34 protein-coding genes, 2 pseudogenes and 1 riboswitch are annotated in these 43,253 nt (G+C 38.4%); of the genes and pseudogenes, 28 read left to right on the forward strand and 8 right to left on the reverse strand.

Features of this window, described 5'->3' with window-relative positions; genetic code table 11:
• Positions 1-473 precede the first annotated feature (473 nt).
• Positions 474-1,540: pseudogene (locus BDR01S_RS18155) on the forward strand (NADH:flavin oxidoreductase).
• A gap of 216 nt (positions 1,541-1,756) precedes the next feature.
• Here BDR01S_RS18155 and BDR01S_RS25000 read toward each other — a convergent pair.
• Positions 1,757-2,011: pseudogene (locus BDR01S_RS25000) on the reverse strand (helix-turn-helix transcriptional regulator); the annotation flags it as partial.
• On the opposite strand from BDR01S_RS25000, the gene BDR01S_RS25860 reads away from it, so the two are divergent.
• The 9 genes from BDR01S_RS25860 to BDR01S_RS18195 all read left to right on the forward strand — a co-directional run bounded on the left by BDR01S_RS25860 (position 1,941) and on the right by BDR01S_RS18195 (position 11,045).
• On the forward strand, positions 1,941-2,087 hold the full coding sequence (locus BDR01S_RS25860) for a hypothetical protein (protein WP_157413000.1): 147 nt from the start codon (positions 1,941-1,943) through the stop codon (positions 2,085-2,087). The pseudogene BDR01S_RS25000 and the gene BDR01S_RS25860 sit on opposite strands and share 71 nt — an antisense overlap.
• A gap of 181 nt (positions 2,088-2,268) precedes the next feature.
• Entirely contained in the window at positions 2,269-2,709 is a 441-nt protein-coding gene (locus BDR01S_RS18160; RefSeq protein WP_066255591.1) for a hypothetical protein, read from the forward strand.
• Between the two features lie 348 nt (positions 2,710-3,057).
• Positions 3,058-5,697: an AAA family ATPase gene (locus tag BDR01S_RS18165; protein WP_066255589.1), complete on the forward strand. Its 2,640-nt coding sequence runs from the start codon at positions 3,058-3,060 to the stop codon at positions 5,695-5,697.
• 383 nt (positions 5,698-6,080) lie between these two features.
• Entirely contained in the window at positions 6,081-7,061 is a 981-nt protein-coding gene (locus tag BDR01S_RS18170) for a tyrosine-type recombinase/integrase (protein WP_066255586.1), read from the forward strand.
• 280 nt (positions 7,062-7,341) lie between these two features.
• Positions 7,342-7,779, forward strand: coding sequence for a hypothetical protein (locus tag BDR01S_RS18175; RefSeq protein WP_066255583.1), 438 nt, complete (start codon positions 7,342-7,344; stop codon positions 7,777-7,779).
• Positions 7,780-7,986: 207 nt separating this feature from the next.
• Positions 7,987-8,211 carry an SHOCT domain-containing protein gene (locus BDR01S_RS18180; RefSeq protein ID WP_066255580.1) on the forward strand — a complete coding sequence of 75 codons (225 nt, stop codon included), beginning with the start codon at positions 7,987-7,989 and terminating at the stop codon, positions 8,209-8,211.
• 320 nt (positions 8,212-8,531) lie between these two features.
• Positions 8,532-9,317 carry a hypothetical protein gene (locus BDR01S_RS18185; protein ID WP_066255577.1) on the forward strand — a complete coding sequence of 262 codons (786 nt, stop codon included), beginning with the start codon at positions 8,532-8,534 and terminating at the stop codon, positions 9,315-9,317.
• A 626-nt stretch (positions 9,318-9,943) separates the two neighbouring features.
• Complete coding sequence (locus BDR01S_RS18190) at positions 9,944-10,375, forward strand: VOC family protein (protein WP_066260088.1); 432 nt, start codon at positions 9,944-9,946, stop codon at positions 10,373-10,375.
• 295 nt (positions 10,376-10,670) lie between these two features.
• Positions 10,671-11,045 carry a DUF2726 domain-containing protein gene (locus BDR01S_RS18195; protein WP_235846607.1) on the forward strand — a complete coding sequence of 125 codons (375 nt, stop codon included), beginning with the start codon at positions 10,671-10,673 and terminating at the stop codon, positions 11,043-11,045.
• 131 nt (positions 11,046-11,176) lie between these two features.
• Here BDR01S_RS18195 and BDR01S_RS18200 read toward each other — a convergent pair whose 3' ends face one another.
• Positions 11,177-11,887, reverse strand: coding sequence for an SGNH/GDSL hydrolase family protein (locus BDR01S_RS18200; protein ID WP_066255571.1), 711 nt, complete (start codon positions 11,885-11,887; stop codon positions 11,177-11,179).
• A 790-nt stretch (positions 11,888-12,677) separates the two neighbouring features.
• Between BDR01S_RS18200 and BDR01S_RS18205 the strand changes: the two genes are divergently transcribed.
• The 7 genes from BDR01S_RS18205 to BDR01S_RS18235 all read left to right on the forward strand — a co-directional run bounded on the left by BDR01S_RS18205 (position 12,678) and on the right by BDR01S_RS18235 (position 23,650).
• A complete protein-coding gene (locus BDR01S_RS18205) occupies positions 12,678-14,384 on the forward strand; it encodes a sigma-54 interaction domain-containing protein (protein ID WP_066363290.1) in 1,707 nt (568 codons plus the stop codon).
• A gap of 308 nt (positions 14,385-14,692) precedes the next feature.
• On the forward strand, positions 14,693-16,774 hold the full coding sequence (locus BDR01S_RS18210; RefSeq protein WP_066255570.1) for a hydantoinase/oxoprolinase family protein: 2,082 nt from the start codon (positions 14,693-14,695) through the stop codon (positions 16,772-16,774).
• 2 nt (positions 16,775-16,776) lie between these two features.
• Positions 16,777-18,519: a hydantoinase B/oxoprolinase family protein gene (locus tag BDR01S_RS18215; protein WP_066363291.1), complete on the forward strand. Its 1,743-nt coding sequence runs from the start codon at positions 16,777-16,779 to the stop codon at positions 18,517-18,519.
• A 73-nt stretch (positions 18,520-18,592) separates the two neighbouring features.
• Positions 18,593-19,987, forward strand: a complete 1,395-nt coding sequence (locus BDR01S_RS18220) for an APC family permease (protein ID WP_066255567.1) — start codon at positions 18,593-18,595, stop codon at positions 19,985-19,987.
• Positions 19,988-20,036: 49 nt separating this feature from the next.
• The gene (locus BDR01S_RS18225; RefSeq protein WP_066255565.1) at positions 20,037-21,239 is read left to right on the forward strand and encodes a saccharopine dehydrogenase family protein; all 1,203 of its coding nucleotides are present in this window, start codon (positions 20,037-20,039) and stop codon (positions 21,237-21,239) included.
• A gap of 523 nt (positions 21,240-21,762) precedes the next feature.
• Positions 21,763-23,262, forward strand: coding sequence for an FTR1 family iron permease (locus BDR01S_RS18230; protein ID WP_066255563.1), 1,500 nt, complete (start codon positions 21,763-21,765; stop codon positions 23,260-23,262).
• On the forward strand, positions 23,249-23,650 hold the full coding sequence (locus BDR01S_RS18235; protein ID WP_066255560.1) for a hypothetical protein: 402 nt from the start codon (positions 23,249-23,251) through the stop codon (positions 23,648-23,650). The genes BDR01S_RS18230 and BDR01S_RS18235 overlap by 14 nt, the downstream gene beginning before the upstream one ends.
• Before the next feature lie 127 nt (positions 23,651-23,777).
• Here BDR01S_RS18235 and BDR01S_RS18240 read toward each other — a convergent pair whose 3' ends face one another.
• The 3 genes from BDR01S_RS18240 to bacA all read right to left on the reverse strand — a co-directional run bounded on the left by BDR01S_RS18240 (position 23,778) and on the right by bacA (position 26,469).
• A complete protein-coding gene (locus BDR01S_RS18240) occupies positions 23,778-24,203 on the reverse strand; it encodes an EamA family transporter (protein ID WP_418303043.1) in 426 nt (141 codons plus the stop codon).
• Between the two features lie 222 nt (positions 24,204-24,425).
• Entirely contained in the window at positions 24,426-25,544 is a 1,119-nt protein-coding gene (locus tag BDR01S_RS18245) for an AbrB family transcriptional regulator (protein WP_066255555.1), read from the reverse strand.
• Between the two features lie 127 nt (positions 25,545-25,671).
• Positions 25,672-26,469, reverse strand: coding sequence for an undecaprenyl-diphosphate phosphatase (bacA, locus tag BDR01S_RS18250; protein WP_066255552.1), 798 nt, complete (start codon positions 26,467-26,469; stop codon positions 25,672-25,674).
• A 436-nt stretch (positions 26,470-26,905) separates the two neighbouring features.
• On the opposite strand from bacA, the gene BDR01S_RS18255 reads away from it, so the two are divergent.
• A complete protein-coding gene (locus BDR01S_RS18255) occupies positions 26,906-28,090 on the forward strand; it encodes a COG4705 family protein (protein WP_235846608.1) in 1,185 nt (394 codons plus the stop codon).
• Here the strand turns inward: BDR01S_RS18255 and BDR01S_RS25865 are convergent.
• Positions 28,062-28,232, reverse strand: a complete 171-nt coding sequence (locus tag BDR01S_RS25865; RefSeq protein WP_169801459.1) for a hypothetical protein — start codon at positions 28,230-28,232, stop codon at positions 28,062-28,064. The genes BDR01S_RS18255 and BDR01S_RS25865 overlap by 29 nt on opposite strands.
• 116 nt (positions 28,233-28,348) lie before the next feature.
• Positions 28,349-30,565 carry a catalase/peroxidase HPI gene (katG, locus tag BDR01S_RS18260; RefSeq protein WP_066255545.1) on the reverse strand — a complete coding sequence of 739 codons (2,217 nt, stop codon included), beginning with the start codon at positions 30,563-30,565 and terminating at the stop codon, positions 28,349-28,351.
• Between the two features lie 430 nt (positions 30,566-30,995).
• Here katG and BDR01S_RS25870 point away from each other — a divergent pair, with 430 nt between their 5' ends.
• Together BDR01S_RS25870 and BDR01S_RS18265 are read left to right on the forward strand one after the other, a co-directional pair.
• Positions 30,996-31,211, forward strand: a complete 216-nt coding sequence (locus tag BDR01S_RS25870; protein WP_157412998.1) for a hypothetical protein — start codon at positions 30,996-30,998, stop codon at positions 31,209-31,211.
• 140 nt (positions 31,212-31,351) lie between these two features.
• Entirely contained in the window at positions 31,352-33,001 is a 1,650-nt protein-coding gene (locus tag BDR01S_RS18265; protein WP_066255542.1) for a catalase, read from the forward strand.
• Positions 33,002-33,265: 264 nt separating this feature from the next.
• On the opposite strand, the gene BDR01S_RS18270 is transcribed toward BDR01S_RS18265, so the two are convergent.
• The gene (locus tag BDR01S_RS18270) at positions 33,266-34,228 is read right to left on the reverse strand and encodes a helix-turn-helix transcriptional regulator (protein WP_066255539.1); all 963 of its coding nucleotides are present in this window, start codon (positions 34,226-34,228) and stop codon (positions 33,266-33,268) included.
• Positions 34,229-34,340: 112 nt separating this feature from the next.
• Here BDR01S_RS18270 and BDR01S_RS18275 point away from each other — a divergent pair, with 112 nt between their 5' ends.
• From BDR01S_RS18275 to BDR01S_RS18310, 8 genes are all read left to right on the forward strand, one after another.
• Positions 34,341-34,820 carry a GyrI-like domain-containing protein gene (locus BDR01S_RS18275; RefSeq protein WP_066255535.1) on the forward strand — a complete coding sequence of 160 codons (480 nt, stop codon included), beginning with the start codon at positions 34,341-34,343 and terminating at the stop codon, positions 34,818-34,820.
• Positions 34,821-35,076: 256 nt separating this feature from the next.
• Complete coding sequence (locus BDR01S_RS18280) at positions 35,077-36,540, forward strand: SSO2105 N-terminal domain-containing protein (RefSeq protein WP_066255532.1); 1,464 nt, start codon at positions 35,077-35,079, stop codon at positions 36,538-36,540.
• A 233-nt stretch (positions 36,541-36,773) separates the two neighbouring features.
• A complete protein-coding gene (locus BDR01S_RS18285; RefSeq protein WP_235846609.1) occupies positions 36,774-37,208 on the forward strand; it encodes a DUF8821 family protein in 435 nt (144 codons plus the stop codon).
• A gap of 213 nt (positions 37,209-37,421) precedes the next feature.
• On the forward strand, positions 37,422-38,138 hold the full coding sequence (locus BDR01S_RS18290; protein ID WP_066255529.1) for a (Fe-S)-binding protein: 717 nt from the start codon (positions 37,422-37,424) through the stop codon (positions 38,136-38,138).
• Between the two features lie 14 nt (positions 38,139-38,152).
• Positions 38,153-39,580: a LutB/LldF family L-lactate oxidation iron-sulfur protein gene (locus BDR01S_RS18295; protein ID WP_066255527.1), complete on the forward strand. Its 1,428-nt coding sequence runs from the start codon at positions 38,153-38,155 to the stop codon at positions 39,578-39,580.
• Positions 39,580-40,290, forward strand: a complete 711-nt coding sequence (locus tag BDR01S_RS18300) for a LutC/YkgG family protein (protein ID WP_066255524.1) — start codon at positions 39,580-39,582, stop codon at positions 40,288-40,290. Before BDR01S_RS18295 ends, BDR01S_RS18300 begins: the two co-directional genes overlap by 1 nt.
• A gap of 551 nt (positions 40,291-40,841) precedes the next feature.
• Positions 40,842-41,543, forward strand: a complete 702-nt coding sequence (locus BDR01S_RS18305; protein ID WP_066255521.1) for a lysophospholipid acyltransferase family protein — start codon at positions 40,842-40,844, stop codon at positions 41,541-41,543.
• Between the two features lie 173 nt (positions 41,544-41,716).
• Positions 41,717-41,818, forward strand: a riboswitch (SAM riboswitch).
• A 106-nt stretch (positions 41,819-41,924) separates the two neighbouring features.
• Positions 41,925-43,028 carry a 5-methyltetrahydropteroyltriglutamate--homocysteine S-methyltransferase gene (locus BDR01S_RS18310; protein ID WP_066255519.1) on the forward strand — a complete coding sequence of 368 codons (1,104 nt, stop codon included), beginning with the start codon at positions 41,925-41,927 and terminating at the stop codon, positions 43,026-43,028.
• Positions 43,029-43,253 lie beyond the last annotated feature (225 nt).

The following is a 43,253-nucleotide window of genomic DNA, read 5'->3' on the forward strand; positions in this document are numbered from 1 at the left end:
GATAACTGTAAAATATTTGAATAAATTCAATTTAGTTACTTTCATACAAGGCTAGTGGGTCAGTCCCCCGGTGCGGTAAAGCTTTACATCACCGGGGGACCTATCCTTTTTCCTGCCGTTCTCATCACCCGTATTGGATTTGGTCTTTTGCATATACCAGTAGTAATTCCTATGATAATAAGCTATTGGTTTTTGACGGATGTATATTTTAACAATTTCTTCGAGCTACATCTAAAACGGAATAATAGAAAGACGAAAACCGCGACAAATTGACTGCCGTTTTACAAGTAACCTGTTAAATCGCCTCTGTATTTAATATTAGTATAAACATAGGGCGTATCAGTTTATATTTGTAAAGTGGAATTATAGAATAAAGGGAGCAGGATAAAACGAATAAATAAAAGGAAGTGCTCGCCTTGGATCAAAAGTTCGTAGGTTATACTTTGTTACAATCTGTACCATTTGGAAATGAAATGTTAGCTAGCCGGTTAGTGATGGCCCCAATGACAAGAATGTTTTCGCCAGAAGGTATCCCAGGAGATAATGTTGCACAATATTACCGAAAGCGTGCAGAGAATGGGATTGGGCTCATCATAACTGAAGGGACAGCGATCAATCACCCAGCGCAGCAATGAGCCCCGATATTCCCCGTTTTTATGGTGAGGAAGCATTAAATGGCTGGGCAAATGTAGTGGATGAAGTCCATCAAGCAGGCGGCAAAATCATTCCACAATTATGGCATGTAGGTGCTGCCCGAAAAGCAGGCAGTGAACCGAATATTGACGCACCTCCTGTCAGTCCGTCCGGATTTTCTTTAAGAGGCCAGAGAAATGAGAAAATAAAGACTTTAACGAAAGAAGAAGTTTCTGAAATGATTGATGCATACGCCGAAGCGGCAGCAAATGCGAAGCGCATCGGCTTTGACGGAATTGAGTTGCATGGTGCACACGGATACTTAATTGATCAATTTTTTTGGGAACTAACGAACAAACGTACAGATGAGTTTGGCGGAGAATTAGGAGAGCGAACAAAATTCGCAACAGATATTGTTCGTGCTTGTCGGAAAGAAGTCGGGCCTGATTTTCCAATTGTCTTTCGTTATTCACAATGGAAAGGAACCGATTATCAAGCTAAATTAGCTAAGAACTCTAATGAGCTTGAACAATTGATTACCCCATTGGTTGAAGCTGGTGTAGATATTTTCCACTGCTCTACAAGACGAATATGGGAACCTGAATTTAAAGATGAAGATCCATCATTAACCTTAGCAGGCTGGACTAAACGAATTACCAATAAACCAACGATTTCGGTCGGTTCTGTCGGAATTAATCGCGCCTATCTGAGCAATCAGGATAATGATCATGTAACAATAGAAGACAATCTCAAAATTGTAGATGAAAAAATCAAAACAGGCGAATTTGACTATGTAGCCGTTGGCCGTGCCATACTAGCTGATCCAGAATGGGCAGTAAAACTCAAAAATGGTCATCTTAATCAAGTCGTGCATTATACAAAGGACTCCGAGAAATACCTGATTTAATTACATGTAGCTTTGATATATTAGTGTCACTCCTCGAATAGGGAAGAATGTTTAAAGGTCCTGTTCCGATCATTTGCGTGAGGAAATATTATTCTAATGAAAACAGCACCATCCACACTAAATGGAATGGTGCTGTTTCTATTTAAAGAGATAACCTCACTTGATTTTGGCACTGTTCACCGTAACGTACCTATATGTGGTTCTAACTAGCGCTAATTATGGGGAATATAGGAATAATCTCTCTTTTATACCGTCCAAGACCTCATCTGGCATTTCTCTAACCTTGATATCCCCACCTAGGAAAAGCAGCCAATTGGATATTTCGGCCATTTCTTCTGCGTTATTTACATTGATAAAAGTCTTTAGAACGGCTGTGGTTTGGTATGGATTCGTATAGGAAATGGAAAGTTTTAAAGGATGGTATCTTTTGAACTGGGCAATCGCCTTTGGACCCAGTTCAAGGACAAGATCGAATTCTGGCTATGGTGCCTGTCACCGCCCATGGCAGCTAGTTAGTGAAATATGCAGGGAAGATATAGAGGATTAACCTTACTATCTTTTTTTACCTAAGTGTGCCTATGTTTAAGAATAATAAATAAAAATACCAAGTCATTTGCTGCACAGTACAACCATACTTATATTGTAGAAAATGGTATTGATAGGAGGATTTGAATAGAATTTAGAGAATTAATAAATAGGATTAAATATAAAAGTTGGAGGAAGAAGCTGTGGATAAGCTTATTGATAAAAGAGATTTTAATGATTTAGCTGATGAAGTCCTTGAAGGAGAAATAATTAATCCTGAGATAAAGAAAAACATAATAGAACAAAGTTATTCCGCATATAAAGAGTCTATTAAATCAATGGACTTTGATAACAAAGATATTACAGACTTGACTCGAGAGCTTCTTCAAGCATATAAGGAAAAGCTATCTGACAAAAACTTGAATTGGGACCAGCAATCAGAAATTATGGACAGAATGGAGAAAGTATTAGAGCAAAAAGTTAAAGATGCTAAAGACATTAGAACAAAACACTTTATGTTTTTAGCATTAGGCCTATCTGTTGCAGCAGGTGCAGTTGGAGCTACCGGGGTAACACTTGCAAAGCATGGACCTGAAGTATTAGGTAGAATATTTGATAAAACAAGAAGTTTGGTAAATAAATAATTTACACTTTTTTATATGTATCCTTTGAGATGTTTTTATAAAGTATCTTTTATTAATCGCTATAACTTGCTTCGCAGTACAAATAATACTGGTAATAGATTAGACTTCGTAGAGACGATTACTTTTATGGGTGGTCGTCTTTCTTATTTGACACATACTGTTTAGCAAAGATTTTCATTTTTAGTATACTTTGTGAAGCGATGAACATAAACTAATAAACTGTTGGGGAAGAATTTTCGCTAATTCGCGTAGATAAAATGAAATATTTGGATATTTGTGTTAAAATTTGTAGAAAAGGAAACTTACACACAGTTCATAAAATTTTTAAGGCTTAGGAGGAAATTTCTATTGTCTAAGGCATTTCAAGAATACATAACTTTTTTGCGGCAAAACGAGGAGAAGTTTGAGGATATTGAAAAAAAATTAGCAAATATCACTTTACAGAACTTTGTAACAATTGAAGAAACTAGTAACACTTCAGGTAGACGTGGAAAATTAATTGCAAGTTTGATAGAAGAGATTGGCGATTCAGTTGAATCTACTCTTTCATTAGCTGAAGATCATAAAGTAGTAAGCGAAAATAATATAAAGTTTTTATCTGAGTTATCAGTAAAAAACTTCAGAGGGTTCTCCGATGAAATTAAGTTTGAATTTAATAAGCCCTATATTTTTGTTTATGGTCCAAATGGAACCGGTAAATCCAGCCTCTGTGAAGCTTTAGAATATTCACTTCTAGGTACAATTCATGAGGCTGATGCAAAACGAATTAATCTTGATACCTATGTTAAAAATGCCTATACAGGAAATGCGGATAAGCCTGTTTTAAAAGGTGTTAACTCTGATGGGGTTCCATTTCAAATACAGCCAATGCCACAAGTAAATGAATTTTGCTTTATTGAAAGAAATCGTATTGAAGGTTTCGCACGTGTTTCTGCTAATACGCCACAAGCACAACAACAACGTCTTGCTTCGCTATTCGGACTTGATGATTTCAACAGATTTGTTAATAATTTTAATGAACGAATTGATAATTATCTTGAATGTAATGGAAAACTTTCAGAAGAACTTTCTGAAAAAGAAAAACAAATTGAAATTCATAAAAATAACTTAGAAATGCTTCCTCACCATAGAGAGGAGGTACTTAAACAGACAGAACAACTGCTAAACCAATATACAGATGTCGATAGCTTAGATGAGTTAAAAATAAAATTAAATGGAACAGATGAAAAACAAGGACTTATACAAATCAATAATGCTCGTATTGCGCAATTAGAAAATTTAAAACAAAAAACTGATCCTGGGGTAGATGAAGTAATAGATAGTATAAAGCAATTAGGCTTGTTGACTCAGGAACGTAATGAAGCTACAAACTTAGTAAAAGATTATAAAAATGAAATTTCTTTAAAGGATCTATATATAGCAATCTTATCAAATGAAGAAAAATTCCAAGATGTTTGCCCGGCATGTGAATCACAGTTATATGTAAACGGCGATTTAGTAGTTCCTTTAAATCCATATTCAAATGCCACTAAAAAAGTCGAAGAATTTGATAAAGCTATTAAATTAGAAAATAGATTAGATGAATTAAATGACAATATTCCCAACAGGTTACAATTTATAGAAAATAAATTTATTCAAATGGTAGCAATTTCTGAAACAATTGAATTCCCAGAAGCAGAAACTATTGAAGCCTTATATAAACTATTCCAGGATAAGGAAGAGGAGCGTATACAAAATGATATTATTGCTACTCTTTTGCACCAAATAGATACTTTAACTGCCTTTAAAGATCACCTTGCTGAAAATAACCAAAAAATCTCTGGAAACCAAGTAGAAATTGAGAATTTAAAACGAGAAAACCAACAATTAGATTATAAACTAGAAGAAATCTCAACTTTGAATGTACAGATTAGAGCATTAAACAAAACTGAAAGCGATGCAAATATTGCAATAGAACAATTTAGTAATGAAAACGAAGAATTAATTGAAAAGGTAGGTAAAGAAAAAGAAATTGTTGCCCTCAATTGTCAATATAGAGATGCATATGTTTCTTTAAGAAATCGTCTAGTAGAATATAACCGTCATTTACCAGCTTTATTTGCTGCTAATTTAAATACTAAAACGTTAGAGTTCTATAACTCAATTAACAAGTACGACCATCCATCCGATTTAATCGAAGAAATTTCGCTTCCTGATAGTTCAGGTAAAAAGATAGAAATTCGTTTTAAAGATGGCGAAAAACTAGATGCTTTACATGTTTTAAGTGAAGGTCATATCAGATGTTTAGGTTTAGCAATCTTATTAGCTAAAAATACACAGGATGAACTTCCGTTGGTTATTTTTGATGATGTGGTTAATGCTATTGATGATGAGCATAGACGTGGCATTATTGAAACTATTTTGAGTAGTGAGTTCAATAATGGAAAACAGTTAATTATCACTACTCATGGTGAAGAATTCTTAAAGCAATTGGAAAATAACATTGTAAAAAAAGAATATCCAAAACTGGTAACAAGAATTGATTTTCTGAAAACAGAGGAGTCCAAAAAAATTAATGTGAGATTAAATGTTTCTAGAAATTATTTAGTCCTAGCAGAACAAAGGTATCAAGAAGGTCAGATTCGTGAAAGTCTTGCCGTTGGAAGAAGAGCATTTGAACACTTGGTTCGTACAATTTGGAAAAGGTTATCTAACAAGTACAACTTTCGAATTAATGTATCGATGAGTGGCCCAGATAGACCTCCTGAATTAATGGCAACAACACTTGGTCTAGTCAACTTTATTAAGAAGAACAAAATAGAAAATCATGAAGAGTTAGCTTCATTATTAGAATCATTGTTGGAAAAGGAGAAAATACACCCTGTAATTTGGAGATACCTTAATAAAGGTACACATGAAGAGGAAAGAGAAGAAGAGTTTGAAAGGAGCGTAGTGAAAGATGTACTCGAATTATTAGAACAAATTGATGAAGTTGTCATGAATAAATAAAATCGGTTATCGAGATTTGTAATAGTAGTATTTTTCAATTGTAAAAGCGCTCTTTGACTGAGCGCTCTTTTTTGTTATTTTTGTTATTTTGTTCCCCATCGATTTTTTAAATAAAAAAGATGCCTACTTTTGATATGAATAGCTCTTTATCTTCTACACAATAAATTCCTGACACGTTTTTCTTACACTTTCTAATTCAATTTGAGTTACTTAACTGTCAGGTTCGGTGTAGTTAGCCCACTTTTCCTTTGCCCATAAGGTTAATCTTGAAACTGTACTTGGAATAGGATTCTCCTCTACCTCAAACGATTCTAGCTCTTCTTAACTTCGTCAAATAGGGAGGAAAGTATAAATCTGACCCGGGGCTAAGGAGAGTTGATTTTGTGAATTTAGGAGAGCAAATATTATCAGATTTACTGGCAGCTTTAATAGAGTTATATCCTAACATTGAAGTGGAAAATACAAAAAGTAAATTGTCTACTGTACTAACAGAGTATTATATTCAAAAAGTTGAGTTAGGCGAGGTACATCCAGATCTTGAGGATAAAATACAACTGTTTATATCAGCAAAACGACTTGAAGGATTGAGTTCTATTACTCTAGACAACTATTTCTTAGAATTAAGTATGTTTGACGATATCGTAAAAAAGAAGGCTGGGGATATTGCAACTGCAGATGTTCGAATGTATCTAAGTCAAGATGGGACCTTAAAAATAAGTACAATCAAAATGAAACTATCTATTTTAAAGAGTTTCTTTAGTTGGTTAGCTTCAGAAGAATATATAAAACGTGATTCAACCACTAAATTAAAAGCTCCAAAAGATGAATACCGATTTCCTAAAGCCCTATCAATAGAAGAGTTGGAAATGCTAAGAGAAGTATGTGAAACGGTTAGACAACGTGTTTTTCTTGAAGTATTGTATACAACTGGCTGTCGTTTATCCGAAGTTCAAGGATTAAATAAAGCTGATATCAATCAACACAATATGAGTACATTAGTTATAGGTAAAGGCAATAAACAAAGGGAAGTCTATTTCTCAATAAGAGCTATGTATCATTTAAATAAATACTTAAAACAACGAGAAGATGACTGTGAAGCCTTAATGATTACAGAGAGAAAACCTTATAGAAGATTATCTAAACGAGGAATTCAAAGGAAAATAGGAGTAATAGCTCAAAAAGCAGGTTTACAAGATAAAGTTAGTCCTCATGTTTTAAGACATACGTTTACAATATTAACATTAAATAATGGAGCTGAAATAATAGCTATTCAAGAGTTGTTAGGTCACAGTTCACCAGACACTACACTGAGGTATGCCAAAATACTCATGAACGAAAGCGTGAGCAGCATAAAAAATACTTAATTCAATAAGATTTGTTTGTTATTAGACACATACTGTTTAATAAGATTCTTTACTTTTGAATGATTTTGAGAAGGAATGTACATAAGTTAACCGTAGAAAAATTTAATGAAAACGCTGGATTTTAATGGTAAAATATAATAAACAGTAGAGAAAAAAGTGAGTATTTGAAGATAATTAGTTGATTAAGAAATGTGGTTTAAATAATTTGAAATGCTAAGGAAAACTTCACTATAGGTAATATTTTATTGAATGAGAAAAAAGTGGTAGGGAGGAAAACATTGTGAGTCAAAAAGTTGATTCCAAGGATTTTAAACTAGTTAAGAGTAATCCAAATCCAAGTAAGAATAACAATAATGGATCATCTGGAATAGAACTAGTAACTAAGATAGCACAGCAAGTACCAGTAGAAGTTTGGATAGCAGGAGTATCCGCTTTATTAGATCAGTTTAAGAAACACTCAGATAATGAGCGAGAAGGAAAAAAGAAAATTAGAGAAACTAGAATTGATTTACTGTATTTGGAAATCAAAAATTTAATTGAAAATATTCATAAAGACGAGGCTAAAGAAGACTTCAATCAAGAAAGAATTAATAAGTGGTATGACCGTCTTGATAAGAAAGAGTTAGAGCTGAAAGAAATGCAGGATGATGCAGATGGTTTTGCAAAAGGATTGTTAAAACTTACAAACCAATTTGTTGCAATGAGATTTAGAAGGTAAGACATATTTAAAAAGAATGCTTATTATGATTTATTACGTCATCTTTTGGAACAAAAATTGCTCATAATAAAGTTCAAAAAGCAGTTGCTGTAGTACAAAAATACTGGCAGACACAACCATTAAGTGACGATTATTTTTAGCCTAACTGTTGGAATATTATCAAAAATATAATCTAAACAATATATTCCAGATTGGAGAATTTGTATTATGAGCGAATGGGATTTCCTATGGGATTTAAGTGGGAAAGATCTTGAAGATGCAATGACATCTGGTGGCACAGCTAATGATTGGGCTTATGTTGAAAAACAAGAGAGAAAAAAGCCAAAGGTAGAGTGGGAAAAACTTAAGTCCTTGAGAGATGGTGGACTAATTTCGAAAGAAGAGTTTAAAAAAAGAAAAACGGCTTTATTTTCAAATGATATTAATGTTTAAATGTGATATTACTTGAATTGGCTTTTTGATGAGCGATAAAGCAATATTTGTTGCTTAGAATTCTTAGAATTGGATGGTGTTCTTCGGTTATTTAATTGGTTAAGTGAAGCGTCTAGTTGATGTGTTTCCTCGATCCCATTTGACTGTAAACAATCATAAATCTATTCATAAGTTGACCAAGGAGTTGTCGAATGTGGCAACTTCTATTTTGATACATCACAGATACTATAACAAGATGGAAGAGAATCAACTAATACCACAAAATTATTTGCTGCACAGTACAATGATGCTGGCTATTTATTTGTTAAAGGGGAATGTAAATGATACCAAATGATCATGCAGTGATACTCTTTAAATTTGGAGCTCTAAAATGGATGGATAAAATCAGGCAGGGAAGTATTAGCTTTTCTTGCCCTGGTAAATACATTCAGATAGCTAAAAAAACAGGTAATGATGAGCAAGGAGATGTAAATGAAGGGGTTTTTGCTAGGTTAAGGAAAGGTGACAAGAAAATAAAAGAAATGCAGGCAAAATTAAAAGATGACTTAGAGATAATAGATGATGGGGAATATGTAATGTTAAGAAGGTGGTCCTCTTATTACATCCCAACATTTTGTTTTTATTCTTTTCGGATAGTCGATATGTTGGATAATGATATTACTGAAACCGGTTTTCAAACCATACATCATTATTTTGACGATAGGATGTATAGCGGATTTGGAACCAGAAGTGTTAGGAATGTTTTAAGTAAAGATAACGTACCTGCCTATTTAATTTTACAAGTCAAGCCATTTATAGAAAATCTCATGAAGAATCTAGCTTTAAGTGTGATCGGTGCTGAAATCAGACACATTAACTATACTGAATATCAAAAGGAAGAATTTTTTATATATCCAACTGAACGGAGAGATGAGTTGTTTTACAAGTTCCCAAAATATGCATATCAAAAAGAAGCAAGAGTCTGCCTTGTAAGAAAACCTTTAAATAACATTCAAGAAAGATTAAATATTTATATTGATCCTATGGATGAAAAAGATGCCTTCATTACAAAAGATGAGTTTCATTTTGGAGTAACAGCAGATTTTTATGAGAAAAAAGAAGAATAAATTGATTTCGTTTTTGGTGAAGAAAGATAAATTCTCTACTAATATCTTCAATGAAACATAAAATATCAATTGTATCGATTAAATTGATGAATGCACTAAATAAAAGTATATCAAGGCCTTGCCTTTGGATGAATGAACCGAAATATAAAATATGGATAATTAGTAGAAATACTTTGGGGGAGATTAATAGAGTATTTATTAGTGCTTCAAAATAACAAATTATAAGAGGTTTTCTTAAAATCAAGATATACAAATAAGGGCGCTAATGTGGTTAAGCAAGACGAAAAAAACTACAGAATTAATTGCTGCGCAGTACAAGGAGAAGGATTGATAAGAATAAACAATAAATAGACACAAGTTGGCAAGAGTTCAAGAGAGCTATGCTGAGCATGCTCTCTTTTATTTATTGGCTCTATTATAGTTTATTGTTGTTTTACGATATTGTTCAATTAGTAGAAGTACCTGTCACCGCCCGAGTTTAGTAGATTTTTGTCGAAATAAAAAAGGCAGTCACCATTCTGGAAGTTACCTAGCGCTTTTGTGTTGGTTAGTCCAGTTTACGCAGCCTCAATACTAATGTATCATGAATGATGATGTCCAAATTATTCCAAAGGAGTTGTTGAATGATGTCAATTAGTTTGAATCCGTATTTGTATTTTGACGGTAACACGAGAGAAGCGGTCCATTTTTACGAGAAAGCGCTTGGCGGGAAAGTGATGGGTATCATGACGTACGGAGATATGCCGGATGACCCGAATCATCCGTTGACGGATAACATGAAGGATCGCATTATGCATGCACACTTGAAAGTCGGCGATGCGGATCTCATGTTCTCCGATACGTTTGCAGGCATGCCTTATCAGCCAGGCAATACGATTCAGATTGCCATCCATCCCAAAGAAGAGGCAAGAGCGAGAGAAATCTTCGCTGCTTTGGAAGACGGCGGACAAGTCGTTATACCCCTTCATAAGACGGATTGGAGCCCCTTGTACGGGATGGTAAAGGACAAGTTCGGGGTTAATTTCAATGTGAATGTCCAAGGTGAGCAGCCGCAGTAATAACAAACAGACTTCCGCTTCACCAACAAACAAAGCCTCCTGTTCGCGAATGGACAGGAGGCTTTGTTTGTTGCAAATACATTGGTTGTGTGTCGGCGTATTATCGATAGTTCTGTACTACAACGATAACGACCCACCACATTTCCATGTTGTTGGGGAGTACTAGACTAGAATAGAGATTGAGAATGGGGCGTACCTAAAAGGGGACAACTCGTTACCAAGAAGTATAGAAAAGGATGTTCTTGAGTGGCTTGGGATGTGGCGAAGTGATTTTATGAATGGGTGGAACGATGTGTTGAGATTACCAGAATTCCAAAGTCTTGACTGGATACTGCATCAGCCATTACGGATGCTAATAAAAGACCCGGTTAAGCTGACGGAAAACGAACGCCGATACGCAATGAATATACTAACGCACACTGATTTTGTTATTTTTAATAAACTGGACAAAATGCCTGTCATGGTTGTCGAGGTTGATGGACATGCCTACCATGCCGACAATCCTGTCCAGTTAAAGCGTGACAAAATGAAGGATGAAATTTTGCGGAAATATGGGATTCCTATCATCAGAATGAAAACTACTGACAGTAGGGAAGAGGAACGGTTAAAGGAAATGTTGAATGATATATTTAGGAAAAAATCAGATTTTGCAGAACCAATAGGTTCATAGAAAAAAGGGGGCAGGTACCACAATTAGACATTTTTCTGAAAAGGTACCTGATACCCCGGATACTCTATTAATTACACATTTACTTATCTAGGTGTCTGCCTTTGGATTAATGAATTTACGTTTTAACTACCCTATCTATTTGACGTCAGAATCTGATCATCCGACCACTTAATTAAATAATTAAAGACTGCCATACTAAAAGCATTATAGCCTTCTGCAGTTAAATGGATGCCGTCCTCGCTGATTAAATTAATTGAGTCACCGGCTTTTTTTATTGCCGTTCTAACATCAATTTTAGGTACCTTTAACTCATCTGCCAATTTATTCAGATGGTGGTTATACATTCCATGCCAGTGTTGAATGCCCCCCAATTTACCAATCCAGTTCCCAATTGAAGGGCTATATTGGGTGGAAATGGTCTGATAATATCTAACTGGGTCTAATGGTGGTAGGGTAGCTATGATTGGTATAATACCACTATCTCGCATTTTTTTAACAATTTCACTGATATTCGCTAAATACCGTTGGAGAGAAACGATTGCTTGATGTTCCTCCTTGGGCTTTTCGATAATTTCATTCCAGTTAAAATTGCAGTCGTTTCCGCCAACTTCAATAATCGTAAAATCGGGATGTTCATTTAGTACATCCTTTTCAAGTCTTGACAACATTAAATCAGAGTTATCATTAAAAACTCCTTTGTTAATAACGGTAACATCATTTACTTCCTGCTGATTAAATAACTCTTGCAAGAAAGCAGGATAATTTTCCTTCAGGATTCGCAATCTCCCTTTTACTACGGAGACCCCACGTGTTAAACTATCGCCAAAACAAATAATTTTCATTTATATCACCATTCTTAGGCGGATTTTCTTTTAATATAACATCTTCATAAAATGAATAATAATTACATTCGTCATCTTTTTGATAATAATTAAATAGTGGACAGATTTTTTGTCACATTTATGAGGTTAGCTAACTTCAACAATAACGCCATTGTTGATACCTGTTATTTGTAAAAGTTATAAGAAAGAAGTGTAAAACACTAACATTAGATAAAAATATCAGTCTTCCGTTATCGGGCCAAATTAGTTGGTATAAGTTTTGAATTACCATACTAGTTTTCAAGTGAAGGAATTGTTGAAGAATGAGATGGTTAAGGAGAAAGTTATCAATTAAATATTAGAATAATTAAGGAGTGCTAGGTAAAACCAAAGGGAAATTTTAAAAGCCAATCAATTATTGGAGATGGGCGAAGAAATATTGGAAGAAGCAAAGCAGATTTTTAGAGGTGTGGATTGCCAGTATACACATGCAAATGTGTTTGCTGGCAATTTTTTTTTATCATCTTGCCAATAATATCGCCTCTTTTACAATAACGGGTTTGAAGGTTTTAATCATCACTCAAACGTCCCGATGAATCTTCTTTTTATGACACCTCGCTCCATTGAGGGCTCCTCTAGATATTGGTCAACATTCCTAGCAAATTAAGGACACGGCAGACCATCAACTTTAAATATTTTTAGGGCTTTTGGGACTTATTTTGCATTTGACCGAGATAGGGACAAGTTTCGACAGCAGGGCTGTCTTATAATGTATATACGCATTGCCTACAAATGTAATTGGGGGGAGAAGATGAAGGTTGAAAATTATTTTATTAGAGAGGCTTTGTCTGTTCGATGGCCTGCCTCGATGGAAGAGATATTGTTCAGTGCATTGGAGTCAACTTATCCATTTTTCTTATTAATCGACGGGGAGAAAATAGTAGGGTGTATTAAGCGTGAGACGTTATATACCAAGATAAAAGAAGTGGGGCTAAATAAGATTCGCTTCATACCTATGGAAAGTATATCGACAAATGTTTCTGTAGTTACTAAAGAACAGATAACTGAAAAGCTGGATGATACCAACAAAATCATTGTTGTTAAAGAGGAAACGGGGAAAATCAAAGGGGTATTTGACTTACGGATCCATACCAAAATACAGGAAAAAGTCGGTGAAGATAAGTGGTTGTTTAAGGAAATGCAGGCTTTTTTTGATGAGTTCTTTCTTAGTGTTTTTGTGACTGACGAAAAAGGAAAGGTTATCAGTGTCACTTCTCAGGACGATCAGCAGCATTTAGGTAAAAATGTGTTTGATCTCGAACAAGAAAGAGTTTTTTACCCTTCCATCACTGCCAAAGTTCTGAAATCAGGCAAGCGGGAAACAGGCATCCAATATACTAAAAAGGGTGAAATTTTTCAAATTGAATCGATTCCTGTAAAAAATGAAGCAGGAGAAGTTGTGCGTGTCTTATCGATTACAAAGGATGCCCCGGAATTGACACAGTTGAAAAGAAACCTGGAAGAAACAAAGGCACTGCTTGACAGTTACCAAAGAGAGATCGCTAGTTTCAGACAAGATAAATACGAAGATAAAGCTCTAATATTCAAAGACAAAAAGATGGAAGAGGTTTTTGAACTCATCCGTTCGGTTGCTTCTGTAGATACTACCATTCTTATTCTGGGTGAAACCGGTGTTGGAAAGCAAATGGTGGCAAACCAAATCCATTCCATGTCTCATCGGAGAGACAAACCATTTATCACCATTAATTGCGGAGCGATACCGGAAAATTTATTGGAAACTGAGCTATTTGGTTATGAGGAAGGTGCATTTTCCGGAACACGGAAAGGTGGGAAACTGGGACTCCTTCAAATTGCAGATAAAGGGACCATTTTTTTGGATGAGATTGGCGAACTGACTCCTACATTACAAGTTAAACTGCTGCGAGTTTTACAGGAAAAAGTCATTATGAAGGTTGGCGGCACAAAAGAGCAGAAAATTGATGTAAGAATTATTACTGCTACGAATAAGGACCTGAAGAAAATGATTCTAACCGGCACTTTTCGGGAGGATCTGTACTACCGAATCAATGTAGTTCCCATCCAAATTCCCCCCTTACGCGAAAGGAAGGAGGATATCCACGCCTTATCTTATTATTTTCTAAAAAGATTCAACAAAAATTATCAAAAGTACATCCAACTACTCCCAAACCAGCTGGAACAATTGCTGGGCTATTCATGGCCGGGTAACGTTAGGGAGCTGGAAAATGTCATCGAAAGAATCGTCGTCCTTGAAAAACCAATTTTCTTTGAAAAAAAAGAGCCGGTAGAGTCCTATTTTCATGAACAGAGCATTTCCAAAGACCAAATAACTAATCTTACCGAAACCATGGAAAAAATAGAAAAAGATATTCTTTTAAAAACAATGGAGCACTGCTCCACAACCAGAGAAATGGCCAAACGACTCGGAGTCAACCAATCAACGATTGTTAGGAAACTGCAGAAATTCGGAATTCGCTAATCTGGCTGCAATCCGTTATATAGGAAAAAAGGGATATCCCCTTGGTAATATGATGCATGCCTGCATCAAAATCGATGCATGATGCCATCATACCGCTATCACTTTACTGAAAATTCAATCTACTATAGAGTGCTAACCAGTATTTCAATGTTGGCATGATTCTTGCTTTTAAGATTAATAGAGAGTCAACTAACTAGTCAGGTGCATCAAAACCTTATGCACAGTAAAAATAAAATATTTAAGCGCTTACAAACAGTGGATTTTAAAAAATGAAAGAATGTAAAACACATAATGAGGTGTATGTTGTGATGAATCTAACTAAAAGAGATCTAAAAACAGAGGTCCGCGTGGGGATTGATACAGGGGGAACTTTTACGGATTGTGTTTTATGGCGGACTGGCGAAGAGCCGATTGTGGTCAAAGTGCCTTCCACTCCGTCCAACCCAGCAGAAGCAATTATCAATGGCCTCGAACGCCTCTGTCTTCAAGCTGGAATCCCATTAGCAGATGTTCATTTTCTTGTCCACGGAACAACGGTAGCCACAAATGCGATGCTGCAAGAGCAATGGGGAAAGGTAGGGCTGATAACGACCAAAGGGTTTCGTGATACATTAGAAATCGGAACCCAGATGCGCCCGGAATTATATCAGCTCCACCAAAGAAAGCTTCCACCCATTGTCCCTCGAAACTTAAGGATGGAGGTAACAGAGCGAATTGATCCCCAAGGACAGATTGTGCAGGAGCTTAACCGGGAAGAAGTATTCCAGGTTATAAACGAGATGATTTCCAATGATATTGAAAGTCTGGCGGTTTCTTTCCTATTTTCCTACGCAAATCCAGAACATGAAAGAATGGTTCGTGAAACTGCCGCGATGATAAATCCGGACCTTTATGTCTGTATTTCGTCAGAAGTGAGCCCAGAATTTCGAGAATATCCTCGGACACAAACCACCGTGATTAACGGCGCACTGGCTCCTGTTGTCCGCCGCTACATTCAATATTTGCGGAAAGAACTGACTGCTAAAGGAATTGGCGATAAAAGACTGAATATTATGCAGTCCAATGGCGGAATTGTATCAGGGAAAGAAGCAGAGGTTTCTTCCCACCATTTACTGCTAAGCGGACCGGCAGGAGGGATTGTTGCCGCATCTGAAATTGCTAACCAGGCTGGGTTTCCGAATGCCCTGACTTTTGATATGGGTGGGACTAGTTCCGATATCGGCCTGATTGTGGAGGGCAAACCGCATATTATTCAGGGAACAACGATTAATAATGCCTATCCGATTCAAGTTCCGACGATGGACATCCATACGATAGGAGCTGGTGGAGGGAGCATCGCTTGGAAGGATCAAGGCGGAGTGATGAAGGTGGGGCCTAAAAGTGCTGGGGCTATTCCTGGTCCAGCTTGTTATGGTAAGGGAGGAATGGAACCGACAGTAACTGATGCTAACCTTTTCCTGGGCAGGCTGGATCCCGATCATTATCTTGACGGTGATTTTAACATCTATCCTGGAAGTTCATACCAGGCATTAGAAAAATTAGCAAAAGAACTTGATTTAGATGTGGAGCGGGTTGCTTCCGGAATCTTGGAAGTTACCAATGCCAATATGGCCGGGGCACTTCGCGTCGTTTCCAGCAGGCGAGGTCACGATCCCCGCGACTTTGTGCTTATCGCTTTTGGTGGAGCGGGTCCGCTTCATGCTACCGCTCTTGCACGGGAATTAGGTATTAAGAAGGTGGTTATTCCTGCCTTACCGGGTGTTCTTTGTGCACAAGGATTACTGCAAAGTGATATCCGGCATGATTTCACTCACACCGAAGTGGCTGCACTTGAGATTGCTGATTCCTCTCGTATTGAAAGTAATTTTATAGAATTAGAGACTCGTGGAACTCATCTTCTTTATGATGAAGGAATTTCACCAGATCGAATGGAAATGCAAAGGTCAATTGATCTCCGCTATAAAGGGCAAGAGTATTACTTGAATGTTCCTATTCAAGGAGAAATTTCGGCAGACCTGCTTAAGGTGGCGGCAGAGCGGTTCCATTTGGTTCACAAAAACACCTATGGGCATGCCGCACCCGAAGAACCTGTGGAAATCGTTAACTTGAGGATCTCCGCCATCGGAAAAATTAGACGGTTCGAAAACAGTTTGCAGGCACATCCTGAGGCCGCAATTAGCACCTGCGTCCCTATTAAGCACCGGCCTGTTTATTTTAACGGGCAAGGCTGGGTAAGTACTCCTATCTATCGCAGAAGTGATATCCGACTAGATATGGAGATTCAAGGTCCTGTCATCGTTACTCAGATGGATACGACAATAATTGTTGAACCAGGGCAGAAAGTCTACGCCGACATACTTGGAAATTTAATCATTTCAATGGAGGGATGAGCATGAAAAAACAATCCCAGGTTTCACCTCAACCATTAGTAGATTCGCAGCCTTTACCCGAAAAAGAAGAGTTCGATATTGATGCGATAACCTTTGAAGTCATTTATAGCAGCTTGCTCGCTGCAGCGGAAGAGATGAGCAGTGTGCTTGGAAGGAGTGCCTATTCACCGATTATTAGGGAAATGATTGACTATTCCTGCGGGCTCTTTGATGCAGAGGGGAACTTGATTGCCCAGGCGGAGAACATTCCAGCGCATTTAGGGTCGATGGGCACCGCATTAAGGGATCTTTTTAACGACTTTCCGCCACATACGTTTCAGCCAGGAGATGCCTATCTGATGAATGACCCATATCGGGGAGGACAGCATACACCCGATCTTCACATTTTTACTCCGGCTTTCTATGAAGGCGAACTAGTGGGAATCTGCGGTACCATCGCCCATCATGCGGATATGGGTGGAAAAAATCCCGGCACTGAAGGGTTCGATAATAAATCAATTTTTGAAGAGGGGCTTAGAATCCCACCCGTGAAATTAGCCGAACGAGAAAAGATCAATGAAGCCATTACCACCATTATTACTGGAAATGTCAGGGAACCCAAAGCCACAATGGGAGATATTCGCGCGCAGCTCGCGGCTTGCCGATATGGGGAAGGCCGCTTAAATGAGATAGCAAACCGATACAGCAAAGGCATGTTAACCGAAGTAATGAAACGTTCATTGGATTATTCAGAAAAAAGGATGAGGCTAGAGCTGGAGAAAATGAAGGATGCAGAGGCAACTGTCAGCGGCTGGCTTGATAATGATGGAGTTGGGCATGACCCTGTTGAAATTCGGATTAAAGTGAAAAAATGCGGAAAGGACATTGTGGTTGACTTCACAGGCACCGCCCCGCAAATGGCAGGGGGGATGAATGTCCCTCCAGCAGCAGCGTCCTCGGCTGTACTTTTTGCCATCAAGTGTGTAGTTGACCCAGGAACCCAACAAAATCAAGGCTGTTTTCGCCCAATTACCGTTATTCTTCCAGAGGGCAGTCTTGTGAATCCGAACTTCCCAGCTGCTGTCAGCCTCCGTCATTTAGCTGTACAGCGAATCGCGGATACGATTTTGCGGGCACTTTCTGAATTATATCCTGAGCGAACCGCTGCGGGGACGTTTGTTGGTTTTTCTAGTCTTGCCATCGATAGCTGGCACCCTGTTCATGGCCACCCAAGGGTAATCCAGGATGACCTTGGCGGCGGAATGGGGGCATTCCCATATGGTGATGGCATTGATGCCGTTGATACACATTGTGGAAACGTGGCCATTCTGCCTGCTGAAGTATGCGAACTATCCTATCAGGTTCGTGTTGTCTCAACGGAATTAATCTCTGATTCCGGCGGGGTGGGTAAATGGCGGGGAGGTTTAGGAATTAGAAGAGTTTACGAAATTCTAGAGCAGACTCATCAAGGACTCGTTTACACAGAACAATCGAACCCAGATTTTGCTCCTTGGGGATTAGCGGGAGGGGGTTCTGGTAAGCCGGCCAATATTCGGCTCGTTCGAAGAGATGGACAGGAGGAAGAGATGGATAAAGGGTATTTTCGGGCCCTTCCAGGGGACCGCATTATCATAGAAACATCAGGAGGCGGAGGATTTGGGGATCCTAAACAGCGAGAATTGGAGTTCATTTTTAAAGATGTAAGAGAAGGAAAGGTGAGCAGGGAAGCGGCAGAGAAAGTTTACGGCGTCACAATTAGCGGGTGAAGGATGCTGGAGGCTAAACAGGCTATTTTTTTCAAACAGATTTAGAACGAATAGAAGGAGGGAGAAGTAATTAATGGCGGGCGAAACTAAGACGAATTCCAATGTGAATTCCATCGAGGAATTCGGTTATAAGCAGGAGTTAAAACGATCACTGACATTCGGCGATTTATTTATCTATGGCGTTTCTTTAATGGTTCCAATCGCACCATTTGGCATTTATGGTTATGTTGCTCAGGCTTCCAACGGGATGGTAGGACTCGCCTACTTGATCGGTATGGTGGGGATGATTTTCACCGCCTTGAGCTACGCAAGGATGTCAGAGGCATTTCCAATTGCCGGCTCCGTCTATTCTTATGCTCAACGTGGAATCAGTGACAATGTTGGCTTTATCGCTGGATGGATTCTTCTCCTCGACTACATCTTTGTTCCTACCTTAATCTATTTGGTTGCCGTGGCTGCTCTCAAGGGCATATTGCCGGAAGTTCCTTCTATTGTTTGGTTAGTATTTTTCATTGGCATCAATACGGTCCTCAATGTAGTCGGTGTAAAGGTAACGGCAAAAGCCATTAAACTGATAACGTATTTGGTTTTAATCGTTTTGGCTATCTTTGTAACGGTAGGTATTATTGCAATTGTCAATGGGGTTAATGGGGCAGAATTTTCGTTTAAACCTTTATTCGATCCGGAGCATTTCAGCATGGGATTGGTAATGGGTGCTGTTTCAATCGCAGTCCTTAGTTTCCTCGGATTCGATGCCGTTTCTACCCTTGCGGAAGAAGCGGAGGGAGAGCGAAAACTAATCGGAAAGGCAATTATCTTTTCTCTAATTGCTGTTGGGCTGCTTTTTATTGTTCAGACATGGGTTGCCGCACTCATTTATCCGGACTATAACGGCTTTGACAATCTTGACACTGCCTTTTATGTCATTGCTGAGATTGCCGGGGGTCCATGGCTTAAGTGGCTGACTGCAATTTCCATGGCAATCGCGTTTGGTATTGCCGATGCACTAGTTTTCCAAGCGGCTATCTCAAGATTATTGTTCAGTATGGCCAGAGATAAAAAACTGCCAGCTTTTTTGGCGAAAGTCCATCCGAAATACAAGACACCGTATACAAGTACAATTCTGGTTGCCATCTTGTCGTTCATTGTAGCTATGATGTTTTCAGCACATCTTGGCACACTGACATCGTTGGTGAATTTTGGGGCGCTGACGGGTTTTATCCTGTTGCATCTCTCGGTTATTAATTATTTTATCTTCCGGAAAAAGAGCAGCAATTACCTGAATTACTTGATTTTGCCGATAATTGGTTTATTAATCATCTGCTATGTTTGGTACAGTTTAGAATCCTTATCCAAAATCATTGGCATCTCTTGGGTCGTAATTGGCATTGTTTATATGTTGATTATTAATGCGAAAAATAAAAAAATACCAAATGAAATAACTAAAGGACATGATTCGAACATGTAAAAATATGCTGGATTCTACTAGAGGAAGCTAGCACAAGGGGGTATATCGAATGAATAAAATTGTTGTATTAGGCGGTACAGGTACCATCGGGCAAATGATTGTTAAGGATTTAGTAGAAAGCGGCATGCATGTGATTGCAGCTGATTTGAATTTGGCCAAATTAGAAGAATTAAAGGAACAGACTAATCATCGAATCGAAATTGAATCGTTAAATATTCAAGATAGTAATAAAACGAAAATGGTTTTGTCAAAAGGGAAGGTTTGCATTAATGCTACCAATTATATTTTTAATATTAATGTCATGAAAGCAGCAGCGGCTGCCGGGGTGAGTGTCCTTGACCTTGGAGGTCTTTATAACCTGACAAAAGAGCAGCTAAAGCTTGATCAACTAATGAAAGATTCCAATATACTGTCCATTGTTGGAATGGGGTCTGATCCGGGAACCTCAAATATTTTTAGCCGATATGGTGTGGAACTGCTTGACGTCGCGGAGGAAATCCATATTCGGTATGGATCCTCGACTTCTGGTGTAACCTTTCCCTTTGCTATCGATACGATTATCGATGAAGCAACAAAAAATGCCGTGGCGGTTAAAGAGGGAACCGTCCTTGAAATCCCTCCGCTCGCCGATGAAGAGCTTACGTTTTTTCATGAAGACGTCGGAGCACAAAAAACCTATTCCATTATTCATTCAGAATTAGCTACATTGCCTGACAGCTTTCCGGAGGTAAAAACCATTACGTACAAGGATTCTTGGGATCCTGCCACGATTGAAAAAATAAAAACCCTGCATTCTTTAGGACTGTTACAGACCGAACCAATTGAAGTTTTAGGAGAGAATGTTTCGCCTCGGAGGCAAATTGTTTCCTTTTTGCAAAAGCTGTTAGCTTTGAAAGAAGAACCAATTTGGGGGAAAGATTCATTGCTTGTTGAGGTAATAGGCTGGAAGAATGGAAATAAAGCCTCTGTGAAATTAGAATTACTCACAGATTATCAGCCAAAATGGAAAGCCAGCGCTACCCAATATGCAACAGCCATCCCTGCCTCTATCGTCGCCCAAATGATCATCAATGGCGAGGTAACGGAAACAGGTGTAAAACCACCCGAAACATGTATTGATCCAAAAACATTCCTAGCCTACCTCAATCAAAAAAATGTCAACCTGCATATCACCTACACCGAAACAGTTACACCAAACCGTGATACAGCTAAATGGCAAGAGCCTAGATTTGTCGAAACGACCATTGACTGACACATACAAAGGTTCGAGTCGCTTTTAGTGATTTTGGAATCGGCTTTTGCTAGTTTCATTGCAGGTATCCTGTCATTTAATCGAAAGGTAGCGAGCGCAGGTGGATATTTTTTGTCTCGCCGCCCCCCTTGAGGGGCCGTCTATTAAAAGATGGTTTTCATTACTTGTCCCCTATGATATTTAAAAGAAGTGAAACGAAATTCAATTGAAAAGGTTTAGCGGCGTGTGTCTATAAAAAAACTATATACCATGATAAAAATAGAGTAGCTCTCTGCTGGGGCTACTCTATTCATGGCTATGGGGTCAGTCCCCCGGTACATTAAAGCTTTACTTTACCGGGGGACTGACCCCTTTTTTCAGTTAATTATTAGGAATTTCAGAAAGTTCAACCATTATATTCAGAAAAATGATATTGACTTTCATTCTCAATTGAAATAAAATGATTTTTAGAGTTAAATGAAAATGATTTTCATTATTAATCTTATAATAATTTAAAGATTAATAGTGTACATAGGAGGAAATTATGAGGAGCAAGCTATTTACTACTCTGGTGATTTTACTTACAGCTTTTATCGTCCTTCCAAGTAACAGTTTTGCTACTAGTGCATCGGATGATATGCAGCGAGCAAATAATATAATTACTCAAACTATACAATCAGTGGATAAAGGAGAAATGGATGTAGCCTCCGAGCAGTTCAAGACCTTTAGTACCACATGGCTATCAGTAGAAGATGGAGTTAAAAAACAATCACAGCAGGCTTATCATGATATTGAAGATAACATGGGGCAAGTATCATTTGCTTTAGCTCAACAACCAATAAATCAAGACAAAGTGAAAAATGCTCTTTTAGAATTAAAATACATTAATCAAAAGTTTATAGATGGAAAGTTTACCGCAACTTCCGATAAAAGTAACAACAACTCTGCCCAAAAGGGAGATGTAGCTGAACTAGTATCATTGCTAAATCAGTCACTTTCAAAAATCAAGAACAATAATATTCAGGGAGCAAAAGGAGATATTGAACAATTCCGAAAGTCCTGGTTGAATGCCGAGGGGGTAGTCCTAACACAATCCTCGAAAATATATGGTGATGCGGAAAGGGATATGGTTGCGTCATACTCGATGCTATCCTCCAATGATATATCAGGAGCGAAAAAGACAATCGAAGGAATGCGAGATTATCTTTCGCCACTTGTATCAAAGACAAGTTATAACATGATGGATGCAATTACGATTCTTCTGCGTGAAGGATTAGAGGGATTGCTTGTCGTTGTCGCCTTGCTTGGATTTTTAAGAAAAGCGGGTCATGAAGAGAAAAGCAAATGGATTTGGATCGGGGTAGGTTCAGGAATCGGAGTAAGTATTATTCTTGGGGCTATTGTGAACTTGTTATTTTCAGCGGGAGCATTTGGAAGTAATAATTTCTTAATTGCAGGCTGGACTGGGGTTTTTGCAGCCGTCATGCTGCTGTACATGAGCTACTGGCTTCATAGTAAGTCAAGTATATCAGAATGGCAGAGATACATTCGTACGCAAAGTACAAAAGCTTTGGATACAGGAAGCCTTATCTCTTTAGCTCTTTTATCTTTTCTTGCTGTTTTTCGTGAAGGTACAGAAACAGTCTTATTCTTTATTGGCATGGCTTCTTCGATAAAGATGACTTCTCTTTTATTGGGTATTGCCATTGGACTTTTAATACTGGTTATTTTATCTTACCTCATCCTTAAGGTAGGGTTAAAAATTCCGATGCGTCCATTCTTTTTGGTATCAAGTATTCTAATGTTTTACTTATGCTTCAAATTTACAGGCATGGGGATTCATGGATTGCAGCTTGCAGGACTATTACCTGCCACCCAAGCACCAATTCCAACGATTGACTTTTTTGCCCTATATTCAACCTGGGAGAGTTTTATCCCACAGATGATCTTGCTAGTTGTTGCGGCATCTGCCGCAATAGTAAATAAAAGAAAAGACTATAAAGTAAAGTTACAAACAGGGGGAAACTTAAATGAAAACGCGTAAATTTATCGTTCCAATTTTATTAGCATCTTCTTTAACATTGGCTGCGTGTGGTGGAGCAAATACAGACAAAAAGACAGAGGAAAAAAAGACAACAGTTTCCATTAGTGACGGTGCGAAGGAAATGAGACAAACAATTTCTGATTTGAAAACACAATTAAATACAAAGGATGCTACCAAAGTAAAAGCAAGTGGAGAAAATCTAGAAAAATCATGGCAAACATTTGAAGATGAAGTGAAAGATAAGAGTGCTGACTTATACGGAAAAGTTGAAACACCACTTCATACAATTGAAGCGGGTGCAAAAACAGAACCACTTGATGAACAAACGCTTAATAAAGCAGCAGATGAACTTGATACGGTATTATCTGATGTTGAAAAATTAAAATAACAAACACGCGGTAACTCCCATGGGGGTTACCGCATTTTCTTTTTAATAATGAAAATCTGGCTAATAGACATGAAATTAGCGTCCAAATAAAACCAAATGTACCTCCTTTTAGTACTAAGTTGACAAACTACTGCCATGCCGTCATGATTACGCCGAAAGCAATAAGCGCTACTCCAATTCCATTTACCAAGCTGAGCTTTTCCCCGAAAAAGAAAATGGCTAACAGTGTTGCAATGACAACACTCAACTTATCAACTGGTGCTACTTGAGACACTTTTCCCACTTTTAAGGCCATAAAATAAAACAACCAAGAAGTTGCACCTGCCACGCCACTCAAAACAATGAATAGTAAGGTTCTCTTTTCCCCGATAATCACCGGAATTTCACCTAAATTTCCCTCTAAAATAACCACTCCCATTAAAAAGATTGCCATAATGATTGCTCTAATGGCCGTCGCGGTGTTGGCATCAATATTTTGTAAACCTAATTTCCCAAATATTGATACCAATGCAGCTGATACAGCAGATAGTATGGCAAATACAAGCCACGACAAATCCAATCACTTCCTTCCTTCATTTCCTCACTCTACTGTTTCGACTATAAAAACCATAATTCCTTTTCTATGTATTTTTTTCGTTCGATATTTAGTAGTTCAAGAAGCGATTCTTTCTGTTTCTGGTGATGATGCAAATGGAGTGCACCATGATTTATTTCTTCATCTCATAAAATCACCCAATGAATTTAATAGGCGGAGAAAATTTACGTTGGAGAGGGTCTAGCTATGATCTGAAATTTCACTAATTGTGTGGTTATTTAAGAATCGAAAAATAGGCGGCAAAATGGTAAGAATGCTAATTAATCTAAGTGATTGAACGGCTACGACAAAAGTAGTGTCGGCATGGAGGGCAATCGCCGTAGTTGCCATCTCAGCAACCCCTCCTGGTGCAAAGGCAAGCAGGCAAGTTACAAAAGTAATATTTGTCATTTCAGATATTAGAAAAGAGAAGGCCAACATAGAAACAATTAAGCATAGAGAACTAAGCAGACCAACAATAATTGTTTGTCCTAGTCCTTTGAACATAGCAAAATTCACTCGAGAACCAATATTAGTTCCAATTAAAACTTGGGCGATGATAATGATTTCTTGCGGCCAGTAAGCAAGGCCAACAATGTCACCAATAAAAAGAGGGCAAATTAAATGAAAAATTCCTGCTCCAATCATACTCCCCACAAGCCAGGGGGCAGGCATTTTTATTCTTTTTCCTGCCTTAGCACCCAAGCATCCTCCAATAATTAGAATTCCGGTATGAAGCAAGGCATTAGAAGAAAGGGGACCTTGGGTACTTTTTGTGGCAATCATGACGGAGGGGGAATTAACTACTCCGGATATAAAAGGTATTAAACTTATCACAAGTAACACCCGTATTGTTTGAACAATACTCACGATAAAGGCATTGGCACCAACTTCATCAGCAATGGTGGGCATAGCGGAAATCCCGCCCGGGGTCGTACCAAAAAGGCTGGTCATCATATTTACGCTGCTGAACCGCCATAACATGATCCCTGAGAGTATTGCCATGGTAATGGAAGAAATCAGCATGATAATAATAATTAAGAAATAATCTTCCATTGTATCCATGATTGATAAATTGAAGGTTTGGCCTAATTGAATACCTATAATCAATTGCCCGATTTGGGGCCATAATGGGTGTAATCCGTTTTTCTCTCTTTGGAATTTTAACCTTTTCAAACGCAAACTGGATAGGACGCTTGCTAGAAATAAACTACCCAACATCCATGCCATTGGGATACCAGAATAAGATAGAGTCATGCCACCAAGCGCACTGAGCAGAATATAGAGAATGTTTTGTTTTAATGGTTGAAGTTTTTGCATGATGGATTATCTACATCCTTTGTTGTATTCACTAATTGTTTACTATTTCCAAAATAATGTTTTGTTAGTCAAAATAATTAAAATCAAAAAAGCCAGTCCGCCTTAATAGTAGGGGACTGGCTTGATTCTATAGAATTACAAATACATAGAATAGGGCGGCCAACACTATCCGGTAATATGCAAAAATTGTTAGACCGATTTTTTCTATTAATTTAAGGAACAAGACTGCTACAAACATTGCTACAACAAATGCAGCGATAAAACCGATCGAGAACAAGGGAATGTCGCTTGTATGTAAAAAATGCAAACTCTTAATTAAATCTAAACCTGTTGCACCCACCATAATAGGAAGTGCAATTAAAAAGGAAAATTCAGCTGCCGTTTTATGATTTGCTCCAGCTAATAATCCACCTGATATTGTGGATCCTGAACGAGAAAAACCAGGTACTACCGCTAAGCATTGAAATAGTCCAATGATTAAAGCTTGCTTGTAACTCAATTCATCAACAGTGTTAGAAGTGAAATTCCCATGTTTTTTTTCTGCAAAAATCATCAAAATTGCTCCCGCAACAAGGCTGATAACTACAACCTTGGGTGAAAAAAGTTGAGTTTTAATAAAGTCATGTAACAATAGCCCTGCAAATGCAGCAGGTATTACCCCTAATATAATATGTATGGCATCTAATTTCTTTTCTGGTTTTCGAATCGTACTGAAATTTAATAGAGAAAGGTATCTTTTCCAATATAACACTAAAATAGCAAGCATCGAACCAAGTTGTATAATTACTTCAAAGGTATTCGCTTTTTGTCCTTTAAAACCTAACAAATTACCCACTAAAATCAAGTGACCTGTAGATGATACAGGTAAAAATTCTGTTAATCCCTCAACGATTCCCAATATAAAGGCGATGATATGTTCGTTCATGTTTTTCCTTCTTCCCTTCATATGTTTCTTGGTTTGCTTTCAAGAAGATACTGCTCCTTTTCTAAAGAGAATACAAAAAATTCGTTTCTCTGTTTAAGAAAGTATAGTATCAATAGTTTTTTTATTTCAAGTTCAAACAAAAAAAATTACACAAATTTAACATGTAATTTGGAATAATTGCTCGGAGGTTGAGAAGAAAGTAATTCTTCTCCTTCAACAGAAAACAGTAAAGAATGAATTAACTCTTACTAAATGGACATTTAAGTTAATTTTTGAAATCGTCAAGATTTTGGCAACCTTTGTGGGAGAAACAACGCGGACTTCCTAAATGATTTAACTTGGATTTGGATGGGTATCCTTATTTAGAGAATAATATTAAGTTGTGGGAAACCACTATAAAGAAAGGAAATTATATATGCAAGAAAACCAAAATAAAATGAATATTTTACTTACCAAAGTGCCACAAGTGACGATATTCTTTTGGATCATCAAAATTTTGTGTACAACTGTTGGTGAAACATTTGCTGATTTTATCAATTTCAACATTGGACTTGGTTTAACTTTTACTACCATTATCATGGGAGCTGCATTTTTTATTGCATTGTTTTTTCAATTTAAAGCAAGTAAATATGTTCCACTGATTTACTGGGTAACAGTAGTTCTTATAAGTGTATTTGGAACATTGGTAACGGATAACTTGACAGATAATATGGGCGTACCACTTGAGGGTAGCACAGTTGTTTTCTCGGTGCTACTAGGACTGACTTTTCTATTATGGTATCTTAGTGAAAAAACACTATCGATCCACTCGATTTTTACTAGAAAAAGAGAAGTTTTCTACTGGCTTACGATCCTTTTCACGTTTGCACTTGGAACAGCGGTTGGCGATTTATATTCCGAACAACTTGGTTTTGGTTATCTTAACACAGGAATTGGCGTTGTAATTATTATTGCTCTTGTGTTCTTAGCTTATAAAGTTTTAAAACTTGACGGAGTATTAGCTTTTTGGATTGCGTATATTTTAACTCGCCCGCTTGGAGCGTCAATTGGAGATTATCTATCTCAATCAAAAGTTAATGGCGGATTAGGACTTGGGACAACCGTTACGAGTGTGATTTTTCTGATTGCTATTTTAGCGATCATCGTTTTCCTTGCCGTTTCAAAAATTGATACAAATGCTCAAAGTGATTTAGCGGAAACAAACCAAAGAAATGCCAATAAGAAACATGTGCTAACACAAACGATTGTTGTACTCGTAATTTTCTTAGTTGTAGGTATAGGTGGTTATAACTGGCGCAGTAATAATCTTGCATCACAAGGTGCTGCAGGGCAAGCTACATTAGCAGGTCAATTAAACGATTTTGTTAAAATTGAAAATGATATACTAAACGCTGTGAACAAAAATGACTTTGCTTCAGCGAAAAAAGGGGCAGATGAATTAGAACATCAATGGGACACGCAGGAACCTAAGCTTCGAAACATCGATGGCGCTACATGGACGAAAATAGATGGAACAATTGATGTTGTATTAGCAGCAGTTCGTTCATCGAATCCTGATGTAAACAAGAGTAAAACAGCACTTAACAATTCACTTAGTACCATAGACGCAGCAAATAAATAATCATCTTAGGAATCGCCAAGCGCGGTTCCTTTTTAAAGAGAACTTTTATTACCGTTAGTGCAGTAAGCATCGCTGCAATAGGAGCTTCGGTCTCTTTTTTTTCTAGAAAAGATTCGATTTTAGGGTCAGTACCCGGGTGCATTAAAGCTTTACTTTACCGGGGGACTGACCCCATTTTCATCCTTAACATTTGGATGATACCATGCACAAAAGCCAAAAACCGCCGTTAGATAATCAACGGCGGTTTCTTCTTAAAACTTACTTTCCTGCTAATTGAGCTTTTTTCTGTTCAACCGCCTTAAGATCAAAGCGGTCAGCATTCATTACTTTAACCCAGGCAGCGATAAAGTCACGGACAAACTTTTCTTTGTTATCATCTTGAGCATATACTTCTGCAATGGAACGTAGGACGGAGTTTGAACCAAATACGAGGTCCACTCGAGTCGCTGTACGTACCACTTCACCTGTTTTGCGATCGCGACCTTCATAGACAACTTCATCTACAGGTTTCCACGCCACGCCCATGTCAAGCAAGTTAACAAAGAAGTCATTCGTAAGTTGACCGACAGAATCGGTGAATACTCCGTGTGCTGTGCCGCCATAGTTTGTACCCAGAACACGCAGACCACCAATAAGAACGGTCATTTCCGGTGCAGTAAGGTTTAAAAGTTGAGCTTTATCGATTAGCAGCTCTTCTGGACTTACACTGAACTGCTGCTTTTGATAATTGCGGAAACCATCAGCGGCAGGCTCCAGCACGTCAAAGCTTTCTGCATCTGTTTGTTCTTGGCTTGCATCACCGCGCCCAGGGGCAAACGGAACTTTTACATCAAAGCCTGCCTCTTGGGCCGCTTTTTCGATTGCGGCACAACCGCCAAGTACAATCAAATCGGCCAAGCTGACTTCTTTTTCGAATTCCTTTTGAATGCCTTCTAGCACCTGAAGCACTTGTGCTAGTTGTTCTGGCTGATTGACTTCCCAATCCTTCTGTGGAGAAAGCCGGATGCGGGCACCATTAGCACCTCCACGATGGTCAGAGCCGCGATAGGTACTTGCAGAAGCCCAAGCCGTGGTTACTAGCTTGCTAACTGTTAATCCTGAGTCTAAGATTTTCGCTTTAAGCTCGGCAATATCCGCATCTGTTAAAGCATAATTACCAGCCGGTACAGGATCCTGCCAGACGAAATCTTCTTCTGGAACTTCCGGACCGAGATATCTTGCTTTAGGACCCATGTCACGGTGTAACAGTTTGAACCAGGCACGGGCGAATGCATCGGCAAATTCATTTGGATTCTCATAGAAACGACGCCCAATCTTCTCATAGCTAGGATCATGACGCAAAGCCATATCAGCCGTGGTCATCATCGTTGGCACTTTAATCGATGAATCTTCTGCATCTGGGGCAAGATGCTCCTCAGCAGGGTCGACAATCAGCCACTGCCATGCACCTGCAGGACTCTTTGTCAGCCACCATTCATAGCCATATAATAGCTCAAAGTAACCATTATCCCACTGTGTTGGGTTCGCGGTCCAAGCACCTTCAATACCGCTCGTGATTGTGTCACGGCCTTTGCCGGAACCGTAGGAGTTGATCCAGCCTAAGCCTTGTGCTTCAATTGGAGCAGCCTCTGGCTCTCGACCAACATGAGAGGCGTCACCTGCACCATGGGCCTTACCGAATGTGTGACCTCCGGCAATGAGGGCCACTGTTTCTTCATCGTTCATTCCCATTCGGGCAAAGGTTTCACGAATGTCCTTGGCACTTGCAACAGGATCTGGCTTGCCGTTTGGACCTTCCGGGTTCACATAGATAAGTCCCATTTGAACAGCAGCAAGTGGATTCTCAAGGTCACGTTCGCCTGTGTAACGATTATCACCGAGCCATTCCGTCTCAGTACCCCAATAAATGTCTTCTTCTGGATGCCAAATGTCTGCTCGTCCTGCTCCAAAACCGATTGTCGGGCCACCCATGTCTTCAATCGCGACATTACCGGCTAGTAAAAACAAGTCGGCCCATGAAATCTTGTTCCCATACTTTTGCTTAACTGGCCAGAGAAGTCGTCGGGCTTTATCCAAGCTGGTATTGTCAGGCCAGCTGTTAAGCGGAGCAAAACGCTGGTTGCCAGTGCCGCCGCCACCGCGGCCATCCCCAGAACGGTACGTACCGGCAGCGTGCCATGACATACGGATAAAGAATGGACCATAATGGCCATAATCAGCAGGCCACCAATCTTGACTGGTTGTCATGAGATCACGAAGGTCCTGCTTAAGCTTAGTGTAGTCTAACTTTTTAAATTCCTCTGTATAATCAAAGTCTTCTCCCATTGGGTTCGATTTTCTGTCATGCTGACGGAGGATATTCAAGTTTAACGCGTTGGGCCACCATTCCCGATTGGTCGTACCACTTGATTTAACACTAGTCGCACCGCCGTGAAACGGGCATCCCTCGATGTTGCCATTTTGTTTAGCATCCATATTTTTTATCTCTCCTTTTATGTAAATTTATTTATATATAATTATGTATCTAGTAAAAAACTTAGATACTGTAATTAAAATAATTATCAAATAGTATTTATAATAATTATTATATAGTTATTATAATAAATTACTAAAAATAAAAAGTCTAGAAAAATGAGGTTGAAAAATATTTACAGTAACAAGAAGAGAGATCATGGTGTTGAAAGGGAATACAGAATTTTGAAGTTTCATAGGTGTATAGTGAGTAAAATTTAAGAAGAATAATTGGAAGATAAATAGAAATGAATGAAAAAGATGTTTCGAGAATTTGCCTATATTACCATTATAATGAAGTATATTGTTAGTGGGCAAGTTATATGAGTACATAAAGAGAAATCTCTTGGCATATGTTCACGAAATTTAAATATTCATCACTAGCCAGCAGCCTATGTCAACTGAAAAAAAGTCATATAATGAAGTTAATAGTTACTGGATTTTTTCATATAAATGGATTTGGCAAGTAATGAAGCATCTTGTCATTACGAGGGGGGAGAAAGTCCTCGAAAATCAAAAAAATGATGCAAAAATTCAATGGCTGACCAAACCGAAAGTCGTTTGGAGGTTTGCCAGTTCGATGTTTAATAAGAGGGATATTTTTAATTAATTAGGATGAAGGAATTAAATGGCATAAAAACAGCGAAATCTTTAAGGTTTGGGGACTGACTCATTCTTAGATTTCCTAACTATGGATAAATTCACTACCAGGAGGAAAATTAAGGATAGCTTTTATAGGGAGGACTTATTTTGACAGAGAACAAAAAGGTGAATGCTTCAAACGAACAAGACGTAAAATGGGAGACCTTGACTACACGCCAGGGCCATCCCGTGATGGATAACCAAAACATCCGTACCATTGGTAATCGTGGCCCAGCGACACTTGAGAATTACCATTTTATTGAAAAAATTTCCCATTTTGATCGGGAAGAGGTCCCAGAACGTGTGGTCCATGCACGAGGATCGGGAGCATTTGGTTATTTTGAAACATACGGAAAAGTGGGAGATGAGCCGGTAGAGAAGTATACACGCGCGAAAGTATTCTCTGGTGCTGGGAAAAAAACACCGTTAATGGTGCGTTTCTCCACAGTCGCAGGTGCGAAAGATTCGCCGGAAACAGCACGTGATCCACGTGGTTTTGCGGTGAAAATGTATACGGAAGATGGGAATTGGGACCTGGTTGGGAATAATTTGAAAATTTTCTTTATCCGTGATGCGATGAAGTTCCCTGATATGATTCACGCATTTAAGGCTGATCCAGCATCGAACGTGCCGAATCCCCAGCGGATGTTTGACTTCGTATCCCGTACACCTGAAGCAACGCATATGATTACATTCCTATTTTCTCCATGGGGGATTCCAGCAACATACCGCCATATGCAGGGCTCTGGTGTAAACACCTATAAATGGGTAAATGAAAAAGGCGAGGCGGTGTTGGTGAAGTATCACTGGGAGCCGAAGCAAGGAATTCGTAACCTAACACAAGAAGAGGCAAACGCAATTCAAGCGAAGAACGTGGGTCATGCGACACAGGATTTATATGAAGCGATTGAGCGAGGTGAATATCCTGAATGGGAGCTCTTTGTGCAGATCATGACCGACGATTACCATCCAGAACTGGATTTTGATCCACTCGATGATACAAAGCTTTGGCCAGAGGATCAGTTCCCATGGTTACCGGTGGGGCGCATGGTCCTTGATCGGAATCCCGTTGATTTTCATGCGGATATTGAGCAAGCCGCCTTTGGTACAGGGGTTCTGGTTGATGGAATGGACTTTTCAGACGATAAAATGCTTCAGGGGCGTACGTTCTCTTACTCTGATACGCAGCGCTATCGTGTAGGTGCGAACTATCTGAGTCTGCCGGTGAACGCACCGAAAGCACCAGTTCGCACGAATCAGCATCGCGGCCAAATGGATTTTCGTAACCCAAAAGAATCTGGAGAAGACCCACATATTAACTATGAGCCATCGATGCTCGGCGGCTATAAGGAAGAAAATAAAGAAAATCGAGCACCGCACCACCCATTATATAATGCGGCAGCAATGAGCGCGCCCATTGATCGTCCTAACAACTACGGACAAGCGGGCCACACGTATCGAAGCTTGGATGATTGGGAGCGCGAAGAATTAATCAAAAACTTGTCCGAAGCGCTGGCAATATGTGACAAACGAATTCAGGATGCCATGATTCATCATTTCACACAAGCCGATGAAGAATATGGCCGCCGTGTGAAGGAAGGGATCGAACAGGTAATGTATGAAATCCAAGAAATGAAGAAGGAAGATCAACTTCCAGGCCGTGAAGCTGGGAAATCGAAATTTGGTCAAGGGACAATTGCGGCCAATGAAGCAACAGTAGAGGCTGTGAAGAAAGGGCACGAAGCTGACCCTTATTAATGTTAGCAAGTTATTTTTAATACCATTTATTCATTGCAAAATCTACCTCGCAAAAAAACCGTCGTCAAATCAACGGCGGTTTCTTCATAATTCGCAATATGTTCACGAAATATAAGTATTTATCATGTGTCAGCAGCCTATTTCCACTGAAAAAAAGTCATTTCACACTAACTGGAATGGTGCTGTTCTATTTACATAAATAATCTTACTTACTTTAGTACGGTTCACTGTAACTCATCTAAATAAGGTTTTAACTGCCACGCCTTACGGACAAAATAGGAATAATCTCTTTTGTATACCTTCCAAAACTTCTTTCGGCATTTCCCTGACCTTAAGATCACCACCTAGGAAAAGCAGCCAATTGGTTATTTCGGCCATTTCTTCTGCGTTATTAACATTGATAAAAGTCTTCAAAACGGCTGTGGTTTGGTAAGGATTTGTATAGGAAATGGAAACTTTTAAAGGATGGTATTTTTTGAACTGGGCAATCGCCTTTGGGCCGAGTTCAAGGACAAGATTGATTTCTTTTTCGTTCTTACTTAGTTTTTCCAAAATCTTTTTCTCACTTAGTCTTTGCTTTGTAGAGTATGGTTCTACATTGGTGAGATTGTCGACAGGAAAAATGAGTTGCTTCTCCCCTATTAAGTCAAAACCTTCAATCAGCCAAAAGCTTTTTTCACGATACAGGTGTAAGAGATAAATGGGATAAGACTTTATTACTTTCTCTTCCTCCATAGTAATCAATAAATAACGATCCAACAGCAGGAGTTGGATTAGTTTTTCTAACATCGGATGGGGAAGGTCTGATAGATCAAGCAGGTCAGGATTATGGGGGTTGGTCCCTTCAAAAAGCAAGATTTGATTTAACAGAACGAGGGTCTCTTGCTGGTTTTCTGAGATGAGGCCAAGTAATTTTTCAGCTAACGACTGACGACTCTTTAGATAGGGGAGTTGTTGATTTCTTGTCGCCATAAAGGCTATAAAAAGTGCTTTGATTTCATTATCGGTAAAACGAACTGTGGGCAGAACAGAGTTATTCATGACAAAATAACCCCCATCCCTTCCTACTTCAGCGACTAGCGGCATCCCCATGGCTTCAATTTCTCTGATATCCCGAATCGCTGTCGAACGAGAGATGTTAAATTCCTGCATAATTTCAGTAATGGTAAAGTGGGCACGGTTGTTGATATACCGCATGATGGTATTAATCCGTTCAACTTTTTTCATCGTGACCTCCAAAACAGTATCATTTTTTGACATGATTTAAGGCTATTATAAACTCATCAAGTGAAAAGACAAATCATTTGAATTCAATTTTAAAAAAAGGAAGGTTTTGAATATGACAAATTATACTATAGAAGAAAAAGACAGCTTTACTGTGTTAGGTTTTGGTACGGATCTTAAGAGCGATTACACGGACTATGCCGGCATAACCAAGGAAAAGTCAGACTTTTGGCAGGCCGTCAAACAAGATGGCAGGCTTGATACGTTAAAGTCCGTAGCCACAAATGACTACATTTTTGCCGTGAACGAAGCAGTGAATAACAAGATGATGCATTATGCCGGCGTTATGACAGAGACATCCCTGCCAGAGGCAACCCGAATGATCCAATTTCCCAAAGGGGAATACCTAGTTGTCAAAGGGGAAGGGAATACTGCTGAAGAGGTGAGCAATATGCTTACTGGCATTGCATTCGGTCAAGTTTTGCCAGAAGTAAAGGACTTTGCCTATGTTGGTGGTCCAAATACAACCGTTGAGATGGGGCAGCGAAACGGTTTGGTATTTGGTGAAATGTGGATTCCAGTGGTTAGGAAATAAGGAGGGCTGGAAATGTCCTATATCGTTGATTTTAAAAATGTATCTACGGTGGTACTAACAGTTATTAGAAAATTTTCCAAAATGTAATAAATTGTACAATAAATATGGTAGAAAAAATTCTGATAAATAGTATGATAGACATAGAAGTGCTCTCCTATGTCTATTTTTTATCACAGAAATATGCACGAGATTTTTTATATATTAGGTTCAAACGAAATGAAAAGGATGCTTTCAGAGTTAGAAAGGGAGGGCCAAGATGTCAAAGAAAGAGAATGAACAGGCGATAACTTATACGGGCATTATTCTAAATCCATGTATGAATGCGTCAATGATCCTGGACGAGCTCATGCGTAAATTTCAATCGGCCAAACGTTATTTGCGTGAACGCATCTTTGATGGATTGGACCGCAAGCAAGCAGTAGCTAAAGCAAAACCACTCTTTTTGAATAACTCTCGCTATATGAGGGATGCTTTTCTTGATGCAGAAAGTTCGATTTCTTCGCAAACGGAATTGTTGCCTTTGTATATTGAGCAATATAAAACCTCGATACAAAAAATCGAAAAGAAGATAGAAAAACTTCAAAAATCCACCCTGTCAAATAAGAAAGATCTTATTTTGAATAAGCAGTCCCGGATCAAAAAGTTAACCAAGAAAATGAACTACTATCTTTTCCACCTCCAAAACGGCAGTATTCCTAAAGTAATCGATGGGACGAAGAAAAGGCTAACCCTTTTAAAAAAACATAAAATCACCAAACAAGAGTGGATGGATTCACGAACTAACGCCCTTTTTTCGCGCGGTGAGACCTCCAAAGGCGGAAATGAAAATATCAAATTATGCTACATACAAGACCGTTCCGTAGAAATGAATGTGTTAAATCCTTTATCCTCCAAAAGAAATGACCGTTTATGTTTTGTCGTTCAATTCCCCGAAAAATACATCATGACGATTCTTACCAACCTTTCAATTGGAAAAGCCTATAGTGTTCGAATCTTACGCGAAGACGGAAAATATTATGTCCATCTAACCTTCATTCAGAAATTAAATTCCTCCTATGATTTCTCAAAAGGCTGTGCAGGCATGGATATCAATCCAGACAATTTAGCTGTTACCATCGTTTATCCCAACGGAAATTTTCGTACAAGTAAAGTATTTTGGATGAAGGATGTCAATAGTGTTTCTTCTACCAAACGCGATTGGATGATAGGAAATGCGGTTACTTCTGCAATCGATTGGGTGAAGTCGAATGGGATTGAAGTACTGGCCATTGAAGACTTATACTTCAAAAATGACTTAAGTAAAAATACAAAATTCAACCGTATGAGCAGTAACTTTGTTTATCGCAAAATCATTACCACCATAATTTCAAAATGTATAAAAGAAGACGTATCTCTTGCGAACGTTCCTGCCTACTATTCTTCCTTAATCGGACGAGTGAAATATCAAAAAACGTACGGACTTTCCATTCACCAAAGTGCAGCCCTCGTATTAGCACGACGTGCCATGGGTTTTAATGAAAAGATTCCAAACCAGTTGATGTCAGTCCTTTTTGCCGTGGAAGCAAAAAAGGGGCATCAGGTAAGTGATTTATTTAAACATTGGAAGAAAGTTCAAACCTGGATTTCTGGCATTAAAGATCAGGTCTATCATAGCCATGAGCAGTATAAGCATTGGTTTATCGATGACTTTGTTAACTATGCCAACATGCAAGAAGCGTAAGGAACTTTTTAAGCCTTTATTTTAGTACGGACATTCATTTGAATGTGAAAATTCCTAAGGAAGGATTGCCGTAAGAGGATAAAGGTAGCTCGGGTAACTCCTGCCCTATGGTGTGCTCAGGAAAGAGACCGAAAGACATAGGTGTTCGTAAGAAGGCTAAACCCTAGACCAGCGAAGGGTTGGACAATGTCTTTACTTGAGAATCTAAGGCAAATATTACGATTTGTTACGATTTGAAGGAGCTGGGGTTAGAGTCTTCACCAGTCGCAGAAGCTCTTGCTGGTTTACGTGCGAATGAAGCCCGTTACTTTATGAATAAATACAAGCATGAATGTACGGTAGAACCCGCTAGCGAAAGCCAGGAGACCCTTGATTATGTAAACCAAATTTTGAAAGAACGTGATATTGAGTTTGCGGCCAAACCTTTAGAAACGTCGCTTTTTCAAGTGGAAAATATTAAATGGGCCTACGTTTTTTACGAGGATGGTCTTAGTGTCAACGCCTTGTATACGATTGATGACCCGAAGAAGCGGGCAGTTGGTTTTAAGCTTTCTGAGGGGATGGAGGTACCAAAGGAGTTAGAGGGGAAGTTTAAGTTTGCCAGGCAGAAGTCTAAACTAGCTGGTACGATTCGGGGTTCGTTTTTTGTCATTAAAGGAGAATATTAACGTAAACAAATACAACAATACATGAAACAGCACTCTCTATCAAATAGAGGGTGCTGTTTCTTTTGGATGGAGGATTACTGCCATACATAGCCAGTTTTTTATTTCTAAGGGATATATTGGTAGATATTATGAACTTTTTAGAATTTTGATAAAGAAAAATTACTATTTTTGTATAATAAAAAAGTTAGTTATTAAATCATGAGGAGATTTGATATGAAAGTAACATTATTTACAACCTGTATTGTTGATTTTATGGCAATGAATGTCGGTAAAGCCACTGTTGAATTACTTGAAGGTCTGGGACATGAGATCGATTACCCTAAGAACCAAACATGTTGCGGGCAACCTACATACAACACTGGATACGTAGAGAAAACAAAAAACACAATGAAGCACTTTATCGAAACGTTTGAACATGCTGAAGTGATTGTTTCCCCTTCAGGTTCTTGTGTGTCATTTGTAAAAGAGTATCCACATATTTTTGCTGAGGATAAAGAATGGAAAGAAAGAGCGGAAAAAGTGGTAGCAAAAACATATGAATTATCTCAATTTCTAATTGAAGTTATTAATATTGAAAACTTTTCTGCGAAACTTCCTGGAAAGGCTGTTTACCACCACAACTGCCATACTTCAAGATTTTTACAAGTAAAAGAACAGCCATTAACACTTCTTTCGAAAGTAGAAGGTCTAGAATTAGTAGATTTCCACAATTCGGGCAAGTGTTGCGGGTTTGGTGGTACCTTCTCTGTTAAAATGGGGGAAATTTCAGCTGAAGTTGCTGATGAAAAAGCAAGGTACATCCAAGAAGCTAACCCTGATTATTTGATAGGTGCAGACTTTGCTTGTCTAATGAATATTGGTGGACGGTTAAGTAGACTTGGATCAAATATTAAAGTCATGCATATTGCTGAAGTGCTAAATTCTAAATAGTAAGGAGAGCCAAAATGGGAATTAAGATTAATGACCAAAGTTTTGAGAAAAATCTTGAAAAGAATCTAAACGATGATTTCATGCGTGCTGCAATGGTGAAAGCTCAAGATCTAATTAGTAATAATAGAAAGAACGTGCTATCACAATTGGGAGATGGGAATTTCCCTGAGTGGCAAAAACTATCAGGAGAAGTTCGTGCCCACGTTCTTGAAAACTTAGATTTCTACTTACATCAGTTCTCTGAAAACGTCATCAAAAATGGAGGTAACGTATTTTTTGCAAAGGATGCTAAAGAAGCCTCTCAGTATGTTACTAATCTAGCAATAGAAAGAGGCGTTAAAAAAGTTGTAAAAGCAAAATCGATGGTTACAGAGGAAATTGGACTTAACCATAAATTGATGGATGCTGGGGTAGATGTAAAAGAAACTGACTTAGCTGAATACATATTGCAATTAGATGACTGGAATCCACCTTCACATATGGTAGTGCCATCTTTACATTTAAACAAAACCCAAATTCGTGATGTTTTTGCCAAGAATGGATATACTGGCAAAGATTTGCCAGAAGACTTAGCTGCATTTGCCCGTGCTCAACTGCGTAATGAGTATGTAACGGCTGATATGGGAATTTACGGATGTAACTTTGCAATTGCTGAATCTGGAGCGATCACATTAATCAGTAATGAAGGAAATATCGATCTTTGTACATCAGCACCTGAGTTACAGGTAGCTGTAATGGGTATGGAACGTATTGTCGCTACCTATGAAGATGCAGATATCTGTATTAGCTTATTAGCTAGAAGTGCAGTAGGGGCAAAAAGTACAAGCTATACGACATTTGTAAACGGGATTACTGAAGAAGGTGCTGCGGATGGTGCTAAAGAATTTCATGTGGTGATCGTTGATAATGGACGTTCTGAAGTATTAAAGTCTCAATTCAAAGAAGTATTACAATGTATGCGCTGTGCTGCATGTTTAAATGCCTGTCCAGTATATCGGCAAGTTGGTGGACACTCTTATAATGCTATCTATTCTGGACCACTTGGCGTTGTATTAACGCCACTACTCGCCGGCTATGATGACTTCAAAGAACTTCCATATATGTGTTCACTTTGCGGTGAGTGTACAGAAGTTTGTCCATCTAATATCCCTTTACATAAATTAATTCATGAGCACAAGCGTGTATTAGCTGAAGAAAAGAAGGCTTCTGCATTCTGGGGTGCGAGTATGTCTGGAGCAGGTATGGTTCTAAGCCGTCCTTGGATGTACAAGCTAGGAACAAGTGTTGCGCCATTAATGACAAAACCATTGATGGTAGATGGAAAAATTAAAAAAGGCGTTAGTGTTCTTAAAGGCTGGACAGACAAACGTGACTTGCCTGCATTGGAAAAAACACGTTTCAGAGATTGGTATGAATCTAGAAGTAAAGGAGGAAATAAATAATGATAAAAGGACAAATTTTAAATAGAGAGTCATTTATTTCTAACCTTTCAAACATACTTGGTCGAGAAATGCCAAAAGAGGTTGTGCATCCTGAATTATCAAGCAAACCTCAGCTTGAAATTTATAAAGGCTTTACTCAAGCACAATTAGCTGAAGAATTCCATAAGAATGCTCAAGTTAACAAAGCTGGTTCGGGTGGTAAGATTGATTCCTTAATTATTGAGAAAAAAGATCTTGCAAAAACTGTAGCTGAGAAACTAGTTGAACATGGAACAGGCCCAATTATCGCTTGGAACGATGAGCGTTTTGCAGAATGGGGTCTACATGATGTGCTGAAAGATGCGTATGTTTGGGCTGATGAGAAAGGCCGTGAAAATGTAGATAAGGCATTGAATGCGTCATATGGCGTGTGTATCAGTGATCTTTCACTTGCTGAAACAGCTTCTTACACGGTCATTGATAAGTTGGGAAAAGGAAGATCGTCAAACTTCCTGCCTTTAAACTATGTTTGTATTGTACCGCAAAGTACAATTGTTCCTCGTTTAACACAAGGAATGCAAAAACTTCATGAAATGTCAAAGGAAGGAATAAATCCTGCAGCCATAAACTTTATTTGCGGTTCAAGTAGTTCCTCTGACATTGAGTTAAACAAGGTATGGGGAGTACATGGACCTGTTCGTTTATCTTATATCATTGTTTCTGATTTATAAGGTGAAACTTCCATCAGTGGGGGGCTTCATCCCCCGCTGATGGTTAGTTGAACCAATCGGACCTTTACGGGCAGTTTATCCCCCACCTACCTTTTTTGTATACTCGGAATCTTGAGGTGGGGGTATTACTGCCCGTTAAGGTGGGATAAGCTATTAAATTATGAGTTCCAGAATCCTTATTAATATTTTATGTTTAATAAACGAACCATTATTATAATGAAATAATTAGTTTTTTGACGAAACATAACGAAAATCTAAAGAATTAATATGTAAATTATGTGGACGGAAGTTATCATAATGATGTTATGTAAACTAAATATGAACTTTAATAATCCCTTAAACTAATGTTTAAGGGAAGTTTTTTTATTATTCATTTTTTTCATTTTATTCACTTTAGCGAAAGGAATAAAGTAATCTCATCGATCATTATCTAGATAAATCATTTTCCAATCTTGATCTAAGTCAATTAATAATAATAATTATTATCATATAATGAGTGGAAATAAACGGGTGATCCTTTTTATTTAATGAATTTTGAGAAGAGGAAGAATATGCGCGCTCTAGTATTTCAAGGATATTTATGGGGATATATTTTAAGTAAAGCAAACAAAACATTTACGATCAATAAATTAAAAAAAGCCGGTAAGAACATTGAAAAACTAGAACTCATTAATAAGTTGATATTAAAATGTACAAAAAGGTTGGTTAAAATTTCAGGTGCAGACGTAACAGTTACAGGAATAGCAAATGTCCCATTAGATGAGCCAGTATTATATGTTGGGAACCATCAGAGTACCATGGATATTCCAATTTTATATTCAACAGCACCACAAACGATGGCGTTTGTAGCTAAAAAGGAAATGGAGAAGATTCCTTTATTGGGATATTGGATGAAAGAGAGGGGCTGTGTGTTTATCGATAGGGATAATGCGCGCAATTCCTTGAAGGCTATAAACCAAGCGATTGAAAACTTAAAACTGGGTCATTCAATGGCCATTTTCCCAGAAGGTACAAGGAGTAGAGGTCCGCAAGTGGGAGATTTTAAAACTGGTAGTTTAAGAATCGCCATGAAATCGGGAGTTAAAGTTATTCCTGTTTCCATCAAAGATTCTTATAAATTAACAGAGAAAAAAGGGGAGAATACAAATACGAAAGTCACTATCCATTATTCAGATGCACTAGATCCAAACACCTTTAAAGATACAAACGAACTAGCCGAAGCAGTTCTAGCTCAAATTAAAAAACATTTATAATATGGGTGTTTTGTTCTTGGAGGAGAATATGGTTATGGTTCCTCTGGCCATCAAGGGGAGTGCCTGACACCATCCAGGAAATTGGTTGGTGTCAGGCACTTTTGTGTCTTTTCATTGACATTCGGGCGAAACGGTTATAGGATTACTATTAATTAAATATTGAATATTTAACTTTCTTATCAAGAGAGGTGGAGGGACTGGCCCTTTGATACCTCAGCAGCAGCCTTTATTAGGGACTGTGCTAATTCCAGAAGCGTAAAGCTTGAAGATAAGAAGAGTCAGAAGCAATCATGCCAAAACCTCTTCTTATTTTATTTAAGAAGAGGTTTTTTTATTGAGCACAATAAAAACTTGGAAATACTAGAATAGGAGTGGATTGAATTGACAAAAACATTAATTAAAGCACCATTTAAAGCGGATCACGTAGGAAGTTTTTTGAGACCAGAGCGATTAAAGAGAGCGCGTTTACAAAAACAAAATGGGGAAATCAGCGCAGAACAATTACGTTTAATCGAGAATGAAGAAATCATTCGCCTTGTAAAAAAGCAAAAAGAAGTCGGTTTACAGGCTGTAACGGATGGGGAATTAAGACGAGCATGGTGGCACTTTGATTTTCTCTCAGGTCTTGAAGGTGTGGAATTTATCGAAACAGAAAAAGGGCTGCAATTTAATGGAGTTGAAACAAGGGCACATGGTGTAAAAGTAACAGGGAAGATTGATTTTGACAACCATCCAATGCTAGAGGATTATAAATTTTTACATAGTATTGCAGGGGACCATGTGGCGAAATTTACAATTCCAAGTCCGAATATGTTAATTGCGCGCGGTCAGGGGATAGGTGAAGTCTATGATAGTCATGAAGAATTTGTCGGCGATTTGATCCATGCATACCAAAAAGCTGTTCAAGCCTTTTATAATGCCGGCTGCCGTTATTTGCAATTAGATGATACCTCGTGGGCATCGTTATTCTCTGAGCAAGGCAGAGACAAACTGAAGAAGGATGGTCATGATCCAGAAACAATAGCCCAAACATATGCTAGAGCCATTAATGAGTCCATTGTGAACAAACCTGAAGATATGGTCATTACCATGCATATCTGTCGGGGAAACTTCCAATCTACTTATACATCTTCCGGTGGATATGATGCTGCTTCTGAAATTATTTTTGGAGGATTACAGGTGGATGGCTTATTCCTTGAGTTTGATGATGAGCGTTCTGGTGGCTTTGAACCGCTTCGCCATGTCAAACGAGATGATATTCAAATTGTCTTAGGATTAATCACATCTAAATTCGGTAAGCTGGAAGATCCAGAAAAAATAAAAGCTAGAATAAAAGAAGCAAATCAATATGTTTCTTTGGACCAGCTTTGCCTAAGCCCCCAATGTGGTTTCGCATCTACTGAAGAAGGAAACCGTTTAACGGATGAACAGCAATGGGACAAAGTACGCCATGTTATTCGGATCGCAAATGACGTTTGGCAATAAATTAACAAACCCAAAATCAGGGTCAGTCTCCATCTATTAATACTATTAAAAAGCATGATTTAATCGTCCTTAATCGAGTAACCAGCCAAAGTAAAATAAGCGGAGATTTTCCGGTTAAATGCAAAATAGAGCTTGTTTCGGGGAATATAAGCGGAGGTTTTCCGGTTATGCAAAGAAAAATCCGCCATTTTTGAATTTTTCGAGTCAATAGGCGGAATCTCTCCG

The organism is Neobacillus drentensis NBRC 102427 (genome assembly GCF_001591445.1).
Classification (GTDB): Bacteria; Bacillota; Bacilli; order Bacillales; family Cytobacillaceae; genus Neobacillus; species Neobacillus drentensis.

Coding starts and splice junctions, on each gene's coding strand:
- BDR01S_RS18270 (WP_066255539.1), bottom strand. CDS start 34,228: ATGAAAAAAGTTGAACGGATTAATACCATCATGCGGTATATCAACAAC.
- bacA (WP_066255552.1), bottom strand. CDS start 26,469: ATGAACGAACATATCATCGCCTTTATATTGGGAATCGTTGAGGGATTA.
- BDR01S_RS18245 (WP_066255555.1), bottom strand. CDS start 25,544: ATGCAAAAACTTCAACCATTAAAACAAAACATTCTCTATATTCTGCTC.
- BDR01S_RS18255 (WP_235846608.1), top strand. CDS start 26,906: ATGAATATTTTACTTACCAAAGTGCCACAAGTGACGATATTCTTTTGG.
- BDR01S_RS18210 (WP_066255570.1), top strand. CDS start 14,693: ATGAATCTAACTAAAAGAGATCTAAAAACAGAGGTCCGCGTGGGGATT.
- BDR01S_RS18230 (WP_066255563.1), top strand. CDS start 21,763: ATGAGGAGCAAGCTATTTACTACTCTGGTGATTTTACTTACAGCTTTT.
- BDR01S_RS25860 (WP_157413000.1), top strand. CDS start 1,941: ATGGAAAGTTTTAAAGGATGGTATCTTTTGAACTGGGCAATCGCCTTT.
- BDR01S_RS18200 (WP_066255571.1), bottom strand. CDS start 11,887: ATGAAAATTATTTGTTTTGGCGATAGTTTAACACGTGGGGTCTCCGTA.
- BDR01S_RS25865 (WP_169801459.1), bottom strand. CDS start 28,232: ATGCACCCGGGTACTGACCCTAAAATCGAATCTTTTCTAGAAAAAAAA.
- BDR01S_RS18300 (WP_066255524.1), top strand. CDS start 39,580: ATGATAAAAGGACAAATTTTAAATAGAGAGTCATTTATTTCTAACCTT.
- BDR01S_RS25870 (WP_157412998.1), top strand. CDS start 30,996: ATGTCAACTGAAAAAAAGTCATATAATGAAGTTAATAGTTACTGGATT.
- katG (WP_066255545.1), bottom strand. CDS start 30,565: ATGGATGCTAAACAAAATGGCAACATCGAGGGATGCCCGTTTCACGGC.
- BDR01S_RS18290 (WP_066255529.1), top strand. CDS start 37,422: ATGAAAGTAACATTATTTACAACCTGTATTGTTGATTTTATGGCAATG.
- BDR01S_RS18180 (WP_066255580.1), top strand. CDS start 7,987: ATGAGCGAATGGGATTTCCTATGGGATTTAAGTGGGAAAGATCTTGAA.
- BDR01S_RS18215 (WP_066363291.1), top strand. CDS start 16,777: ATGAAAAAACAATCCCAGGTTTCACCTCAACCATTAGTAGATTCGCAG.
- BDR01S_RS18295 (WP_066255527.1), top strand. CDS start 38,153: ATGGGAATTAAGATTAATGACCAAAGTTTTGAGAAAAATCTTGAAAAG.
- BDR01S_RS18190 (WP_066260088.1), top strand. CDS start 9,944: ATGTCAATTAGTTTGAATCCGTATTTGTATTTTGACGGTAACACGAGA.
- BDR01S_RS18225 (WP_066255565.1), top strand. CDS start 20,037: ATGAATAAAATTGTTGTATTAGGCGGTACAGGTACCATCGGGCAAATG.
- BDR01S_RS18275 (WP_066255535.1), top strand. CDS start 34,341: ATGACAAATTATACTATAGAAGAAAAAGACAGCTTTACTGTGTTAGGT.
- BDR01S_RS18185 (WP_066255577.1), top strand. CDS start 8,532: ATGATACCAAATGATCATGCAGTGATACTCTTTAAATTTGGAGCTCTA.
- BDR01S_RS18220 (WP_066255567.1), top strand. CDS start 18,593: ATGGCGGGCGAAACTAAGACGAATTCCAATGTGAATTCCATCGAGGAA.
- BDR01S_RS18235 (WP_066255560.1), top strand. CDS start 23,249: ATGAAAACGCGTAAATTTATCGTTCCAATTTTATTAGCATCTTCTTTA.
- BDR01S_RS18305 (WP_066255521.1), top strand. CDS start 40,842: ATGCGCGCTCTAGTATTTCAAGGATATTTATGGGGATATATTTTAAGT.
- BDR01S_RS18205 (WP_066363290.1), top strand. CDS start 12,678: ATGAAGGTTGAAAATTATTTTATTAGAGAGGCTTTGTCTGTTCGATGG.
- BDR01S_RS18280 (WP_066255532.1), top strand. CDS start 35,077: ATGTCAAAGAAAGAGAATGAACAGGCGATAACTTATACGGGCATTATT.